Below are 41688 nucleotides of genomic sequence, written 5' to 3'. Positions count from 1 at the left end.
TCCGCAGTCGTTTTATGACTTAAGGGGCAGCCTCTTCAAATTTAGCTTTAGAGCATGTTGTTACCAGAACTTAAACCTCTCCCAGAATGATTTTTTCTTTACAGTTGTTTGTTCGGGTTTCGCGGGGTGAATCTTGCAGTATTCCGTCGGTTCTGTACCCGGGATAAAATACATAAGTTTTTGGTTGGGGCAGGCGTTCGTCGCCAGTTCCCCGCTGACCGGGTCAACATAGGCGGAAATGACGCCGGGCGGGATAGCAAACATTGTCTTTGGTTTGTCTTTCAGCGCTTGTCCCATAAAGTCGGCCCATATCGGCGCGGCAAGCCTTCCGTCATAAAACGGGTCGATTTTTCGGTTGTCATCGTAGCCGACCCACACGCTTGTAAGCAACTGAGGAGTAAAGCCGGTCAGCCAGGCATCATAATCGGTTGTTCCCGTTTTCCCGGCTACAGGCCTTTCAAGCATGTCGTATACCCGGTAGGCTGTCCCTCCGTTTGCAAAGACGCTCTCCATCATATGTGTGAGGATAAAAGCATTTTCCGGACTTACCACCTGCTGTGTATACGGTTGACTGTCAACCAGTACATTCCCGTCCCGGTCTACGATCTTTTGAACCGCAATCGGATCGACCCTTTTTCCCTGATTCGGCAGTACAGAGAAGGCCTGAACCATCTCAAGGGGGGTAACAGGATCGGTGCCGAGTGCAATAGAAGGAATAGGCTTGAAAGGAGATTGAATTCCCACCCGCTTAGCCATATTTACCATTTTATCGGGACCGATCGTCATATTGGTTTGCACGGCGTAAATGTTATCGGAACGGGCAATGGCCTGCTCCATATCAATATAGTCATAAGCATACTGGCCGCCAAAATTCCCTGGCATGTACGTCTGCTTATGATCTTTACCGAATGTAAAAACGGTCGGTTCGCTTTTTATTTTAGTAAGCGATGTAAACCCGTTCTCCAGGGCAGCCAGGTAAAGGATTGGCTTAATCGAAGAACCGGGCTGCCGGTGGGCCAGTGCGCGATTGAACTGTGTTTTCGCATAGTCTGTCCCCCCGACCATCGCGCGAATGTAACCGGTTTGCGGGTCCATTGAAATGAGCGCAGCTTGGAGCGGCCGGTTGGTCGGCATGTATTTTTTAATCGTGTTCTCGGCTTTTTGCTGAATATCCGGATCGAGCGTAGTATAAATTTTCAGCCCGCCGTGTTCCAGCGTATCCTTATCAATATGGTATTTTTCCATCACCATTTTCGCTACATAATCACGAAAATAGGGGGCGATTACGGTATCCCTTGTTTTGAGCGGGATAATATGAAGCGGCTGTAAGCGTGCCTCTTTCGCCTGCTGTGCGGTAATAAACTTTGTGTTTACCATTGCGGCAAGCACGAATCCCTGCCGTTCTTTGCACGCGTTCATATTCAGATGAGGCGAATAATATTTAGGGCCCTTGGGTAAACCGGCCAGCATGCTCGCTTCAGCCAGGGAAAGGTCGGATGCGTTTTTACCAAAGTAGGTTTTGGCTGCCGCCTGTATACCGTACGCCCCGTGCCCGTAATAGATTTGATTCATGTACAGCTCAAGCAACTGCGCCTTCGAATAGTTTAACTCCAGCTGCATCGTGAGGATTGCTTCCTTCCATTTTCGCGACCAGGTTTTGTCTTGGCTTAAGTAAAGATTCCGCGCAAGCTGCATCGTAATCGTACTTGCGCCTTCCAGTTTGGACATATGCCATATATCGGTTAAAGCAGCCCCTGCGATTCGCTTAAAGTCAAACCCGGTATGGGTATAAAATTTGCGGTCTTCAATCGCGACGGTGGCCTCTCGCGCATAGACAGGAATTTTACTCAGCGGGACAAACGTGCGATTTTCCCCTTTATACAGCGTGGCAATCACCTGGCCGCCGCTTCCGTACATCGTTGTCGTTTCGTTGATTGGCATAGGCGGAAGCGGCTGAGAACGCAAATAAAGAAGGAAAACACCAAAAAGAATGGCTGTTACCATAAAGGCAATAAGTCCGTATCGAAATGCTTTTTTTAAAATTTTGAACCAGCGTACAAGCTGATTTTCCTGAATAATTTCCATTGGGAAGACCCCCTACACTGCAACTAGAGCTATCATGTGCGCCAGCTTCTTCGGCTTGGCGCTAGCAAAAGTTTTCTTTAAAAGATAGTATGGGTTATTTTAGTAGAATCTATACGGATGATAGTCTCTAAGGAAGGAAAGAATAAAACAGGGCTCACAATGGGCCGTTCGAAAAGTAATCTTTGATTTTTAATGTGGGTCTTACTATAATTGAACATGGCTTGAAATATAATCGTTTCTTACAAAAGGAACAAGGAAGGGGACGAAAGATAATGGGTGGAATGTGGTACACGGAAAAACAAACGGATCATTTTGGAATCACAGTTGAAGTGAATAAAACTTTACATACAGAACAAACGGAATTTCAAAAGCTGGATATGGTGGAAACTCCGGAGTTTGGCAATATGCTCTTCCTCGACGGAATGGTGATGACGTCAGAGGTGGATGAATTTGTTTATCATGAAATGGTCGTTCACCCTGCACTGAATACGCACCCCAATCCCGAAAACGTACTCGTTGTTGGCGGTGGAGACGGCGGAGCGATTCGTGAGATACTTAAACATAAGAAAGTAAAGAAGGCAACCCTCGTTGAAATCGACGGAAAAGTTATCGAATACTCGAAAAAGTATCTCCCGAGCATTGCCGGCGAACTTGATAACCCGCGTGTAGAAGTAAAAGTGGATGACGGATTTATGCACATTGTAAAAAGTAAGAACCTGTACGATGTGATTATGGTGGATTCCACAGAACCGGTTGGTCCTGCAGCTCCCCTGTTTGAGCGCGGTTTCTACCAGGGGATTTATGAGGCGCTGAAGGACGATGGAATGTTTGTTGCGCAGACGGATAACCCGTGGTTTAAAGAGGATTTAATCCGCAAAGTCATGCACGATGTGAAGGAAATATTCCCAATCACGAAGCTTTACATTGCCAACATTCCCACGTATCCGAGCGGGATGTGGACCTTTACCCTTGGCTCGAAGAAATATGATCCGGAAGCGGTCGATTTGAATACGATTCCTGAGCTTGACACGAAATACTACACTCCGCGCCTTCACCATGCGGCATTTGTGCTTCCGAAATTTGTGGAAGATATGACGAAATAAGGAGCAGCACTACAATGACTATGCATTTTTTTAATCCGTCTTACAGCGGACACGCTTTTTTTGAAGCGCAGAGCACGTATGAAAATGCCCAGGCCGTGATCTATGGGATGCCGATGGACTGGACGACAAGCTTTCGTCCGGGCTCCCGTTTCGGCCCGACGCGCATACGGGAAGTGTCGATTAATTTGGAAGACTACAGCCCTTATGCGGACCGTGAATTGAAAGAAGTGGCGTATTTTGACGCGGGTGATATCCCGCTGCCGTTTGGAAGCGCTCATCGCAGCCTCGAAGAAATCGAAAGCTATGTGCGTAAAGTTGTGGCTGATGGTAAATTTCCCATCGGCCTTGGCGGAGAGCATCTCGTTAGCCTGGCGCCTATTAAGGTGATGGCGGAGAAATATCCGGATTTAGTGATTGTACACATTGATGCCCATACGGATTTGCGCCATGAAATGGAAGGAGAGCAGCTCTCCCACTCCGCAATCATCCGCCGTGCTCTCGATTACGTAAAGCCGGAGAATGTGTACCAGTTCGGTATCCGTTCCGGCCTGAAAGAGGAGTTCGATTACGCGCGTGACAATATGCACCTGTATAAATTCGAAGTGGTTGAGCCGTTGAAAAAGTGCCTCGATGAGTTAAAAGGCCGCCCGGTTTACGTTACATTTGACATTGATGCCGTTGACCCGGCATTTGCCCCGGGAACCGGAACAGCCGAGCCAGGCGGAATCACATCGGCTGAAGCCATTGAAGCGATTTATCTTCTGGCACAGCTTAACGTAGTCGGCTTTGACCTCGTCGAAGTCGCCCCCGTCCTCGACCAATCCGAACGCACGCAAATCCTCGCATCGAAATTGATTCGTGAAGTGATTTTAACGATGGTAAAGTAAGTATTTTTTCATGAGAAACGATGGACAAGTTCATGGAAGTGGACAAGTTATTTAAAAGCTGAGTAGACGCCGGCATACCGGCGTCTTTTTCCACTCTTAGTTGGGAGATGGGCTGAACGCTTTTTATTTTTTGTTTTTCTTTCTGCTACCGAGTGCCGCGCTGGCAGTGTACGCTTCTTGCAAAGAAAGAAGTAACAAAAATAAAAAACGTTTAGCCCAACTTCTTACTGGGTTTGCTAAAGTGCCCGGCACGATATAAAATGTAACTATTATAAAATGGATACCGCTAAAGAAAACTTGGCTAGCGCCAAGCCGCAGGCGCAGGTGATAGCCTTAGTTGCACTTATGCGTGTGAGAAAGGTTTACTTTCTCATACGCGAAAATAAGCAATGATTGAAACCAGGTGATAACTTGAAAAAATCCGTGGCTGAACGTGTTACGATTAGCATGGTGAGCACATTTCGGATTCGAATGGCTCCACCTGATATACATAAAATTCAGTATGAAGGCCAGCTGTACGCAACAGGAGACGGCTGGTATATTAAGTTTGTCGAGCCGGGAGAGGAAGGAACAACGAATACAACGTTGAAAATGAAAGAGGATGAAATTACCGTGATTCGTCACGGAGCCGTTACGATGCGCCATTCGTACCGAAAGGGCGTTAAAACGGCCGGTTCGTACATTGGCCCTGCAGGTGCCATGCATATGGAGACGGACACACGAGATGTTCGCTATAAAAACGATGAACAAGGATGGTTAAGCAGCTGTGCCTGGTCGTATGACCTTTATTTGAATGAGCAAAAAATAGGCCGATATGAACTGGAATGCTCCATTGCCAGGGAAGTAAACAAAATTTTACATTGAGGGGGGCTATACGATGAGTATAGTAGAACAGACCAAAAATAAAATCATCGAGGAAATCAAACAGGCCGTGGTCGCTTCCGGGATGGTAGAATCGGAACAAATCCCGGACTTCGTACTGGAGATACCGAAAGAAAAATCACACGGGGATTATGCGACGAATATTGCGATGCAGTTGACGCGCATTGCCCGGAAAAACCCCCGCCAGATTGCAGAGTCCATTGTCGGGCATTTAAATAAGGAGGCGGCCAGCGTCTCGAAAGTTGAAATTGCCGGTCCGGGCTTTATTAACTTCTATATGGACAATAGCTACTTAACCGGGGTCATTGGCCAGATTTTAGAGGCAGGAGAAACGTACGGGAAGACCAATGCCGGAGGCGGGAAAAAAGTACAGGTGGAGTTCGTGAGCGCGAATCCGACAGGCGACCTTCATCTTGGACATGCCCGCGGCGCCGCGTTTGGCGATGCCCTCTGTAATGTGCTCGATATGGCCGGCTATGATGTTTCCCGGGAATATTATATTAACGACGCGGGAAATCAGATCGTCAATCTGGCCCGCTCGATTGAAGCACGGTATTTTCAGGCGCTTGGCCGGGATATGGAGATGCCGGAAGATGGATATTTCGGCAAAGACATTATCGAATTCGGAAAAGAACTGGCTGAACGGCATGGGGACAAATACGCGAACATGAGTCCGGAAGAGAGGTTTGTTTTCTTCCGCAACTGGGGCAGGGACAAAGAATTAGAGAAAATAAAGAAAGACCTGGCCGATTTTCGGGTTTATTTTGATGATTGGTTTAGCGAAACGTCCCTTTATGAACAGGGCCTTGTCGAGCAAAGCGTAGAAGAATTACGGAAACGCGGCTACGTATATGAACAGGACGGAGCCACCTGGCTGCGATCCACTGAATTTGGCGATGATAAGGATCGGGTCCTCGTTAAGCAGGATGGAACGTACACGTATTTAACGCCTGATATCGCCTACCACGAAAATAAATTCAGCCGCGGATTTGAGCAGTTAATCAACATTTGGGGGGCAGACCACCATGGGTATATCCCGCGTATGAAAGCTGCGATGCAGTGTCTCGGCCATAATCCGGAACAGCTTGTCGTCCTTATCAACCAGATGGTAAGCCTGTACCAGGGCGGAGAAAAAGTAAAGATGTCCAAGCGGACCGGAAAAGCCGTTACGATGCGCGACCTGATGGAAGAAGTCGGAACCGACGCGACTAGGTATTTCTTCACGATGAGAAGCCAGGATGCGCACCTTGACTTTGATATGGATTTAGCCGTGTCCAAGTCGAATGAAAATCCTGTATTCTATGTGCAGTATGCGCATGCCCGTATCTGCAGTATTTTCCGCCAGGCAGAAGAACAGGGAATTACCTTTCAACCGGATAAAGGGGAGTTCATCCGTCTAACCAGTGAGAAAGAAGTTGACCTGCTTAAGCACCTCGGTGCCTTCCCGCAGGAAATCGCTGCTGCAGCGGAAATGCTGGCTCCACACCGGATTGTACGCTACGTGCACGAGCTTGCTTCCATGCTTCACAGCTTCTATAACGCCGAGCGTGTCATCACCGAAGATGAGGGATTGACCCAGGCGCGTCTCGCTCTGATGAAAGCCGTTCAAACGACACTGGCGAATGCGCTGCGGTTGCTTGGCGTCTCTGCCCCGCAGAAAATGTAATCAGCGGCTTTCGCTTTAACCTAACCAAGACACTCGAAATCAATTCGGGTGTCTTTATCATTCCTTTTTTCAAAAGATACAGAAGCAAAAAAGAGGTGGATATTTTTTTTACTGGCAGGAATCGAATAAAAGAGATAGAATATTCATTATGTAAGGGGTTATTTTTTATCCAGCACTTCTGACTGAATAGTCATTCACAATTTTCCGGAAGCGTGATATAATTATCTATACTATTCTTTATTATTAGGCTATTTATGCCCCTGCCAAGGAGATGAGAGAGAATGAACTTTTTGCCGCTGCTTAATCTGATTCTTTTCTTTGCGGTTGTCGGTTACGCGCTCTATCTGTTTGCACATCTTGTGTACAGCCGGGTCACTTTTATTAAACTCGGGAAGCCGGCCGATTTGCGTGAAGATGCCGGTAAACGTGTAAATGTATTTCTCACGAACGTTTTTGGACAGAAAAAATTATTAAAAGATTCCAAAAGCGGTGCCATGCACGTGGTTTTATTTTACGGCTTTCTACTCGTCCAATTCGGGGCGATTGACTTGATCTGGAAGGGGTTAAAACCGGGCTCTCACCTTCCATTTGGTTCGGCTTACCCGTATTTTCTTTTATTCCAGGAGATCGTCGTAGTGGCTATTCTTCTGGCGGTTTTCTATGCGTGGTATCGCCGGAATGTTGAAAAGCTGAAACGGCTGAAGCGCGGTTGGAAAGCCAACCTCGTTATCTGGCTTATCGGCATTCTTATGGTCAGCACGCTGTTTGCTGAAGCAATGGAAATCATCTGGCAGCATCCGGATCATATAGGGTTCCACTCGACCCAACCGATCGCTTCCAGCCTGGCCGCCGCTTTTTCTCCAATTGGCTCGGCAGCCGCTGCCGGTGTGTTCTACTTTTTCTGGTGGGTGCATCTGCTTACGCTCCTATTCTTCCTTGTGTATGTACCACAGGGCAAGCATGCGCATTTGATCTTCGCACCGTACAATTGGCTGATGAAAGATAAATCGCGCCCGGTCGGCCGCCTCAGCACGATCGATTTCGAAAAGCTGGAAGAGGAAGGGGCAGAAGAGTTCGGCGTTGGACGGATTGAGCATTTTACGCAAACGCAGTTGATTGACCTGTACGCCTGTGTGGAGTGCGGGCGCTGTACAAGTATGTGTCCGGCTGCGGGCACGGGAAAAACTCTCTCGCCAATGGACTTAATTGTGAAAATGCGTGATCATTTAACGGAAAAAGGGGCGGCCATTACGTCGCGTACCCCATGGATGCCTGCGTTTGCCTTTAAAAATACGACAGGCAACCTGCTGGCGATGCAGGCGGCGGGGGCAGCGTCGGAAGTAGCCGCTGCAACCGAGGGGTCTGCGGCGTTAGCGATCGACTATAATGTGGAACTCATTGGGGATGTCATCACGGAGGAGGAACTGTGGGCCTGCACAACCTGCCGCAACTGTGAAGACCAGTGCCCGGTTGCGAACGAGCATGTGGGCCATATTATCGACATGCGCCGCTATCTTGTGATGACCCAGGGCCAAATGCCTTCGGACGCGCAGCGGGCCTTAAGCAACATTGAGCGCCAGAGTAACCCGTGGGGCATTAACCGGAAGGACCGGATTAAGTGGCGGGAAGGAATGGAAGAGCTTGTTCCTACCGTGAAGGAAACCGAGGACTTTGAATATCTGTTCTTCGTCGGTTCTATGGGGTCCTTTGACAACCGGACCATCAAAATTACCCAATCGTTCGTGCGCGTCATGCATAAAGCCGGCATTACATTTGCTATTCTCGGCAATGAGGAGAAGAACTCCGGGGACACCGCCCGCCGTCTCGGAAACGAAATGCTGTTCCAGGAGCTGGCGATGGAAAATATCGCAAACTTCCAGAAATACGGCGTGACCAAAATTGTCACGATGGATCCGCACGCGTTTAATACCTTTAAAAATGAGTATCCGGTTTTTGGTCTGGAAGGGGTAGAGGTTTACCACCATACTGAACTGCTTGCCAAATGGATTGAGGAAGGCCGCCTCCAGCCGGTACATGAGGTCAAGGAACGCGTGACATATCATGATTCGTGCTATTTGGGACGTTACAATGAAATATATGATGCCCCCCGCCGGATTCTTTCCGCAATACCTGGTATGAACATTGTAGAGATGGAACGCTCCGGCTGCGACAGCATGTGCTGTGGCGCCGGCGGTGGAATGATGTGGCAGGAGGAACACCAGGGTACCCGCGTGAATATCGCCCGAACAGAGCAAGCGCTTGAAGTGAATCCGACGACGATTGGCAGCGCGTGCCCGTACTGCTTGACGATGCTGTCAGATGGCACCAAAGCCAAAGAAGTCGATGAACAGGTAAAAACTCTGGATATGGTCGAAATTTTAGAAAAATCCCTCTAAATTGTACTATCGCATTTGATTGAAGGTTGATAAAATAGAAGTGAAAACAGCATAGCCCGGTAGATTTATGCCGGGTTTTTTTATCACTACAAACTGACCGAGCAATCGCTCGGCATATCCTTCTCATCTTAAGGAGGCCAATATATGACCAGGAAGTCAGTAATTGTCAGCTTTGCAAGAACTCCGTTCGCGAAGTTCGGAGGCGCTTTAAAAACTCTGCAGGCAGTTGATCTTGGTGGGATTGTAATTAAAGAGGCTGTTCGGCGCGCAGGAATTTCTCCGGAAATGGTTGAGGAAGTCATCATGGGAATGGTTCTCCAGGCGGGAGCGAAACAAATTCCTTCACGGCAGGCGGCCCGCAAAGCGGGTTTACCGTGGGAAGTGCAGACGGAAACCATCAATAAAGTGTGCGCTTCAGGGATGCGCAGTGTCACGCTTGCTGACCAGATTATCCGGGCAGGTGACGCAGATATCATTGTTGCCGGTGGAATGGAGAGCATGAGCAATGCCCCTTATCTCCTGCCAAACGTCCGTTGGGGAATGAGAATGGGGGATGGGAAGGCAGTCGATGCGATGCTCAATGACGGATTAACGGATGCGTATGACGGGCAGCACATGGCCGTTCATGGCAGCAATGTGGCAGCTGAATATCAGATTTCCCGCCAGGCACAGGACGAGTGGGCGTTACGCAGCCAGCAGCGGGCGCTGGAAGCAATAAAACAAGGAAAGTTCAAAGATGAAATTATCCCGGTGGAAGTGCCGCAGCGCAAGGGGGAGCCTGCGATCGTGGATACGGATGAAGCGCCCCGGGAGACAACGCTGGAACAGCTCGCAAAGCTGGCCCCGGTCTTTACTAAAGACGGGTCGATTACCGCGGGGAATGCCCCGGGAGTAAACGACGGCGCCGGCGCCTTGGTTGTCATGTCGGAAGATAAAGCCCGGGGGCTTGGTCTTAAGCCGCTGGCCACGATACACGGCCATGCCGCTGTCGGGCAGGAAGCCCCGTACATTGCGACAACACCAGGGCTTGCCATTAATAAATTGCTTAAGAAAACGGGTCGTTTACTCGAAGAGATTGACCTGTTTGAAGTGAATGAAGCGTTTGCCGCGGTTACGCTGACGAGCGGAGAAATTGTCGGTTGGGATCCGGAGAAGGTCAACGTCAACGGAGGAGCCATCGCCCTTGGTCATCCGATCGGTGCCAGCGGTGCGCGTATTACCATGACACTAATTAGCGAACTTCGCCGGCGTGGCGGCGGGTTGGGAGTAGCAGCGATTTGCTCCGGTGCTGCGCAGGGCGACGCGATTTTGCTTGAGGTTCATGCATAACACGGTCACTGCGTATGAATTAGAAAAACAGCTTTTTTAAATAAAAAGGAGAGTGGGGAGAACATGGAAATTAAAAAATTGATGGTAATTGGCGCAGGACAGATGGGATCGGGAATTGCGCAGGTGGCGGCCCAGGCAGGCCTTGAGGTTGTTTTGCATGATTTGAAACCGGAGTTTGTTGACCGGGGATTGAGTGTCATCACCAAAAACCTCAGCCGGGATGTCGAGAAGGGGCGGAAAACGGATGAGGAAATGCAGGCGGTTTTAAGCCGGATTCAGCCGTCAACAGATATCGAGCACGCCAAAGAGGTTGATATCGTCGTAGAAGCTGCGATTGAGAATATGGAAGTTAAATCGAAACTTTTCAGGCAGTTGGATGAGCTTGCCCCTGCCCATGCGATTCTTGCCAGCAACACTTCGTCTCTGCCCATTACAGAAATTGCGGCGGTCACCGGGCGTCCGGAGCAAGTCATCGGCATGCACTTTATGAACCCGGTTCCTGTTATGAAGTTAATCGAAGTGATTCGCGGATTGGCGACCTCGGATGAAACATACCAAGCGGTAGCCGCGCTGTCGGAGAAAATGAACAAAACAGCGGTGGAGGTTAATGATTTCCCAGGTTTTGTATCTAACCGCATCCTTTTGCCAATGATTAATGAAGCGATTTACTGTGTCTACGAAGGTGTGGCTACACCTGAAGCCATCGATGAAGTGATGAAGCTTGGGATGAACCACCCGATGGGTCCGCTTACGCTGGCTGATTTTATCGGCCTGGATACATGCCTTTACATCATGGAGATCCTTCATGAAGGGTTGGGAGACTCGAAATACCGCCCTTGCCCGCTGCTTCGTAAATATGTGAAAGCCGGCTGGCTCGGCCGTAAATCCGGTCGCGGCTTCTATCAGTATAACTAAAGAAAAAGAATAAACCCTTACCTTTTACAAGGAAGCACCATGAATACAAGCAGGGGGGGAAACCATGCAGCTTTTTTTAACCGAAGAACAGGAAATGATGCGAAAAATGGTGCGTGATTTCGCTCAGAAGGAAATTGCACCGCAGATTGAAAAAATGGAGGAAACCGATGAATACCCGCTTGAACTCATTCGAAAGATGGGAACATACGGGCTGATGGGAATCCCGATTCCCGAAGAATTGGGCGGGTCTGGGGCCGATTTTATCTCCTACATCTTGGCGATTAATGAAATTTCCAAGGTGAGCCCTACGGTCGGAGTGATTCTTTCTGTTCACACTTCCATTGTGACAAATCCTATTGTCTATTTTGGCTCAGAAGAACAAAAGAAGAAGTATGTACCGAGGCTTGCTGCTGGTGAATACATTGGGGCTTTTGCCCTGACAGAAGCCAATGCCGGATCGGATGCGGGCCGCATTCGGACATCTGCCGTAAAAAAAGGGGATAAATACATTCTCAACGGTTCCAAAATTTTCATTACAAACGGCGGAGCGGCCGATGTGTATCTTACGTTCGCCGTCACAGATTCTTCAAAAGGAATTAAAGGGATATCCGCTTTCCTTGTCGAAAAAAATACACCAGGTTTTTCCGTTGGAAAGAAAGAAAAGAAAATGGGGCTCCACGGATCAAACACAACAGAACTCATTTTTGATAACGCGGAAGTGCCGGCCGATAATTTGATGGGGGCAGAAGGTGAGGGTTTTACGATCGCGATGGCCAATCTTGATGTCGGTCGCATTGGAATTGGGGCACAGGCTCTTGGAATTGCGGAGGGCGCTCTCGCTCATGCGATTGCCTATGCAAAAGAACGGCATCAGTTTGGTAAACCCATTGCCAGCCAGCAGGCAATTGCCTTCAAGCTGGCCGATATGGCAGCCCAGACGGAAGCGGCAAGGCTTCTTCTATATCGGGCGGCCGATTTGCGCAACCGCGGGGAAAAATGCGGGATGCAGGCTTCAATGGCCAAGCGCTTTGCTTCGGATACGGCGATGAAAGTAGCAACCGAAGCGATCCAGGTATTCGGAGGATATGGCTATACGCGGGATTACCCGGTTGAAAGGTTTTTTCGCGATGCCAAGGTGACGCAAATCTATGAGGGAACGAATGAAATTCAACGTATAGTAATTACCAAGCATCTTCTTCAATAATATATAAGTTCAATAATATATAAAACAGGAGTGGAGAACATGGATTTCAGATTATCAGAAGAGCATGAAATGATGCGTAAAATGGTGCGCGATTTTGCCGAGAATGAACTGGCCCCGAAAGCTGCTGAACGCGATGAGGAAGAACGGTTTGATATGGAAGTCTTTTATAAGATGGCGGAACTCGGCCTCACAGGAATTCCCTGGGATGAAAAATACGGCGGTGCAGGCTTTGATTTCTTAAGCTACGTCATCACCGTAGAGGAGCTGTCCCGCGTTGATGCTTCGGTAGGCGTGACGCTGTCCGCCCATACATCGCTCGGCTGCTGGCCAATTTATAAATTTGGCACGGAAGAACAAAAGCAGAAATACCTGCGCCCAATGGCGGAAGGCAAAATGATGGGAGCTTACTGCCTGACAGAACCCGGTTCCGGTTCCGATGCGGCTGGAATGAAAACTGTGGCCAAACGGGATGGCGATTCTTACATCCTCAATGGAAGCAAAATTTTTATTACAAACGGAGGGCTTGCTGACGTATATATTGTTTTCGCCGCAACCGCCCCGGAATTAAAGCATAAAGGACAGACGGCATTTATTGTCACGAAGGATATGCCTGGCTTTAAAGTCGGCAAAAAAGAGAAGAAACTTGGGATTCGTTCCTCTGCGACCACGGAAATCATTTTTGAAGATTGCAGGGTTCCGGCAGAGAATGTGCTTGGGGAAGAAGGGCAGGGCTTTAAAATTGCGATGATGACGCTTGACGGCGGACGCAATGGAATTGCAGCTCAGGCGGTAGGCATTGCCGACGGAGCACTCACTCATGCGGTTGCTTATGCAAAGGAACGCCATCAATTTGGCAAGCCTATTGCCTCGCAGCAGGCGATTGCCTTTAAATTAGCAGATATGGCAACAAAGGTGGAGGCAGCGCGCCTGCTCACATATCAGGCTGCGGTTTTAGAAGACCAGAAACTGTCGTACGGAAAAGCCTCAGCCATGGCTAAACTTTTCGCCGGGGATACTGCAATGGAAGTAACAACCGAGGCTGTCCAGGTATTCGGCGGGTACGGATATACACGCGAATACCCGGTAGAACGGTTTATGCGCGATGCGAAAATTACACAGATCTATGAAGGAACAAACGAAATTCAGCGCCTTGTCATTTCCGGGTATCTTTTGAAAGACTAAGTGCTCATTGGTGAGGGAACTTTCTGACAAGTGTTGTTTCACTGATCCTTTCCATGTATAATAAGGAGAAAGAAGAGGCAGTTCTTGCCTTTTCTTTTTCCATGATGTATGACCGAACGCTCGGTCGTTGAAATGAAAGGAGTCGCAGGATGACACAGCAAAAAAAATCCATTCCATCAATGGTGAAAGACCCTAAACTTATCGAGAAGCGGCGCGAACAAATTGTAGAAGCGGCCGTCGGTTTGTTTATCTCAAAGGGCTTTCATAAAACGACCACCAGAGAAATATCCCGTGCATCCGGCTTCAGTATTGGAACGCTATATGAATATATTGAATCAAAGGAAGACGTGCTCTATCTTGTATGCGACGCAATTCACCAGGAAGTAGAGAAACGGCTGAAGGAAGTGCTCGTGGATGCGACCAGCGGTGTGGAGAAGCTGCGCAGCGCCATTAAAGGTTTCTATCACGTAATGGATGAGATGCAGGATCGGGTCCTGCTGATATACCAGGAAATCAAGTCACTGCCTAAAGAACCGATGCGTTACGTTCTGGGCAAAGAAGAAGAAATTACAGCTATTTTTGAGGAAATACTGGAACACGGCATGCAGGACGGTTCGTTGAAAATTGAGCAAAGCGCCGTCAAACTGATGGCCCACAATATTGTCGTGCTTGGCGAGATGTGGACATTCCGCCGCTGGAGTCTGCAAAAACATTACACGCTTGAACAATATATTAACATTCAAACGTCTTTGATCTTAGGTGAACTAACAACGAATTAGCGAGTGAGTCAGCCCATGCGACTAACGGGTTACGAGTACAGGTTGAGTTTTTACTAAGGGCAAGAGGGGGAACCGGCATGGAAACAGCTATTTATCGTCCGAAGCATAATGTTCGTTTTGTTACAGCAGCCAGTTTATTTGATGGGCATGATGCAACGATTAATATCATGCGCCGAATTTTACAGGCTTCCGGTGTGGAGGTCATCCATCTGGGACACAACCGTTCCGTAGAGGACATCGTCAATGCGGCGGTGCAGGAGGATGTTCAGGGAATCGCGATCACTTCTTATCAGGGAGGACACGTTGAATTCTTTAAATATATTATCGATCTTTTAAAAGAAAAGGGAGCCTCCCATATCAAAGTTTTCGGCGGCGGCGGCGGTGTAATTGTGCCGGCTGAAATCCGTGAACTCCATGAATATGGTGTATCTCGTATTTTCTCACCGGATGACGGGCGTAAAATGGGGCTGCAGGGAATGATTAATTTGATGATTGAGCAGACCGACTACCCGACAAAAAAAGAAGTAGAAAGAGAAATTCGTGAATTAAGCGTGCAGAATTGGAATGCGGTTGCCCATATGATTACACTGGCAGAAGATAACGTGGAAAACCAGAATAAAGAGGCCGCTTCCGCTCTGGAACAAATTGATTCCCAGGCAAACAATGTGCCGGTTCTTGGCATTACCGGGACAGGGGGAGCGGGAAAAAGCTCGCTGACAGATGAACTGGTACGTCGCTATCTACAGCAGTATCCGGAAAAAACGATTGCCATTCTTTCTGTCGACCCTTCCAAGCAAAAAACCGGCGGCGCTCTGTTGGGGGATAGAATTCGCATGAATTCGATCAACTCTCCGCGCGTGTACATGCGTTCACTGGCTACCCGTAATTCCCACAGTGAATTAAGCCAAGCGATCGGTGATGCCATCCGCATTGTCAAAGCGGCAGGCTATGATTTTATTGTGGTTGAAACGTCAGGGATCGGACAGGGCGACGCGCAAATTATGGATGTGTGCGATTGCGCGATGTACGTGATGACGAGTGAGTTCGGCGCGGCCACGCAGCTTGAAAAAATCGACATGATTGATTACGCGGATATTATTGCGATTAATAAATTTGACCGCCGTGGTTCGGAAGACGCGCTGCGCGATGTGAAGAAGCAGTGGAAGCGCAGCCGTACGTTATTTGAGGTAAATGATGAAGACGTTCCGGTATACGGGACGATCGCCAGTCAGTTTAATGACCCGGGAACCGACGTGCTGTTTGTGAATTTGATGAGAATTGTTGGGGAGAAAACGGGACAGGAATGGAAGGCATCACTTGAAGTTTCCCACCTGCCAAAATCGAAGAAGAACTACATTATTCCGGCTGAACGGGTTCACTATCTCGCTGAAATCGTAAGCACGGTGCGCGATTACAAACGCATGACCGAACAGCAGGTAGCGGTTGCCCGGAAATTGTTCCAGTTAAAAGGCGCGAAAGAAGAATTCGTAAAACAGCAGGGGGAACTTGCCGGCGAATTAATGCGGGAAATCGACAAGTGCATCGATTACTATGAGGGCAAACTTCACCCGGAAAGCAAAAAAATACTGGAAAACTGGCAGTCGATTAAAGAGGCATACCGCCGCGATCAATTCATCACTAAAGTCCGCGATAAAGAAATCAAAACGGATCTGTTTACAACGTCGTTATCCGGAACCAGAATTCCAAAGGTATCGCTGCCTAAATTCGAAGACTGGGGCGAGATTCTCCGCTGGTCTATGGAAGAGAACTTGCCGGGTTATTTCCCCTTTACTGCCGGCGTATTTCCGTTTAAGCGGGATGGGGAGGATCCGAAACGCCAGTTTGCGGGGGAAGGAACCCCGGAGCGTACGAATCGCCGCTTCCACTACCTTTCCAAAGATGATGCCGCGAAGCGCTTAAGCACGGCGTTTGACAGTGTGACGCTGTACGGGGAAGATCCGGATTACCGCCCGGACATTTACGGGAAAATCGGGAACAGCGGGGTAAGCATATGCACCCTGGAGGATATGAATAAGCTGTACGCAGGATTTGACCTGTGCCATCCTTCTACCTCGGTTTCCATGACCATTAACGGACCGGCCCCTATTATTCTTGCGATGTATATGAACACGGCGATTCAGCAGCAGCTCGATAAATTTGCCGCGGAAAACGGGCGCCAGCCGAATGCCGAAGAGACGGCGAACGTTCGGGCAACAACGTTAAAGAATGTGCGCGGTACGGTACAGGCTGACATTTTAAAAGAAGACCAGGGGCAGAATACGTGTATTTTTTCAACGGAGTTCGCCCTGAAAATGATGGGGGATATCCAGCAATACTTTATTGACAATATGGTTCGCAATTACTATTCGGTTAGTATTTCCGGGTACCATATTGCGGAAGCCGGCGCCAACCCGATATCTCAATTGGCCTTTACGCTGGCCAACGGGTTTACGTATGTCGAATATTATTTAAGTCGCGGGATGCATATCGATGATTTCGCACCAAACCTGTCATTTTTCTTCAGCAACGGTCTGGACCCCGAATATTCGGTGCTTGGCCGGGTTGCACGCCGCATCTGGTCGACGGTGATAAGGAACAAGTATCAGGGAAATGAACGGAGCCAGAAGCTGAAATACCACATCCAGACGTCCGGGCGGTCCCTGCACGCGCAGGAGATGGACTTTAACGACATCCGCACTACGCTGCAGGCGTTGATGGCTATTTATGATAACTGCAATTCACTGCACACGAACGCATACGATGAAGCGATTACGACCCCGACGGAGAATTCCGTTCGCCGTGCGATGGCGATTCAGATGATTATTACCAAAGAACTGGGCCTCGCCAAAAATGAAAATTCACTGCAGGGTTCCTTTATTATCGAAGAGCTTACGGATCTTGTGGAAGAGGCGGTTCTTGCCGAATTCCAGCGCATCAGTGACCGCGGAGGCGTGCTCGGAGCGATGGAGACGCAGTACCAGCGCAGTAAAATTCAAGAAGAGTCGCTGTATTATGAAACGAAAAAGCATAATGGTGAGCTTCCTATCGTCGGTGTTAACACGTTCATCAACCCGAACGCGGACGAAGCCGATTATGAAATTGAACTGGCCCGCGCGACAGAAGAAGAAAAAATCCAGCAGATTAACAACCTGCGTGCCTTCCAGGAAATACACAAAGAAGAGGCGCCTGCTGCGCTCAAACGCTTAAAAGAAGTAGCCCGCAGCAACGGCAACATCTTTGCCGAGCTCATGGAAACCGTCAAAGTCGCCAGCCTCGGCCAAATCACAGGCGCTCTCTATGAAGTGGGCGGCCAGTATCGCCGCAACATGTAATACGTGGAGTGAAATGCACCATTTTTATTTTTGCAAAATCTTCCCTTGCAAGGAAGCGGGAATGCATTGCCTCGGGTATTCCCGCTTCTCGTTTTTTTCTTCTGATAAGTTCCTCCTGCATGTGTATATTATATTCATTCACAGTGTATTATCTAATAGAACTAAGCACAGGTGTCCGGACGTCCAGCATCCCAAAGGAAACGTTCGCGGATGCATCGAAATCCGTTTATTTTTGCTTTTTCCCGCTACCCGGTGCTTGCTTTTCGCCTGCGTTTGTGTATACAATAAGAAATACTGGCTAATACTGCTTATTCGTTTAGTACATCTATCTGAGAGAAGGGAAGTGCCGAGGTTGAGCAATGCATTAAACCTTGAACCGGAAAAGGTAAGAGAAATGGCGATGGTGGACCTTTCTTATAACATCTTAGCGCAAGCCAAGAAGCCATATTACTACCGTGACCTTTACAAAGAGCTCACTGATTTAAAAAACTTGTCAGACCAGGAAGCGATGGATTTGATCGCTCAGGTATATACTGAAATCAACCTTGATGGACGTTTCATCTGTTTAGGGGAAAACCTCTGGGGATTGAAGCGCTGGTATCTTGTAGAAACCCAGGAGGAATCGGCTGAGGGTGCCCTCCGCGGCAAATTCGTTCTCGATGACGATGATGACGACTACGATGATGAAGAGGACGAAGTACCGGATTACGATTCAATTCTGGTCGGCACGAACGATGACGACACGGATGACCAAGACATAGAAGCCGATCCGGATTCTTTCGATGATGATGAAGTGGATGAGACCGACGAAGAATTTGAGGATGAAGAGGAAGAAGAAATAGATGCAGAGGAAGACGAGGACCTCGATTAACGATCATCTTGACATAGAATAGATGGAACGATAAAATACGTTTTGGGCTTTAAAAGTTATGAACGAACCAAAACAAAAGTGCCCCTTTCCGAACATTCGGCTAGGGATAACTTTTGTTTTTTTTATTGTTGCTTTTCATAGAGAATATGGTTTTGGGAAAAGTATTTAATGGGTGAAGAAAGAGGGGTTAATAGCATGGCAAAGTATATTTTCGTTACCGGTGGGGTTGTATCTTCTTTAGGAAAAGGGATTACAGCCGCTTCCCTTGGCCGGTTATTAAAAAATCGCGGCCTTAAGGTCACCATCCAAAAGTTCGATCCGTACATCAACGTCGATCCGGGAACGATGAGTCCTTATCAGCATGGAGAAGTGTTCGTAACGGAAGACGGTGCGGAAACGGATTTAGACTTGGGGCATTATGAACGGTTTATCGATATTAACCTGAACTCCAACAGCAACGTAACAACGGGTAAAATATATTCCTCCGTTATTACGAAAGAGCGGCGCGGTGACTACCTTGGCGGTACGGTGCAGGTCATTCCCCACATCACCAATGAAATTAAGGAACGTGTTTTTCGGGCAGGACGTGAAAATAACCCGGATGTGGTCATCACGGAAATCGGAGGTACGGTAGGGGATATAGAAAGCCTTCCGTTTCTTGAAGCCATCCGCCAGATTAAAAGCGATGTTGGCCGGGAAAATGTCATGTACATCCACTGTACGTTAATTCCTTATCTCTCTGCTGCAGGCGAATTAAAAACAAAGCCGACCCAGCACAGTGTGAAAGAATTGCGCAGTCTCGGCATCCAGCCAAATGTAATTGTATGCCGGACGGAAAAGCCCATATCACAGGATATGAAGGATAAAATCGCTTTATTCTGCGACATTGATCCGAAAGCAGTGATCGAAGGGGCCGACGCGGTTACACTTTATGAAGTACCCCTTATGCTGAAAGAACAGGGATTGGATGATTATGTATGCAAACACCTGAATCTTCGTTGCCCTGAAGCGGATATGACCGAGTGGAAGCAGCTTGTTCATAAGGTGCAGAATCTGTCCGGAAAGACGACAATTGCCATTGTCGGGAAATATGTATCCCTGCACGACGCTTATTTAAGCGTGGCGGAAGCCTTGTATCATGCGGGTTATGAAAACGATTCGGATGTAGAGATTAAATGGGTCAATGCTGAAGAAATAGATGAAAGCAACGTCGCTGAACTCCTCGGCTCGGTGAACGGTATTCTCGTACCCGGCGGCTTTGGCGACCGCGGTGTAGAGGGAAAAATCACTGCGACGAAATATGCGCGGGAAAACAAAATCCCTTTCCTTGGAATTTGTCTTGGCATGCAGGTCGCGGTTATTGAATTTGCCCGTCACATTCTTGGCAAATCTGATGCGAACAGCTCAGAAATTAATCCGGCGACACAGAATCCTGTCATTGACCTTCTGCCGGATCAAAAGGATGTTGAAAATCTTGGAGGCACGATGCGTCTCGGCCTGTATCCTTGCAAATTGGAGAAAGATAGCCTCGTCTATCACTCCTATAACCAGGAACTTGTATATGAGCGCCATCGTCATCGTTACGAATTCAACAATGAATACCGTAAAGAAATGAATGAGGCGGGCTTGAAGTTTAGCGGCACATCACCGGACGGACGCCTTGTTGAAATCATTGAGCTGTCCGATCATCCATGGTTTGTAGCCAGCCAGTTCCACCCCGAATTTGCCTCCAGGCCAAATCGCCCGCAGCCGTTATTCCGGGATTTTGTCAAAGCAGCTATTCAAAATAATAAATAAAAACACCAACATGGCTCATAGGCCGGTGAGGCGCTCCATCAAGGGGCGAACCGGTCCTTGAGTCATTTTTTATGCATAAAATAAGCAGGAATTAAAAGTATGGGAAGCGAATCATACAGGAATAAACGATATGGCGGTGTACAAATTCGCGGAGAAAAGTGGGGGATTATTATGGCGGACAAGAAAGTGTTGATTGTTGATGATCAATACGGGATTCGTGTTTTGCTGTTTGAAGTGTTTGGTAAAGAGGGGTATCAAACATTTCAAGCGGCGAATGGAAAACAGGCGTTAGACGTGGTCATGACTGAATCGCCCGACCTTGTTATTCTTGATATGAAAATTCCTGGGATGGACGGTTTGGAAATACTAAAAGAAATTAAAAAAATAAATCAAACGATTAAAGTGATCATGATGACGGCTTACGGGGAACTGGATATGATTAAGGAAGCCACGGACTTGGGGGCTATCACACATTTCACAAAACCGTTTGATATTGACGAACTCCGCATCGCAGTTGAGAAGCAACTCGCATGCTAATTCTTTGTTGTGTTATAATAATACCGACGTTAGACAGAGACAGAAGGAGGATCATTACATATGCCATTAGTTTCGATGACAGAGATGTTGAACAAGGCAGTGCAAGGTAAGTACGCGGTAGGCCAGTTTAATTTAAACAACCTGGAATTTACCCAGGCGATTCTTCAGGCGGCCCAGGAAGAAAATGCTCCTGTTATTCTTGGTGTTAGTGAAGGTGCAGCACGCTATATGGGCGGATTTAAGCTCGTTGTAGGTATGGTAAAGGCATTAATGGAGGAATATAAAGTTACCGTTCCCGTTGCCATTCACCTTGATCATGGTTCTTCCTTTGAAAAATGTGTGGAAGCCATGTATGCAGGGTTTACTTCCGTTATGATTGACGGTTCTCATCATCCTTTGGATGAGAATATTGCCCTCACTAAAAAGGTTGTAGATGTTGCCCATACGTTGGGAATTTCTGTAGAAGCGGAACTTGGCCGCATTGGTGGTCAGGAAGACGACCTTGTTGTAAACGATGCGGATGCTATGTATGCTATTCCTTCTGAATGCGACCGGCTGGTGCGTGAAACGGGTGTGGATTGCTTTGCTCCTGCGCTTGGCTCTGTGCACGGTCCTTACAAAGGTGAGCCAAAGCTTGGTTTTGGCCGGATGGAAGAAGTTATGAAGTTAACAGGTGTGCCGCTTGTTCTTCATGGTGGTACAGGTATTCCAACCCATGACATCAAAAAAGCAATTTCATTGGGAACGGCTAAAATCAATGTAAATACGGAAAACCAGATTACTTCTGCCGAAACGGTTCGGAAAGTACTCGCGGAGAATCCAAATGTTTATGACCCGCGCAAATACTTGGGACCTGCCCGTGAGACCATTAAGGAAACGGTGAAAGGCAAAATCCGAGAATTCGGCAGCAGCAACCAGGCTTAGTCAAACTGAATTTCAATCAAAAGGAGTGTGCCATGAAGTTCTTTATTGATACTGCGAATGTTGAAGAAATTCGTGCCGTTAATGAATGGGGGGTGCTTGCCGGCGTAACAACGAACCCATCCCTTGTGGCAAAGGAAGGCAGGGATTTCGAGGAGACACTTAAAGAAATTATTGATATTGTCGACGGTCCAATCAGTGCCGAAGTAATCAGTACCGAGGCGGAAGGCATGATTGAAGAAGGAGAGCGCCTTTCCTCTCTTTCGAAAAATATTGTCATTAAAGTACCGATGACCGTTGAAGGATTGAAGGCGGTAAAATATTTCACCAAGAAAAAAATCAAAACAAATGTAACTCTTGTTTTCTCGGCTACACAGGCACTTCTCGCCGCACGCGCAGGCGCTACCTATGTATCACCTTTCCTGGGCCGACTTGATGACATTGCTCAGAATGGTTTGGCGTTAATCGCTGATATTTCTGAGATTTTTGCGATGCATGACATCGAAACGGAAATCATCTCCGCAAGTGTTCGGCACCCGCTGCATGTTGTGGAATGTGCGAAACAGGGCGCGCATATCGCAACGATCCCATATAAAATATTCCAACAGATGGTTAAACATCCGTTAACGGATAGTGGAATTGAACGTTTTCTTGCTGATTGGGAAAACGCCCAGAAAAAATAAAGAAGGAGAAGCACCTTTTCAAAATTGATGAGAAAAGGTGCTTTTTCCGATGAGTTAGGAGAATCCATCCATGGAGAAACTCTATATTAAAGGTGGACAGAGATTACAGGGGAATGTTCAAGTCAGCGGGGCTAAGAACAGTGCTGTAGCATTAATACCTGCCGCTATTCTTTCCGAATCTGAAGTGATCCTCGATAATTTGCCTGAAATCAGCGATGTCCGTATCTATGGAGAAATTCTGGAAGAGTTAGGTGCAGTAGTCAGCTTCACCGGGGAGACGATGCGCATCAATGCCAGCAGCATGCAGAGCAAACCGATGCCGAACGGCAGAGTCAAACATTTGCGCGCGTCCTATTATTTAATGGGTGCGATGCTTGGTCGCTTTGGCGAAGCGATCATAGGAATGCCCGGCGGATGCAACCTTGGTCCGCGTCCTATCGATCAGCATATAAAAGGGTTTGAAGCGCTGGGCGCTGTGATTGTGCACGAACGCGGTTCATTACATATTCGGGGAAACCAGCTGGTAGGTACGAAAATTTATCTGGATGTTGTAAGTGTTGGAGCCACTATTAATATTATGCTCGCTGCCTCCATGGCAAAAGGAACGACCGTAATAGAAAATGCTGCGAAAGAACCGGAAATTATCGATGTGGCTACCTTATTGAATGCGATGGGCGCCGATATCAAAGGGGCCGGTACAGACGTGATTCGCATCAAGGGGGTAAGCCGTCTTGGCCAATGCCGTCATTCTATCATTCCTGACCGAATTGAGGCGGGAACGTATATGATAGCTGCAGCGGCCACCCGGGGAGATGTAGTAATTAATAATGTAATTCCGCGTCATCTTGAATCTCTGACAGCAAAGCTGCGAGAAATGAATGTTGTGGTAGAAGAAGCGGATGATGCCGTGCATGTCGTAGGAGCTGACGAATTGAGAGGCATCGACATTAAAACGCTTCCTTATCCCGGCTTTCCCACCGATTTACAACAGCCTATGACCTCCCTTCTAACGCAATCCAAAGGGACGAGTATCGTCACGGATAATATCTATCAATCGAGATTTAAACATGTGGATCATCTCGTGAATATGGGAGCGAAAATAAAAGTAGAGGGTCGCTCAGCGGTGATTGAAGGGTCGGAAGCATTAAAAGCCTCGAAAGTCACGGCGACGGATTTGCGCGCTGGAGCCGCTCTTGTTATTGCGGGTTTAATGGCGGAGGGTGTAACGGAAATCTCCGGCGTTTCTCATATTGACCGGGGATACACGAGATTAGAGGAAAAACTAAGGGGTATCGGTGCCGTGATGTGGCGGGAATCGATTTGATTTTTTTTAATTTTGGTTGTTTCATTACTTATAAGATTGGGGATAGCATACAATGGAACGCAGTTTGACATTGGAACTTGTACGTGTAACAGAAGGAGCTGCCCTTGCCTCGGCGCGCTGGATGGGCCGCGGAAAAAAGGAGGAAGCGGACGATGCAGCGACGAAAGCGATGAGGGCCGTTTTTGATACGGTACCGATGGATGGCACCGTTGTGATCGGGGAAGGGGAAATGGATGAGGCCCCGATGCTCTATATTGGAGAGAAGTTAGGCCAGGGAACAGGATGTCCGCAGGTGGACGTGGCTGTCGATCCGCTTGAGGGAACTAACATTGTCGCCAAGGGAATGTGGAATGCGCTCACCGTTCTCGCTGTTGCCGATAAAGGAAATCTGCTTCACGCACCGGATATGTACATGGAAAAAATAGCGGTAGGGCCGAAGGCGGCAGGTAAAGTGGATATCGATGCGCCTGTTATTGATAATTTGAGAGCGGTTGCGAAAGCGAATGGGAAGGATGTATCCGACCTGGTGGCAGTTATTATGGATAGGGAACGCCATGCGAAACTCATTCATGAAGTTCGCGAGGCGGGTGCTCGTATCAAACTCATTTCGGATGGGGATGTTGCCGGGGCCATTAATTCTGCTTTTGAACACACAGGGGTAGATATTTTGTTTGGGATTGGCGGTGCACCGGAAGGCGTGATTGCAGCGGTTGCGCTCAAATGCCTTGGCGGGGACTTTCAGGGGCGGCTTGTACCGCAGAACGAACAGGAAACAGAGCGCTGCAAAAAAATGGGAATGTCTGATCCGCGCCAAATTTTGCGCCTGGAAGACCTTGTGAAAGGCGATGACGCAATTTTTGCCGCCACAGGGGTTACCGATGGCGAGTTGCTAAAAGGTGTGCGTTATGCGGGAACGACGGCGACCACCCACTCCGTAGTCATGCGCGCCCGTACAGGGACGATACGTTTTATTGAAGGGCAGCACCGTTTGGATATCAAACCTCATTTTGTGATGAAAGATTGATAGAAAGAGAAATCAGCTATACTGGTATATACTTGAGAAAAGTGTGGTGTTTATGTATTAATGGAGATGAATTTAGCCCAGCTTGAAGAAAAGAAGCTGACAGACTTGTATAAACTCGCAAAGGAATTTCAAATTCCCTACTATGGAACATTCAAAAAACGGGAATTAATTTTTGCCATTCTGCAGGCCCAGGCAGAAAAACAGGGCAATATGTTTATGGAAGGGGTACTCGATGCCCATCCGGACGGATTTGGATTTCTTCGTCCAATCAATTATCTTCCAAGCGCGGAAGATATTTATATATCTGCGTCTCAGATCCGCCGGTTTGACCTGCGCACCGGGGATAAAGTATCGGGGAAGGTGAGGCCGCCCAAGGAAAACGAACGATATTTCGGCCTGCTGCACGTGGACGCGGTTAACGGCGAACCACCGGAAACGTCTTCCGAAAGACTTCACTTCCCGGCTCTCACACCTCTTTATCCACAGAAAAAGATTGTGTTGGAAACCTCACCTGAAAAAATTTCTTCCCGTGTTATGGATTTAATCTCGCCCGTAGGACTCGGACAGCGCGGCTTGATTGTTGCACCCCCGAAAGCAGGAAAAACCGTCCTGTTAAAGGAAATCGCGAACAGCATCGCAACGAACCACCCGCAGATTGAATTGATAGTTCTATTAATTGATGAACGGCCGGAAGAAGTAACGGATATGCAGCGCTCGCTTGTTAAAGGAGAAGTTGTCAGTTCGACGTTTGACGAGTTGCCGGAAAATCATATTAAAGTGGCAGAGCTTGTACTTGAACGAGCGATGCGGTTAGTGGAGCATAAAAAAGACGTCGTTATTTTGTTAGATAGCATTACGAGATTGGCAAGGGCTTATAACGTTACAGTGCCGGCAAGCGGCCGTACGTTATCAGGGGGGATTGACCCGGCAGCGTTTCACCGGCCCAAGCGTTTCTTTGGGGCAGCCCGGAATGTAGAGGAAGGCGGCAGCCTGACGATTCTGGCCACTGCGCTTATTGAAACCGGCTCTCGGATGGACGATGTGATTTATGAAGAGTTTAAAGGCACCGGCAATATGGAACTGCACCTCGACCGCAAACTTGCGGAGCGCCGCGTCTACCCGGCCATCGATATCAGGCGTTCCGGCACACGCCGCGAAGATTTGCTGTTTGCGAAAGAAGAATTGGAAAAAATTTGGGCGTTACGCAAATCCATCCATGACAGCAATGAATTTACCGAAGCGTTCATCCGCAAGCTGAAAAGCACAAAGACCAATCAAGAGTTTCTTGATTCCCTCGTTGTTGAACAGGTGAAAAAAACTCCGGTAAGACAAAATAAATCGTAATTCCACTTGGTCATTCCGATAAAAAACGCTTCGCCCTCCTTTTTCAGTTTCTCTGTTAACGTATGCTGTGCAGCCGAACGTAAACCTCAAAGGGGTGCACAATGGAATGGACTATTTTTATTTTTGCAGGGTCTTCCCTTGCGGGCAAGCGTCCTCGCAAGGGAAAACTCTGCAAAAAGAAACGGATTTCGCAAATGAAAAATAAGGAGTTTTGATAGATTATGTACCTTGTCTATGCTGATGAGCAGGGCCAGGTGTACGATCACCCGGAGCTGTTTGGTCTCGGACGCAGCGGAAATACTCTTCTTGAGATTATGAAGGAGGAGCTCATCCCACTGCCGGAAGGAGCGACTCTTGTCAGCCTTCCGTTTACTGTGCCGGTTGGGCTTGACCCGGAAACCGGCGAAATGGTTCGCCTTGATGGCTTTCAATGTGTCGGCGCGCTGCTGCCGCAGGGATATACGCGCCTCATGTTTCCCGGCTATGTGAAAGAAAATAAAGAGGAAAAACTTCCTCTTTTTGGCTACACGGCTGTTGTTTGGTTTAATGATGGCTTTTACGTTACCGCCGAAGCCACGGATGACCCGTACAAATGGAATCCACTTCATTTTCCAATGGATGATTTGGAAAGGAAAGTGAAAGAAGTTCTCACACAATACCCGGATAACCGTGTATTTAATCACTTAAGCAATTGTACGCTGGGCTACGAATGCCTGACTGCATCCAATACATTTCTGAACAGATGGGAAGCCGGACTGCCTGTTTCCTACTCGTGCAATGCCGGCTGCTTTGGTTGTATTTCCGAACAACCGGATGACAGCGGTTTTCCTGCTCCACAAACGCGGATGAACTTTAAGCCGACAGTGGAGGAACTGGTTGAGGTGATGATGTATCATTTGCAAACGCCGGAGTCCATTATTAGCTTCGGTCAGGGGTGTGAAGGTGAGCCTTCTACCCAGGCGGCGATTATCACCAAGGCGATGCGTGAAGTCCGTTCCCGAACCAACATAGGTTTTATTAATATCAATACGAACGCCGGCCTGACAGACCACATAAAAGCAATAGTCGATGCAGGCCTTGATTCGATGCGGGTCAGCATCATCAGTGCGATTGACGAGCACTACAACGCGTATTACCGCCCCCGCGCCTATACGCTGGCCAACGTCGAGAAATCGGCAGCGTATGCAAATGAGAAAGGTGTATATACATCGATTAACTACCTTGTTTTCCCGGGTGTGTTCGACCGGGAAGAAGAGATGGAAGCGATGATTGAATTTATTAAGCGTGCCGGTATTAAGATGATTCAAATGAGAAATCTAAACATTGACCCGGAAAGCTATCTGGATATGATTCCTCCTGCAAAAGGAGAAGTATTCGGCATGAAACAGGCGCTGGAAATTTACCGTCGGGAATTGCCGGATGTAACCATTGGCTCGTATACGCATGTGCCGCCTCTGGCATTTCAGCAACGCCGCCGGGAGACGTTAAAAGCATAAGGATTTAAAAATGGAAACGAGTCCTTGCAATACTGTAAATACCGTGCTATACTCACAATATTGTGATTGAAACTCTGTTTCGTAAAGATTCAGGGCAGAAAGGGTGAAATAAATGAAACCGGATATCCATCCAAATTATAAGTTAACTAAAGTTACTTGCGCTTGCGGAAATGAATTCGAAACCGGTTCTGTGAAAGAAAACCTGCGCGTGGAGATTTGCTCCGAGTGCCATCCATTCTACACCGGTAAGCAAAAATTCATTGATGCCGGCGGACGTGTAGATCGTTTCAAAAAGAAATACAACCTTTAATAAGTTGAATTTTCGACGGCTTAAACAGACAGGCATACCCGCCTGTCTGTTTTTTAATATAGTGGGGAACAAAGTAAGGAGAAAACAGAATGGCGCAGTTTTATTTTCGATACGGTACAATGAAGAATAAAGAACGATACACATAATAATGAACATACACATAAGTTTTGCCTGATCCTCACACGCTATGTGTAAGGAGGTGGGCGAATTGAGAAAAATAGCTCCCATTGTCGTGCTCGGATTTGTTATGTTAACGACCGCGTGTAACCAGAGTGCGGCGCCGGATAACCGGAGAATATACAACAACGAACAGGTTAACCAAGATCCACAGGTTGGTAACCATCCACAGGTTTATGACCGTTCGAACGGACGGATAAATAATACAGACCCGAACGCGGAGAATCATGGAAATCATATTCTGAGCAACCCAGGCCCCAACCCTGCAATAAGAGGGGGCCGCGTAGAAGGAGGCGACGGTGACCAACATCCGCAGGCGGAGGCGGATCGCATAGCCCAGGCAGCCGCTTCCGTGCCTGGCGTGAAGCGGGCAACCGTCATTATAAATGGAGAAACAGCCTACATTGGCCTTCAGTTTGATAGAGTCATGCGCGATCAGTCCAGGCTAGCCTACGTGAAGGACCAGGTGAGAACGCGTGTCCAACAGAAGATGCCCCGGTATCGAGTCCGCCTTACTTCAGACAGTCGATTATTCAGTATGATTCAGGATATCCGGGATGGCATCCGCAGCGGCACACCGGCCAACAACTACCGGACCAATTTCATTGACATTGACAGCCGGATAAATCAGATGAATCGAAGTGTTCACTAAAAAGAACGTTGGGGGAGATGCGTGCGAAATCCGTTTGTTTTTGCTGGTCTTCCCCGCAGGAGAAACCGGACTTTGACGAAACCAGGCAAATCCACTATAATTAGAATGTTACGGACTTTTTGAAATGAGGTGAATCAAACCGTGCTACAGCGATTGGAATCGGTTGTTGAGCGGTATGAGCGATTAACACACCTTCTGTGTGAGCCTAATGTCATGAACGACCCGGCTAAGCTGCGGGAGTATTCAAAAGAGCAATCGGATATTGAAGAAACTGTGCAGGCATATCGTGAATATAAATCAGTAAGTGAGCAGCTCCAGGATGCGAAAGCGATGCTGGAGGATAAATTGGACGACGAAATGCGCGAAATGGTTAAAATGGAGATTAGCGATTTAGAGTCCAGAAAAGAAGAGTTAGAAGAGCGGATTCGTATTCTTCTGCTTCCGAAAGACCCTAACGATGACAAGAACGTTATCATTGAAGTGCGGGGTGCGGCCGGCGGGGATGAAGCGGCGTTGTTTGCGGCGGATTTATACCGGATGTATACACGCTATGCGGAGAAGCACCGGTTTAAGGTAGAAGTTCTCGAAGCGAATTACACCGATATCGGGGGATATAAGGAAATCATTTTCTCCGTTAACGGCAAAGGAGCATACAGCCGGCTCAAATTTGAGAGTGGTGCCCACCGCGTTCAGCGGATTCCTTCGACCGAATCAGGCGGGCGGATTCATACATCGACAGCAACGGTGGCCGTTCTTCCGGAAGCGGAAGAGGTGGAAGTTGAAGTCAATGAAAACGACATTCGCGTGGACCTTTTCTGTTCGAGCGGCGCGGGTGGACAGAGCGTTAATACAACCAAATCAGCAGTTCGCCTGACCCACGTTCCTACCGGTATTGTTGTTACGTGCCAGGATGAGAAATCCCAGCATAAAAACAAAGACAAGGCGATGCGTGTACTGCGAGCCCGCCTCTTGGATAAATACCAGCAGGAAGCAGCGGCCGAATATGCCGATGTTCGCAAGTCTGCAGTGGGAACAGGAGACCGCAGCGAGCGAATCCGGACCTATAATTTCCCGCAAAGCCGTGTTACGGACCATCGGATAGGGCTTACTCTGCACAAGCTTGACCAGGTGTTGAACGGGGAAATGGATGAAATTATTGACGCGCTTATTTTAAACGAGCAGTCCGAATTAATGCGGAACGCGGAAGGTGCGTAACCGATGAAAATGACCATACGAGAAGCCTTGAAGAAGGCTTCTCGTTTTTTAGAAGAGAAAGGCATTGAAGACGCTTTGTTTTTGGCGGAATATACGATTCGTTATGTCACCGGCTGGGACCGTACCCGGCTTTTTTCCAGTATGTCTGACACATTGAGTGAGGATAAGTGGAAAAGCATCGAATCGATTCTCCAACGAAGATCAGCCGGGGAGCCGATTCAGTATATCGTCGGAGAGCAGGAATTCTACGGCATTGGTTTCAAGGTGAATTCGTCTGTGTTAATCCCACGGCCGGAAACGGAGCAGCTTGTGGAAGAAATCATCAAGCAGGCGCACCGTCTTTGGCCGAATGAAGCCGCTCTTTCGGTTGCCGACATCGGGACAGGCAGCGGTGCCATCGTGGTTACACTCGCTGTCGAAGGCGGAGTGAACTGGACCTTTACGGCTACGGATATTGCCATGGATTCTCTCGCTGTGGCAGAGGAGAACGCTGCCCGGCACGGGGTGCGGGAGAAAATATCATTTGTCGCGGGTGATTTGCTGCAGCCTCTGCTTTTAAAAGAGGAGAGGGTTCACATTCTCGTTTCCAATCCCCCTTACATCCCCTCTTCTGACATTGCCGGGTTGGATTTGCAGGTGAAGGAGCATGAGCCGAATCGTGCGCTGGATGGCGGCGAGGATGGCCTCGATTTTTACCGGCGGATGGTAGGGGATTTACCGCGTGTTCTGGAAAATCGGGCGCTCGTTGGATGGGAAGTCGGTATTCATCAGGCGGAAACTGTGCAGCATTGGCTGAAGGAGACTGGCCTTTTTGAAAGGATTTATATCGTGAAAGACCTGGCAGGGATTGCAAGGCATGTAATTGCTGTGCGTGACAAAAAATAAGATTCTGAACGTTTGCAATCTTCCCTTTCTGTCTATACTTGTGAACAGGGAGAGGAAAGGGTGAAGAGAATGAAACGGTTTATGATTTTATTTTTTGCACTTTTTGTCTTAACGATGAGCTGGGAAAGTCAGAAGAACGCCATGGCCGTGTTCGCATCGGGCGAGGTGCCGCGGCAATCGATCCGACTTCGCATTCTGGCCAACAGCGATTCCCCGGAGGACCAGCAGTTAAAGCGCCAGGTTCGGGACCAAGTAATAGAGAACGTGAAAAAGTGGTCGGGTGAAGAGGAAAACATCCAGCAGGCCCGCGTAATTATACAAAAACATATACCTGAACTGCAAGCGATTGTAAACCGGATGATCAAAGAAAAAGGATTTGATTATACAGCGACCGTGCAGCTTCGGCCAACGGATTTCCCGACAAAAATGTACGGGACCCAGGTATTCCCGGCGGGCCAGTATGAAGCGGTACGGATTGCTATCGGACAGGCTGCCGGACAGAACTGGTGGTGTGTTCTGTTTCCCCCGCTTTGCTTCGCCGACATTGCCAACGGGGATACGGTGACGAAGAGCGGACAGCAGCAGACGCAAACGAAGGATGTTCACGTTCGATTTTTTGTCGTGGATGTATTCTATAAAATTGTCGACTTTTTCCGCCATGCTGTGTAAGATATGGTTATTAGAAAAACTCTGTCATCAGGCAGAGTTTTATTCGTTAGGCAGGCATGTTTGCGTCCAATGTGGATATTATCCAAATTTTCCGGAAAAAGAAGCGGGTAAGACGACTCATCAACTAGACTTATCCACAAGTTATACACAATTTGTGGATGAATGCTCTATGAACCTGTAATTTACACAGGTCTATTTGAAAAAAAGCATAGAATATCGTAGAACTGAGGTTGCAATCATGAATCAAGATACAAAGTACTGGATTGTGGATAAAATTGTGGATGACCCAAGTGCTTATCCACAGGGTTATCAGTTTATCCGGGAAGCGGCTGAACTTTTGCAAAAAAACGAGCTCGTTGCCTTTCCGACAGAAACGGTATATGGTCTGGGAGGAAATGCGCTCGCCGACGAAACGGTAGAAAAAATATACGAAGCAAAGGGCAGGCCAAGTGATAACCCGCTTATTCTGCACATTTCCAACTGCAAACAGCTCGAACCGCTGGTCGCTGAGATCCCACCGCTGGCAAAGTCCTTAATGGAGGCTTTTTGGCCGGGGCCCTTAACGCTTGTTTTCCCCAAAAAGCCCGGCATTGCACACCGGGCATCTGCCGGGTTAGATACACTTGCGATTCGGATGCCGGCCCATCCGGTGGCTTTAGCGCTTATTGAAGCTGCCGGATTGCCGGTTGCGGCTCCCAGCGCCAACCTGTCTGGCCGTCCAAGTCCGACAACAGCCCAGCATGTACGGGAAGATTTGAATGGGCGTATCGCTGGCATCCTCGACGGGGGGGCGACCGGCATCGGGGTCGAATCTACCGTCGTTGATATTACCGGGAATATTCCCGTCATTTTGCGGCCGGGTGGGATTACCGCCGAGCAGGTTGCCGGGATTGCCGGGGATGTGGAGATGGATCCGGGCCTGGTTAACGAGGCGGTAGCCCCTAAGTCGCCGGGCATGAAATACCGCCATTATGCACCGAAAGGGGAGATGTGGTTAATCGAAGGGGATACTGTGGATAACATGGCGGAAACCATCACCCGCCTTGCTGATAAAGCGAGGGCAGACGGGAAAAAGGTTGGTATCATGGCTACTGAAGAGTCGGCGGAACGGTATCCGGCTGAACATACCGTTCTCGCCTGTGGAAAGCGTACTGATTTGCTTACGGTCGCGCATCATTTATACGATGTATTGCGCCAATTTGATGAGCGGCATGTCGACCTGATCCTCGCGGAAACATTTCCGGAAAAGGGCGTTGGCGTCGCTGTTATGAACCGCCTTGGCAAAGCTGCGGGCGGAAAGCGTTATATTTGCTAGTTGTCCCGCATATCCTCCCTATGTAGAGCAGTGGACTAGGGTAGGATAGGAGGGAATGATGTGGGGGTTAATCAGTGGGGAGAGATTATCACGATCCTGATGATTGGCATAGCGCTTGGAATGGATGCATTTTCGCTTGGAATAGGAATGGGAATGGGCGGCATCCGCCTCCTGACCATATTGAAAGTCAGTGCCACAATCGGAATCTTTCATATTGTTATGCCGCTAATCGGAATTGCCATCGGTATATTCCTCACATCTGTAGTTGGCCATGTCGCCACGTATATTGGCGGTGGTATTCTGGTCGTGCTCGGACTTCATATGTTATGGAATTCCTTATTCAACGAAGAGGAAAGCCCCTTGCTAAAAACATCATTCTGGGGGCTTTTGTTATTTAGTTTCAGCGTTAGTCTGGATGGCTTATCCGTTGGGCTGTCATTCGGCCTTTTCAATGTAAACACCGGACTGGCTGTTAGCGTATTTGGTATTATGACGACAATTCTTGCGGCAATCGGTCTGATGGTTGGCCGCAGAGTCGGTCACTGGCTCGGCGAATACAGTGAAATTCTCGGGGGCATTATTTTATGTGCCTTCGGGATTAAATTTTTACTGTAGGGGGGGCGGGGGATGTCAGACGTTGTTGTTTTAAGCATGCTGACGGGTTTTACCACGTTGATAGGCGCCTCTATTCTTTTGTTTATCGGGTCGCCGGGAAAAAGGCTGTTCGCGCTTTATCTTGGTCTTTCCACAGGAATTATGACGCTTGTTATCTTTGTTGATTTAGTGCCGGCTTCTCTTAGGGATGGGGATATATACGGTACGCTGCTGGGCAGCGGCATGGGCGTTTTGTTTCTCATGATCGTCCACTCAGTGGTCGATGCCCTTTACAGGAATAGAGAGGAAATTATTACACATAGTAGTAATATGGAAGTGCCTCACCAATCATGGCGCAAAGCCGGTTGGATGATGACTATTGCAATCGCTCTTCATCATATTCCGGAAGGAGTGGCCATTGGGGCAGGATTTGAAGCCCATGAACACATCGGGATGATGATTGCGCTGACCATGTCGCTGCATAACATTCCGGAAGGGATTGGATTTGCAGCGCCTTTATTGATGGGGAACCTTCGGAAGCCGTACATCATGCTGCTGGCTGTCTTGATTAGCCTCTGCATTCCTTTGGGTGCATGGATAGGGGAATTGTATTTTACTTCTACTCCGCAGGCCATTACGCTGGGTCTTGCCTTTGCCGCGGGAGCGATGGGGTATATCGTGTGGAAAGAAATGGGACCTGCAAGTTTGCGGCTTGATTCACTGAGTGCGCAGCTTGGTATGCTGCTCAGCTTGGCAGCGATGATTATTCTCCATTATATTGGGGGATAGCTGTAGGAAAGAAAAAAAATTTTTTTGACTCTTGCAATTTTAATCCGCATGGTACAAAAATAAGAAGAAGTAGGAAAGGGGAGAAAGATATGCGCATCTTATTCGTTTGTACAGGTAATACATGTCGCAGCCCAATGGCTGAGAAGTTACTCCAAAAGATGGCGAATGATAAGGGATTGGATATAGAAGTGCAATCCGCCGGACTCTTTGCTTCCCAAGGCTTTGCGGCCTCCGATCATGCGGTTCGGGTTCTCAGGAAGAAAGGCATTGAATGTACGCATGCATCCCAGCCTGTTACACCTGAGCTTCTGGAATGGGCCGATATCATTCTAACGATGACCGAATCGCATCGTCATACGTTGTGGCAGAAGTACCCGCAGTACGAAAATAAAGTGTATACACTTAAAGAATATACCGATTTGTCGCCAGAAACAAATACGCGCACAGCCGAACTGGATGAACTGTACCGTGAATTGGAAAGGAAACAGGAAGCGTTTCTTGCCATGAATCGTGAGGAAATTTCCAGGCTGGAGGATGAATATCAAACGTTATATAATCAATTGGAACAGGTAAGAGAGCGGCTCGATGATTGGAGAGACCAACTGATGAAAGAAACGGTCGAGGAGCGCAACCGGATTGCGGTACTGGAACAGCAAACCCCTAATTACGATATAAGTGATCCGTATGGAGGCCCGCTCGAAGTATATGAGCAATGTGCGGAAGAAATTTCTCATTCACTCGAACAACTGCTTAGAATCATTGAAAAGAACGTGAATAGGTAACGTTAATTTTCCGATATATATAGACTAAAAAGCACTATGCTTTTTGGTACAAGGGGGAGGACTCAGGTGGAGCATAAATCAAAGCACCGATTCAGTTTAGAGAAAAAATTAGTCATTGGAATCAGCTCGCTATCCGCGGTTACATATAGTACAAGCGCGTTTTTTCTGTTTGTACTCCAAAAATACGTAACCTTTATCCCTGCCTGGCTTTTTACGCTGTTAACGCTGGCCCTGGGAGTATTCTGGTCAGGTTTTTTTGGTTGGCTCGTAGCCCGCTGGATTTCACGGCCGCTGGTGCAGTTGGAAAAGGCAGCTTCAACCGCTTCAACGGGTGATTTACGCGTCGAGGTGAAGGTGCCGAAATCGGATGACGAAATTCGCGCGCTTGCCGGCTCGCTGGCCACGATGATTACAAATCTGCGCAACATGATTAAAGATATTAACACTTCAAGTGAGAGTACGGCAACGAGCGTAAATGAATTAACGTATGCTTCGGAGCAGGCTGCTGTTCAAATTGAACAGGTAAGCGTAACTATGGAACAGATTGCCCGCGGTGCTGAGAGTCAGGAATTGCACACGAAAGCGGCTGTGGAATCACTGGAAGCGGTAAGTCAGTTAAGCCACGATGTCAACCGGTTTGCCGAGAATTCCCGCTCGCTTTCGAGGCAGATGTTAACAACGCTGCATGAAAGCAATAAGGTGGTGGCTTCTCTGGTGGAAGGGATGCATACACTTGCCACTGAGAATCAACTGTCAATTCAACTTGTGCAGGATTTAGAGAAAAATGCCGGTGAAATCGGCAACATTACCCGGGTTGTCAGCGAACTTGCCGGGCAGACCAATTTGCTTGCCCTAAATGCGAGCATTGAAGCGGCCCGTGCAGGAGAGCACGGCAAAGGATTTGCCGTTGTAGCGGATGAAGTGCGCAAGCTTGCCGATGAAAGCGGGACGGCGGCGGCTAACATTAACTCGTTAATTGAACAAATGCAGCGGCAGGTAGAAAATGTCGTCAAGCAAATCAGCGAGCAGGTATCGATTGCGAATAAAGAATCCAAGCGCGGCGAGGAAACGACCAAAGCGCTCGCTAATATCTCTGATTCGGTTAATGGTGTGGTTGATTCTGTTGAAAAGATCTGTGCTCTCATCGCCCGTCAGGTTGATAGCATGGAAGTTACCATGAAGGGTGCCCGCGAAGTGGCGCGTGTTGCTACAGAAACATCGCAGGGAGCGGTGACGGTTTCCAATGCGGCCCAGGAACAAACCGCTTTTATGGAGGAGGTCGCTGCAGCCGGACAGGTGCTGCGTGAGCAGTCCGAACAGTTAAAAGACCTTGTCGCAAGGTTTCGGGTATAGTTTATTCTTGGTACGTGAGCATACGGATGATTCGAAATGGGAGCTTAGACGCTTCCGTTTTTTGTTTCCACGTAACATCATTTGTTAAAAACACTTCAACTGTCCGTGTTTCTCTTCCGCCTGGAGGCGGCCCGAAACATTCGGGTAGTGCGTCTTACAAGGTTATGCTATATCGGGATTGAAGAGGGTGCGTTTTCCTGGTACTGACGGGAGCAGGGAACGAAAAAAAGCACCCACCCACATGTTTCGGGCTGTTTGGCAAAACCTCTTTTTGCAGAACAAACTGATTTACTTTAAAAGAAACCCGGGAAAAATTATGTTTGTTGTTAAAGACGAACAATAATTAGTGTATAATAGAGTAACGTACAGGTTTTTGATTTTGTATTTTCACAAATCTTCTCTATGCAACCTTGAGGAATAGGGTATAATACTTTTAGACATTACAGGATGACATGGAATGGAGGAGAAAAAGTGAAGGTAGCGTTGGCAGCTGACCATGGGGGTTATGTGTTAAAGGAAGAGATTAAGAAGTACCTGGAATCGGAAGGGATAGAATATAAGGATTTTGGCTGTACGTGTACGGATTCGGTGGATTATCCGGACTATGCGCTTCCGGTAGCGGAGAAGGTAGCCACCGGGGAATTTGACCGTGGGATCCTCGTGTGCGGTACGGGCATAGGCATGTCGATTTCGGCGAATAAAGTGAAAGGGATTCGCTGCGCGCTTGTCCATGACTCTTTCAGCGCAAAAGCCACAAGGGAACACAATGATTCAAATGTACTGGCGATGGGAGAGCGTGTGATCGGACCGGGGCTCGCCCTTGAAATTGTAAAAATTTGGATACATACGCCGTTTTTAGGTGGACGGCACTTGCGGCGCATTGAAAAAATTAAGGAAATCGAAGATAACCAGTAAGGTGTGAAGCCGTGTGAACATTGAAAAACTGAAACAAGACGCACAGTCCATTGTGGCAGAACTTTTACAGTCCGCACCACTGGGCGAAAAACATGTTCTCGTTATCGGTACCAGCACGAGTGAAGTCATCGGTAAACAAATCGGGACGGCGGGCAGCGTCGAGGTTGCCGCGGCTCTCTACAGTATTTTTAAGGAGGCAAGCGAAAGACACGGGTTTGCTCTGGCGTTTCAATGCTGCGAGCATTTAAACCGCGCGCTTGTCGTTGAACGAACAACGGCGGAACGCTATAGCTGGCCGGAGGTTTCTGCGGTACCTGTGCCCAAAGCCGGGGGATCGATGGCGGCAGGCGCTTTTCAAAAGATGAATGACCCGGTACTGGTGGAATACATTCAGGCGGACGCGGGGATTGACATCGGTGATACGTTTATTGGAATGCACCTTAAACCTGTTGCCGTTCCTGTAAGGCCCAGCGTAAAGCAACTGGGTGAGGCGCATGTGACAATGGCCCGTACGCGCCCCAAATTAATCGGCGGGGCACGGGCTGTCTATGAACGTTCATCCGCAGAAGAAAGTTGCACATAAAAAATTCACTAGAGGATTAGAGAGGGGTAATAACGAATGTTTGAACACGTGAAGAAGCAGGATCCACAGGTAGCAGAAGCTATCAGGCTAGAGCTTGGCCGCCAGCGCGGCAAAATTGAACTTATCGCCTCCGAGAACTTTGTCAGTGAAGCCGTAATGGAGGCGATGGGAACGGTCCTTACCAACAAATATGCAGAAGGCTATCCCGGCAAGCGCTACTATGGCGGATGTGAATACGTGGATATCGTGGAAAACCTGGCACGCGACCGCGCCAAGGAATTATTCGGCGCCGAGCATGCGAATGTTCAACCGCATTCCGGAGCCCAGGCGAATATGGCGGTGTATTTTACGATTCTTAAACCGGGTGACACCGTTCTGGGCATGAACTTATCTCATGGAGGTCATTTAACGCACGGTAGCCCGGTTAACTTTTCCGGGAACCTTTATAACTTTGTCGAGTACGGAGTCGATAAAGAAAACCAGGTTCTTGATTATGAAGATGTCCGCAGAAAAGCGGAAGAGCATAAGCCTAAACTAATTGTTGCAGGTGCCAGTGCCTACCCTCGCGTTATTGATTTTGAGAAACTAAGCGAGATTGCTAAAAGCGTAGGCGCATATCTGATGGTTGATATGGCCCATATTGCCGGCTTGGTTGCGACAGGCCACCATCCGAATCCGGTGCCATATGCTGATTTTGTGACCACAACGACCCACAAAACCCTACGCGGTCCACGCGGCGGGATGATTCTTTGCAAAGAAGAATATGCAAAAGCCATCGATAAAGCTGTCTTCCCGGGTATTCAAGGCGGTCCGCTCATGCATGTAATAGCAGCCAAAGCGGTAGCGTTTGGTGAAGCGCTGCAGCCGGAATTTAAGGAATACTCGTCTAAAATTGTAACGAATGCGAAGCAGCTGGCTAGCTCATTGACTGAGGAAGGATTAAATCTGATCTCAGGCGGTACAGACAACCACTTGATTTTGATTGATGTGCGCAATCTGAACCTGACCGGTAAGGAAGCCGAGCACCTTCTTGATGAAGTAGGGATTACTTGCAACAAAAATACCATTCCGTATGACCCGGCAAGCCCGTTTGTAACAAGCGGCATTCGCATTGGCACACCAGCCGTAACAAGCCGTGGTTTTGATGAAGAAGCCATGAAAGAAGTCGCATCCATTATGGCTCTCACTTTGAAAAACCCGCAGGACGAAGCGAAGCAGGAAGAAGCGCGTACACGCGTTACCGCCTTATGCGAAAAATTTCCCATGTATCCCGGCCTCGAAATATAACCTGAAAGCAGCAAGAAGCAACAGTAAAAACCAACAGCAACCAGAACCCTCTGCCCAGCCACGGCTGCCGGGGGGTTTTTATTATGCATAAATATGTGGATTTACCCGCGTATGGAGGGGGATAATGGGAGTATGAAACATTGCCCTTTGTTCGTAGATGTATCGCTTCCGTTTTGGACTATGAGGATAGGAAAGTTACATTTTCCTATCTTGAAATAACTTTATTTCTTCATCTGTAGTTGCTGCGTTAGCGGCATGGATGTCTATACGCCAAAAAAAACGGAAGCGATACGTCCCGCTCTCTGCTATAATATATCGCAGTGCAAGGAAGTATCGGGAAGCTCATCTTCTCTAAATAAGACAGGAGGCCTGCAATATGGGTAAGGTGTATGTGTTTGATCATCCGTTAATTCAACATAAGTTATCGTATATTCGTGATAAAAATACCGGAACGAAAGAGTTCCGTGAGCTTGTAGATGAAGTGGCTATGTTGATGGCGTACGAAATTACGCGCGAAATGCCCTTGGAAGAAATTGAAATTGAAACACCTGTTACTACATGCAAAACAAAAGTAATCTCCGGGAAAAAGGTCGGGCTGGTTCCCATTCTTCGCGCGGGGCTCGGAATGGTTGACGGTATGCTTAAATTAATTCCGGCGGCAAGAGTAGGACACGTGGGATTATACCGTGATCCGGAAACGTTGGAACCGGTAGAATACTACGTGAAATTGCCAAGCGATATTCAGGAACGGGAATTGATCGTCATTGACCCGATGCTTGCAACAGGCGGCTCGGCAGCGGCGGCGATCACAGCTCTTAAAAACCGCGGTGCACAAAACCTGAAGCTGATGTGTTTAATTGCTGCCCCGGAAGGGATTGAACGATTGCAGCAGGCACATCCTGATATTAACCTTTATGTTGCTGCTGTAGATGAACGCCTGAATGACCATGGATATATCGTACCAGGTCTCGGAGACGCTGGAGACCGCCTGTTTGGAACCAAATAAGGCATCGGATGGCCGCATGCGCGGGGCTTCCATGGAGTCCGCAACTGCGGAATAGGATAAGCATAGATTGAGGGGGAAAGGCCCGTGACAAAAAAAATCATGACCGTTTTCGGGACGCGGCCGGAAGCCATTAAAATGGCGCCGCTCGTCCATGAGTTGCGCGAACACGAGGAGCTGGCTCCTTTCGTTTGCGTTACCGCCCAGCACCGGCAGATGCTTGATCAGGTACTTGATATTTTCTCGATTACACCTGATGCTGATTTAAACATTATGAAGGATCGGCAGACGCTCGTTCAGATAACGACGCGTGTGCTCGAAGGCCTTGACCAGGTAATGAAAGAAGAAAAACCGGATATGGTCCTCGTACACGGTGATACGACCACAACGTTTGCCGCCAGCCTGGCTGCTTTCTACAACCAGATTCCGGTCGGCCATGTGGAGGCAGGGCTGCGTACATGGAATAAATATTCCCCGTATCCGGAAGAAATGAATCGCCAGCTAACGGGTGTATTGTCTGATCTTCATTTCTCTCCGACAAAGCAGTCAGCCGAAAATCTACAGAAGGAAAACAAGCCGGAAGCTTCCATATACATAACAGGGAATACCGTGATTGACGCGCAGAAAACAACGGTGCGTGAGGATTACAGCCACCCTATTCTTGAACAGTTTGCCGGAAAAAGGCTGGTGCTGGTAACCGCCCACCGCAGAGAAAACTTGGGGGAACCGATGGCCCGTATGTTCCGCGCGATTCGCCGTCTGGTTGACAAATACGAAGACATTGCCGTCGTCTATCCGGTTCACCTGAACCCGGTGGTACAGGAAGTGGCCGGGAAATACCTCGGGCAGCACGACCGGATCCGCCTGATTGACCCGCTGGATGTAATCGATTTTCATAACTTTATGTCCCGCTCTCATTTGATCCTAACCGATTCAGGTGGCGTGCAGGAAGAAGCACCGTCATTCGGGGTGCCTGTACTCGTTCTGCGCGATACAACGGAACGCCCTGAAGGCATTGCCGCAGGAACGCTCAAACTGGCGGGAACCGACGAGGAGAATATTTTCAGTCTCGCAGATGAACTGCTATCAAGCGAGGAAGCCTACCAGAAGATGGCGAAGGCCGCCAATCCTTATGGGGACGGACAGGCCTCCCGCCGCATCTGTGAAGCGATTCTTTACTACTTTGGGCTGCGCGGCGAGCGTCCCGAGCCATTTCAGGTGTAAGCCGTTTGTTGAAAGATAGAACCCGTGTAAATGGTGTGCATTGAGCCACCGATTTATATGGGTTCTTTTTTTGTCATTATCCTGACACAAAGCAGGCGTAAAATCGGTGAGAAGATTTTACAGTTCCTCATCGCGTGAAGGGAGTATGGCAAATGATACTCAATAACAATCAGCCAAA

37 protein-coding genes (1 of these 37 only partly in view) are annotated in these 41688 nt (G+C 48.3%); 36 read left to right on the top strand and 1 reads right to left on the bottom strand.

Annotation, left to right across the window (positions count from 1 at the left end):
* Positions 1-60: 60 nt before the first annotated feature.
* The gene (locus H525_RS0104750) at positions 61-2085 is read right to left on the bottom strand and encodes a transglycosylase domain-containing protein (RefSeq protein WP_027415254.1); all 2025 of its coding nucleotides are present in this window, start codon (positions 2083-2085) and stop codon (positions 61-63) included.
* A gap of 272 nt (positions 2086-2357) precedes the next feature.
* Between H525_RS0104750 and speE the strand changes: the two genes are divergently transcribed.
* From speE to H525_RS0104560, 36 genes are all read left to right on the top strand, one after another.
* Positions 2358-3188 carry a polyamine aminopropyltransferase gene (gene speE / locus H525_RS0104745; RefSeq protein WP_027415253.1) on the top strand — a complete coding sequence of 277 codons (831 nt, stop codon included), beginning with the start codon at positions 2358-2360 and terminating at the stop codon, positions 3186-3188.
* Between the two features lie 20 nt (positions 3189-3208).
* Entirely contained in the window at positions 3209-4075 is an 867-nt protein-coding gene (speB, locus tag H525_RS0104740) for an agmatinase (RefSeq protein WP_035099997.1), read from the top strand.
* A 393-nt stretch (positions 4076-4468) separates the two neighbouring features.
* Complete coding sequence (locus tag H525_RS0104735; protein WP_211236971.1) at positions 4469-4939, top strand: YwiB family protein; 471 nt, start codon at positions 4469-4471, stop codon at positions 4937-4939.
* A 13-nt stretch (positions 4940-4952) separates the two neighbouring features.
* Positions 4953-6623, top strand: a complete 1671-nt coding sequence (gene argS / locus H525_RS0104730) for an arginine--tRNA ligase (RefSeq protein ID WP_027415250.1) — start codon at positions 4953-4955, stop codon at positions 6621-6623.
* Between the two features lie 281 nt (positions 6624-6904).
* Complete coding sequence (locus H525_RS0104725) at positions 6905-9019, top strand: (Fe-S)-binding protein (RefSeq protein WP_027415249.1); 2115 nt, start codon at positions 6905-6907, stop codon at positions 9017-9019.
* A 144-nt stretch (positions 9020-9163) separates the two neighbouring features.
* Positions 9164-10348 (top strand): acetyl-CoA C-acetyltransferase, encoded by a 1185-nt coding sequence (locus H525_RS0104720; protein WP_027415248.1) that lies wholly within the window; start codon positions 9164-9166, stop codon positions 10346-10348.
* Positions 10349-10411: 63 nt separating this feature from the next.
* Positions 10412-11263, top strand: a complete 852-nt coding sequence (locus tag H525_RS0104715) for a 3-hydroxybutyryl-CoA dehydrogenase (protein WP_027415247.1) — start codon at positions 10412-10414, stop codon at positions 11261-11263.
* 64 nt (positions 11264-11327) lie between these two features.
* Positions 11328-12467 (top strand): acyl-CoA dehydrogenase, encoded by a 1140-nt coding sequence (locus tag H525_RS0104710; protein WP_027415246.1) that lies wholly within the window; start codon positions 11328-11330, stop codon positions 12465-12467.
* A gap of 39 nt (positions 12468-12506) precedes the next feature.
* Positions 12507-13649, top strand: coding sequence for an acyl-CoA dehydrogenase (locus H525_RS0104705; RefSeq protein ID WP_027415245.1), 1143 nt, complete (start codon positions 12507-12509; stop codon positions 13647-13649).
* Positions 13650-13798: 149 nt separating this feature from the next.
* Positions 13799-14428 carry a TetR/AcrR family transcriptional regulator gene (locus H525_RS0104700; RefSeq protein ID WP_027415244.1) on the top strand — a complete coding sequence of 210 codons (630 nt, stop codon included), beginning with the start codon at positions 13799-13801 and terminating at the stop codon, positions 14426-14428.
* 77 nt (positions 14429-14505) lie between these two features.
* Entirely contained in the window at positions 14506-17760 is a 3255-nt protein-coding gene (gene icmF / locus H525_RS0104695; RefSeq protein WP_027415243.1) for a fused isobutyryl-CoA mutase/GTPase IcmF, read from the top strand.
* 343 nt (positions 17761-18103) lie between these two features.
* The gene (gene rpoE / locus H525_RS0104690; RefSeq protein ID WP_342664270.1) at positions 18104-18631 is read left to right on the top strand and encodes a DNA-directed RNA polymerase subunit delta; all 528 of its coding nucleotides are present in this window, start codon (positions 18104-18106) and stop codon (positions 18629-18631) included.
* 195 nt (positions 18632-18826) lie between these two features.
* Positions 18827-20428, top strand: coding sequence for a CTP synthase (locus H525_RS0104685; RefSeq protein WP_027415241.1), 1602 nt, complete (start codon positions 18827-18829; stop codon positions 20426-20428).
* Between the two features lie 171 nt (positions 20429-20599).
* On the top strand, positions 20600-20965 hold the full coding sequence (locus H525_RS0104680) for a response regulator (protein ID WP_027415240.1): 366 nt from the start codon (positions 20600-20602) through the stop codon (positions 20963-20965).
* 60 nt (positions 20966-21025) lie between these two features.
* A complete protein-coding gene (fba, locus tag H525_RS0104675) occupies positions 21026-21889 on the top strand; it encodes a class II fructose-1,6-bisphosphate aldolase (protein ID WP_027415239.1) in 864 nt (287 codons plus the stop codon).
* Positions 21890-21921: 32 nt separating this feature from the next.
* Positions 21922-22569 carry a fructose-6-phosphate aldolase gene (gene fsa / locus H525_RS0104670; RefSeq protein ID WP_027415238.1) on the top strand — a complete coding sequence of 216 codons (648 nt, stop codon included), beginning with the start codon at positions 21922-21924 and terminating at the stop codon, positions 22567-22569.
* Between the two features lie 70 nt (positions 22570-22639).
* A complete protein-coding gene (locus H525_RS0104665) occupies positions 22640-23893 on the top strand; it encodes a UDP-N-acetylglucosamine 1-carboxyvinyltransferase (RefSeq protein ID WP_027415237.1) in 1254 nt (417 codons plus the stop codon).
* A 52-nt stretch (positions 23894-23945) separates the two neighbouring features.
* Positions 23946-24917 (top strand): class II fructose-bisphosphatase, encoded by a 972-nt coding sequence (glpX, locus tag H525_RS0104660; protein WP_027415236.1) that lies wholly within the window; start codon positions 23946-23948, stop codon positions 24915-24917.
* A 60-nt stretch (positions 24918-24977) separates the two neighbouring features.
* Positions 24978-26261, top strand: coding sequence for a transcription termination factor Rho (gene rho, locus H525_RS0104655; RefSeq protein ID WP_027415235.1), 1284 nt, complete (start codon positions 24978-24980; stop codon positions 26259-26261).
* A gap of 221 nt (positions 26262-26482) precedes the next feature.
* Complete coding sequence (locus tag H525_RS0104645; protein ID WP_027415234.1) at positions 26483-27757, top strand: radical SAM family protein; 1275 nt, start codon at positions 26483-26485, stop codon at positions 27755-27757.
* A 112-nt stretch (positions 27758-27869) separates the two neighbouring features.
* Positions 27870-28067, top strand: coding sequence for a 50S ribosomal protein L31 (gene rpmE / locus H525_RS0104640; RefSeq protein ID WP_027415233.1), 198 nt, complete (start codon positions 27870-27872; stop codon positions 28065-28067).
* Between the two features lie 208 nt (positions 28068-28275).
* Positions 28276-28896, top strand: coding sequence for a YhcN/YlaJ family sporulation lipoprotein (locus H525_RS0104635; RefSeq protein WP_027415232.1), 621 nt, complete (start codon positions 28276-28278; stop codon positions 28894-28896).
* A 141-nt stretch (positions 28897-29037) separates the two neighbouring features.
* On the top strand, positions 29038-30111 hold the full coding sequence (gene prfA, locus H525_RS0104630; RefSeq protein ID WP_027415231.1) for a peptide chain release factor 1: 1074 nt from the start codon (positions 29038-29040) through the stop codon (positions 30109-30111).
* Between the two features lie 3 nt (positions 30112-30114).
* Positions 30115-30996 carry a peptide chain release factor N(5)-glutamine methyltransferase gene (gene prmC / locus H525_RS0104625; RefSeq protein ID WP_027415230.1) on the top strand — a complete coding sequence of 294 codons (882 nt, stop codon included), beginning with the start codon at positions 30115-30117 and terminating at the stop codon, positions 30994-30996.
* 69 nt (positions 30997-31065) lie between these two features.
* Positions 31066-31665, top strand: coding sequence for a stage II sporulation protein R (gene spoIIR, locus H525_RS22840; protein ID WP_081413227.1), 600 nt, complete (start codon positions 31066-31068; stop codon positions 31663-31665).
* A 238-nt stretch (positions 31666-31903) separates the two neighbouring features.
* Positions 31904-32980 (top strand): L-threonylcarbamoyladenylate synthase, encoded by a 1077-nt coding sequence (locus H525_RS0104615; RefSeq protein WP_035099967.1) that lies wholly within the window; start codon positions 31904-31906, stop codon positions 32978-32980.
* Between the two features lie 60 nt (positions 32981-33040).
* On the top strand, positions 33041-33595 hold the full coding sequence (locus H525_RS0104610; protein WP_035099964.1) for a manganese efflux pump: 555 nt from the start codon (positions 33041-33043) through the stop codon (positions 33593-33595).
* 12 nt (positions 33596-33607) lie between these two features.
* On the top strand, positions 33608-34363 hold the full coding sequence (locus H525_RS0104605) for a ZIP family metal transporter (protein WP_027415227.1): 756 nt from the start codon (positions 33608-33610) through the stop codon (positions 34361-34363).
* Between the two features lie 89 nt (positions 34364-34452).
* Complete coding sequence (locus tag H525_RS0104600; RefSeq protein WP_027415226.1) at positions 34453-35145, top strand: low molecular weight protein arginine phosphatase; 693 nt, start codon at positions 34453-34455, stop codon at positions 35143-35145.
* Positions 35146-35211: 66 nt separating this feature from the next.
* The gene (locus tag H525_RS0104595; protein WP_027415225.1) at positions 35212-36498 is read left to right on the top strand and encodes a methyl-accepting chemotaxis protein; all 1287 of its coding nucleotides are present in this window, start codon (positions 35212-35214) and stop codon (positions 36496-36498) included.
* 471 nt (positions 36499-36969) lie between these two features.
* Positions 36970-37413, top strand: a complete 444-nt coding sequence (rpiB, locus tag H525_RS0104585) for a ribose 5-phosphate isomerase B (RefSeq protein WP_027415224.1) — start codon at positions 36970-36972, stop codon at positions 37411-37413.
* Positions 37414-37432: 19 nt separating this feature from the next.
* On the top strand, positions 37433-37996 hold the full coding sequence (locus H525_RS0104580) for a TIGR01440 family protein (RefSeq protein WP_027415223.1): 564 nt from the start codon (positions 37433-37435) through the stop codon (positions 37994-37996).
* A 36-nt stretch (positions 37997-38032) separates the two neighbouring features.
* On the top strand, positions 38033-39283 hold the full coding sequence (locus H525_RS0104575) for a serine hydroxymethyltransferase (RefSeq protein WP_027415222.1): 1251 nt from the start codon (positions 38033-38035) through the stop codon (positions 39281-39283).
* Between the two features lie 376 nt (positions 39284-39659).
* Entirely contained in the window at positions 39660-40289 is a 630-nt protein-coding gene (gene upp / locus H525_RS0104570; RefSeq protein WP_027415221.1) for a uracil phosphoribosyltransferase, read from the top strand.
* 99 nt (positions 40290-40388) lie between these two features.
* Positions 40389-41510 carry a non-hydrolyzing UDP-N-acetylglucosamine 2-epimerase gene (gene wecB, locus H525_RS0104565; RefSeq protein ID WP_081413226.1) on the top strand — a complete coding sequence of 374 codons (1122 nt, stop codon included), beginning with the start codon at positions 40389-40391 and terminating at the stop codon, positions 41508-41510.
* 152 nt (positions 41511-41662) lie between these two features.
* Positions 41663-41688, top strand: partial view of an N-acetyltransferase gene (locus H525_RS0104560; protein WP_027415219.1) — the 5' portion only. Its footprint extends 610 nt past the window's final position; only the first 26 of its 636 coding nucleotides appear in the window; it begins with the start codon at positions 41663-41665; its stop codon lies off the right edge, out of view.

Origin of the sequence: Aneurinibacillus terranovensis DSM 18919, from assembly GCF_000430625.1 — a bacterium.
GTDB lineage: Bacteria > Bacillota > Bacilli > Aneurinibacillales > Aneurinibacillaceae > Aneurinibacillus_B > Aneurinibacillus_B terranovensis.
This window is presented reverse-complemented; position numbering and strand designations above follow the sequence as displayed.

Excerpts from the sequence above, each read along its gene's own strand:
- H525_RS0104720 (WP_027415248.1), top strand. The coding sequence starts at position 9,164 with ATGACCAGGAAGTCAGTAATTGTCAGCTTTGCAAGAACTCCGTTCGCG.
- speE (WP_027415253.1), top strand. The coding sequence starts at position 2,358 with ATGGGTGGAATGTGGTACACGGAAAAACAAACGGATCATTTTGGAATC.
- H525_RS0104575 (WP_027415222.1), top strand. The coding sequence starts at position 38,033 with ATGTTTGAACACGTGAAGAAGCAGGATCCACAGGTAGCAGAAGCTATC.
- H525_RS0104705 (WP_027415245.1), top strand. The coding sequence starts at position 12,507 with ATGGATTTCAGATTATCAGAAGAGCATGAAATGATGCGTAAAATGGTG.
- argS (WP_027415250.1), top strand. The coding sequence starts at position 4,953 with ATGAGTATAGTAGAACAGACCAAAAATAAAATCATCGAGGAAATCAAA.
- upp (WP_027415221.1), top strand. The coding sequence starts at position 39,660 with ATGGGTAAGGTGTATGTGTTTGATCATCCGTTAATTCAACATAAGTTA.
- H525_RS0104680 (WP_027415240.1), top strand. The coding sequence starts at position 20,600 with ATGGCGGACAAGAAAGTGTTGATTGTTGATGATCAATACGGGATTCGT.
- H525_RS0104600 (WP_027415226.1), top strand. The coding sequence starts at position 34,453 with ATGCGCATCTTATTCGTTTGTACAGGTAATACATGTCGCAGCCCAATG.
- rho (WP_027415235.1), top strand. The coding sequence starts at position 24,978 with ATGGAGATGAATTTAGCCCAGCTTGAAGAAAAGAAGCTGACAGACTTG.
- speB (WP_035099997.1), top strand. The coding sequence starts at position 3,209 with ATGCATTTTTTTAATCCGTCTTACAGCGGACACGCTTTTTTTGAAGCG.
- H525_RS0104645 (WP_027415234.1), top strand. The coding sequence starts at position 26,483 with ATGTACCTTGTCTATGCTGATGAGCAGGGCCAGGTGTACGATCACCCG.
- H525_RS0104700 (WP_027415244.1), top strand. The coding sequence starts at position 13,799 with ATGACACAGCAAAAAAAATCCATTCCATCAATGGTGAAAGACCCTAAA.
- prmC (WP_027415230.1), top strand. The coding sequence starts at position 30,115 with ATGAAAATGACCATACGAGAAGCCTTGAAGAAGGCTTCTCGTTTTTTA.
- wecB (WP_081413226.1), top strand. The coding sequence starts at position 40,389 with ATGACCGTTTTCGGGACGCGGCCGGAAGCCATTAAAATGGCGCCGCTC.
- H525_RS0104685 (WP_027415241.1), top strand. The coding sequence starts at position 18,827 with ATGGCAAAGTATATTTTCGTTACCGGTGGGGTTGTATCTTCTTTAGGA.
- H525_RS0104750 (WP_027415254.1), bottom strand. The coding sequence starts at position 2,085 with ATGGAAATTATTCAGGAAAATCAGCTTGTACGCTGGTTCAAAATTTTA.
- glpX (WP_027415236.1), top strand. The coding sequence starts at position 23,946 with ATGGAACGCAGTTTGACATTGGAACTTGTACGTGTAACAGAAGGAGCT.
- H525_RS0104715 (WP_027415247.1), top strand. The coding sequence starts at position 10,412 with ATGGAAATTAAAAAATTGATGGTAATTGGCGCAGGACAGATGGGATCG.
- icmF (WP_027415243.1), top strand. The coding sequence starts at position 14,506 with ATGGAAACAGCTATTTATCGTCCGAAGCATAATGTTCGTTTTGTTACA.
- rpmE (WP_027415233.1), top strand. The coding sequence starts at position 27,870 with ATGAAACCGGATATCCATCCAAATTATAAGTTAACTAAAGTTACTTGC.
- H525_RS0104725 (WP_027415249.1), top strand. The coding sequence starts at position 6,905 with ATGAACTTTTTGCCGCTGCTTAATCTGATTCTTTTCTTTGCGGTTGTC.
- H525_RS0104605 (WP_027415227.1), top strand. The coding sequence starts at position 33,608 with ATGTCAGACGTTGTTGTTTTAAGCATGCTGACGGGTTTTACCACGTTG.
- H525_RS0104665 (WP_027415237.1), top strand. The coding sequence starts at position 22,640 with ATGGAGAAACTCTATATTAAAGGTGGACAGAGATTACAGGGGAATGTT.
- H525_RS0104615 (WP_035099967.1), top strand. The coding sequence starts at position 31,904 with ATGAATCAAGATACAAAGTACTGGATTGTGGATAAAATTGTGGATGAC.
- H525_RS0104710 (WP_027415246.1), top strand. The coding sequence starts at position 11,328 with ATGCAGCTTTTTTTAACCGAAGAACAGGAAATGATGCGAAAAATGGTG.
- fba (WP_027415239.1), top strand. The coding sequence starts at position 21,026 with ATGCCATTAGTTTCGATGACAGAGATGTTGAACAAGGCAGTGCAAGGT.
- fsa (WP_027415238.1), top strand. The coding sequence starts at position 21,922 with ATGAAGTTCTTTATTGATACTGCGAATGTTGAAGAAATTCGTGCCGTT.
- spoIIR (WP_081413227.1), top strand. The coding sequence starts at position 31,066 with ATGAAACGGTTTATGATTTTATTTTTTGCACTTTTTGTCTTAACGATG.